We start from the raw sequence: 56,725 nt of genomic DNA, 5'->3' as shown, positions 1-56,725 counted from the left end.
ATGGCGTCACCGCACGTCGCGGGGGCCGCGGCCCTGTACGTGGCGGCCAACCCCGGCGCCACCCCGGCCGCCGTGCAGGCCGGTCTCATCGCCGCTTCCACCCCGGAGAAGGTCACTGACGGCGGTGCGGTCTCCGGGCTGCTCTACACCGGCACCGCGCCGCCCACGGCCACGATCAAGTCCCTCGGCCGCTACTGGAACGGCAAGGACCACGTCACCGCCACCACCGCCCAGGGCGCGGGCTACCGCTACGAAGGCCCCCTCGGCGGCGTCTACGTCGCCCCCCAGCCCGGCACGCACGCGCTGTACCGCTGCCAGGTCAACTGGAGCTACATCGACTACTTCACCTCCCTCGACCCCCTCTGCGAAGGTCGCGGCCGCCTCGGCGTCCTGGGCTACGTCCACTCGGTGCCCACCGGCACCTTCACCATCGGCCTCTACCGCTGCCTGGTCCGCGCCAACGGCGACCACATGGAGTCCAACCAGAGCAACTGCGAGGGCCAGACCTCGGAGGGCCTGCTCGGTTACACCAGTTCCTGACCTGTGACCCGTGCGCGCGCCCTCCACCAAGGGCGCGCGCACGGCCTCAGTGGACTCGTGCCGCGGAGTCGTGCGGTGTCGGTGGTGGTGGGTAGCGTTCGGGGCGTGGACGTTGAGGGACGCATTCGGGAGCTCGCCGACCAGGTCGTGGTGCTGCGGGACGCCTACTACCGGGGGTCGCCGCTGGTGGCCGACGCCGAGTACGACGGCATCGAGGACGAGCTGCGCGGGCTGATCGAGGCCAACCCAGAGCTGGCGCCGGACCCGAACCCGCTGGACCAGGTGGGCGCGCCCGCGGTGCTGCACGCGCCGGTACGGCACTCGCGGCCGATGCTGTCGCTGGAGAAGGCGACCAAGGCCGAGCAGGTCGCGGCGTTCTTCGCGCGGTTCCCCGGTCAGCCGGTGGTCGTGATGCCGAAGCTGGACGGGTTGTCGCTGGCGTTGGTCTACCGCGACGGCGGGCTGCTGCGGGCGGTCACCCGGGGTGACGGCACGACCGGCGACGACGTGACGCAGCTGGTCAGGGCGCTGGTCGGCGGGGTGCCGTCGCGGATCGACGCGCCCGGGGTGGTGGAGGTGCGCGGCGAGGCGGTGATGCTGCGATCGACGTTCACCGCCTACAACGCCGCGCACCCGGACAAGCCGCTGATCAACCCGCGCAACGCCGCCGCGGGCACCCTGCGGGCGAAGGACCCGGCCACGGTCGCCGGTCGGAACCTGACCTTCTTCGCGTTCGACCTGGACGCCTCCGCCGCCGAAGCGGACTTGGAGCTGGGCCTGACCACGCTCGGGTTCGCCGCGGCCGACATGCGGCACTGCCACGAGGCCGAGGCCGCGCAGGCGGTGATCACCGAGATCGAGCAGCACCGCAACGACCTGGACTACGACCTCGACGGTGCGGTCCTGCGGCTCGCCGACCGTGGGGCGTATGCCGCTGCCGGCACGCGGTCGAACTCGCCGCGAGGGGCTTTGGCCTTCAAGTTCGCCGCCGAGGAGAAGTCCACTGTGCTCTCCGACGTGCTGTGGGACGTGGGCAAGACGGGCAAGATCGCTCCGGTCGCCCAGCTGGAACCGGTGTTCGTGGGTGGCACGACGGTCACCCGCGCGACGCTGGCGAACCAGGAGGTGATCAAGGCGCGCGGCATCCGCATCGGCGACACGGTGCTGGTCCGCCGGGCCGGGGACGTGATCCCGTTCGTCGCCGGGGTGCTCGACGAGTCCAAGCGCACGGGCGCGGAGCGGGAGATCGTGCCGCCGTCGGAGTGTCCGTCGTGCGGGCAGGGGTTGATCGAGCAGGGCAACAGCCGGGAACTGTTCTGCACCAACGTCGCCTGCCCGGCCCAGACCGTCCGCAGGCTCGTGCACTGGGCGTCCCGGGCGGCGGCGGACATCGAGGCCGTCGGTCCGGTGTGGATCGAGCGACTCGCCGAGGCCGGGATCCTGGAACACCCGTCTGACTTCTACACCCTCACCAAGGACCAACTCCTGGAGTTCGACCGCGTCGGCGAGGTCTCCGCCACCCGCATGATCGACTCCATCGCCGCCAGCCGCCCGGTCGGCCTCCGCCGAGCCCTCATCGGCCTGGCCATCCCCATGGCATCCGAGGGCACCGCGACCCGCCTCTGCCGCGCAGGCTTCGGCTCCCTGGAAGAAGTCGCCGACGCCGATGTGGAGCGCCTGGTCTCCGTCGAGGACATCGGCCCACGCGTAGCCGCCTCCCTCACCGAGCACCTGCGACGACTCCGCCCCGAACTCGACCGCCTCCGCGCCCTGGGCGTATCCCTGGACGTCCGCGACGAGGATCTGCCCCCTGTCATCTCCTCGGATGCCCCGCTGGCGGGCAAGACGGTGGTCGTGACAGGCGCCATCAACGACCCCCGCACCGGCGAGAAAGTGCCCCGGCCGACATTCCAGCGCCTGTGCGAGAAGGCAGGCGCCACCACGGCGTCCTCTGTGTCCGCCAGCACCGACATGCTGATCACGGGCGCGGACGTGGGCGCGAGCAAGCTGACCAAGGCGGAGAAACACGAAGTGGCGGTAGTGGACCAGAGCGAGATCTGGCAACTACTCATCACCGCCGGGATCGTCTAGCCTGAAGCGTTGGTCCGTCCTATGGCTACCACAGTGAGTAAGCGATCCTGATCGCCTTGTTGTCCTCGGTGACCGCCGTCACTTGGAGGCGCGCTGTGGCTCCTTCTTTCGTGCTGACGCAGTACCAAGAACCTGGGGGCCCGACAGGAACCTTGGTGGTGGTGCCGGTTGCGGGCTTGATTGTCACGACGTCCAAGCACTGCTGGTAGGTAGGCTTGCCATTCCATGGCACGGCGTACGCTCGAACCTGGAAGTTCTGGTAATCCTTCTCCTGGTAGGGAAACTGGATATCCCAGCTGTACTCCAACGATCTGGATTCCAGCATTCCCGTCTCCGCCTCTTCGAGGTCGGCGATATGGTTCGAGTTCCCGCCAACGTTGATGATCGCGGGACGGCGCGGCGCCGGTTCGGGTTCCGGTAGAGGCGGCACGGATGTACCCGGTCCAGTGCTGGGAGGTTTTGTGGGCAGTGTCGCGGAAGGGGGAAGATCATCCGACGGCGGGGGAGGTTGCGGTGAGGCAGGAGGGGGAGGCAAGGACCCGGGCGGCACGACACTGGTGGTGATGATGTCAGGCGGAGTCGACGTCGGCGGCGCCACCGATGGTCCTTGCGTCGCAGCTTGCATGTTGGTAGCTGGCCAGATCTCATTCCTGTGGGTGTAGAGCACCCAGCCTGTGTCGCCAACCAGGATGGCCAATGAAACCAGAAGAACAACCAGGTTCTTGCGAACCCTTCTCGGGTTGGGTTTCACCAGCGCGACCAGTGCGCTAATGAAGCCGAACAAGCCAAAGAAGGCGATGGTCAACGGATCACGGGCGATCGCCGCTGCCACATACGCGAGGGTGTCGGCTCCTGCGCCGTACGACGAAGCGTAGTCCTGCTCCTGTTTGCGCGGGCGGCTCAATTCTTTTGACCCCTATCCCGTTGGCGGCGAACCAGTTGATAGCACGCAACCATGGCGCGATGGCCCCACAATGGCAAACACCACTCAGTTGGACCAGTGGAGACCCATTTGGCCGAGGATTGACCTGGGCGTGGTTGTCGACGGCGCAGCGGTGCCGTCCGAGACAGTCAGCGCATGAGTAGTTCCACGGATACCCAGGCAGGGGCGCCCATGCAAGGGTGACCGCGTGAACGGGACTGGGGAGTCTGCCAAGCGGTCGCTGGCGCAGGTCGGATTGGCGGGGCTGGCGGGTGCCTTCCTGGCGCCGCTGGCCGTCAGCTTCGGGGTTATCGCGATGTTCGGTGGCGGCTCCGCGGTGCTCGTCCTAGCCCCCGTGCTGTTCGTGGTGGTCCTGATGGCCGTGGCCCGGGTGGCGCCCGAGGCATCGTGGCTGCCAGCCAGCCGGGGTGGACGGTTTGTGTGGGCTGCGCTCGTCGGCGGTGTCGGGTTCGGGCTTTGGCTGCTCGCTTGGGATATCACCGACGAGGCGCGGTTGCGCGTCAGTCAGTCTCAGCCGTTGTGGTTGTTGCTTGGCGCGGTTCCGTTTGCGCTGGTGGCGGGGGTGCTGTTGCGGCGCTGGTACTTGTCGCTCGGGTCGTTGGTGGTGTTCGTGGCGGGCAGTCTGGTGTTGCTGCACGCGCTCGCCGGGGCCGTGCCCTCCGATGTGGACCAACGGCTCGCCGCGGCGCAACTGGACCGGGCGTCGCTCATGGTGACCACAGTCCCAGGCTACGAACCGATGCCCCAGCAGAGGACCTGGCACCTCTCGTCGAGGTCGGGCTCCAGCTACATCGCCGTCGGCCCGCCGCTGGGAACGACGCCGGGGCAGTGCACCTACGGGGCGCTGACCTGTGAGACCGAGTCACCCGCGCTCCGTTATGAGGTCTTCGACGACACCCAGCAGTACATCCGGGTCATCGGTGCCCAGGAGATCCGCATCAGCGCCTCCAGCACCGTGGACCGCGACACCCTCCGCACCGCCGCCCAGTCGACCCGTCCCGCCACCGACGACGAGATCCGACTCATGCTGCCACTCCCCCGCCCCACGCGGGACCGCTCGGTGATGGCCTCGGTGCGCGAGCTGGCGGTCGAGCTGTTCGGCCGCTAGACCAAGCCGCGGCGGTTGGCCTGGATGCCTGCTTGGAAGCGGGTGGCGGCGCCGAGTTCGTCGAGGAGTTCGGTCATCCGGCGGGTCATCGTGCGCTGGGTGATGTCGAGCGAGCGCATGATCGCGGCGTCCTTCATGCCGGAGGCGAGCAGGGCCAGCATCTCCTTGTCGCGGCGGGTGCCGCGCAGGGCGGTGCCGATGGGGGTGGCGCGGTCCCACAGCAGGTCGAAGCAGGCGACCAGCGCGGTCAGCAGCGGGGAGCGGTGCACGACGATGCGGGCGCCGGTGTCGGGTTCGTCGGAGCTCAGCGGCAGCAGGGCCACCCGGCGGTCGGCGATCATCATCTTCATCCGGACGTCGACCAGGGCGCGGGCCTGCTCGCCCGCCTCGGTGTAGGTGGCGACCTGGGCCAGCCGGGTCGGGTCGTCGAGCAGCGGCATGTGGTAGATCGAGCGGTAGGCGACGCCGCGCTGCAGCGCCTGGAGCTCGGTGACGTTGAACTCCGGGGTGCCGCCCAGGTACGGCGGGCAGTCGATGATCAGCACCTCCTCCTGCGCGGCGAGCTGCAGCTGCGCGATGTGGTGGCGCACGGCCGATCCGCCCTCGATCAGCTCGATCAGGTCGGCCGCGTGCCCCCGAGGCGCCTCTTCGTATGCGGCCGCCAGATCCCGGGCTGTCGCCCGCAGCCGGTCCAGTTCCTCAGCCCTGCGCAACGCCAACGCGTCGATAGCCACCTGCGGCGGCGCAGGCACGTACCGCACCGGCCGCACCGCCAGCTTCGCCACCAACCCGGCCGCGACCAGGTTCCCGATCGCCTTCCCCAACCGACTCCCGGACACGTCGAGGTCAGCGGCGAGCTCACTGGCATCAGCCCTCGGCGACCGGAGAAGCCGCAGGTAGACCGCCCCTTCGACCCGCCCGAGCCCAATCGGCTCCAAGAACCCGACGTCGAACGCATCCATCACGGCAGTGTAGGCGAATGGCCACCTCTGGCCCGTGGCCACCTGTCAGCCAAGCAGCCGCAGGAGGTCGTGGGCGGGGTCGAAGCGGACGAGCCCCATGGCGGCCAGGTCCAGCAGCCAGTCGCGCATGGGCCAGTAGCCGTGGCGGCGGTGGAAGGTGGTGGCGTTGCGCACGATCTCGGGGGCGCGGTCGGGGTCGAGCCGAGTCGGTGGGTGGTGTTGGTGGTATGCCTCTGCGCCGCCCACCCAGTGGAGGGTGGCGCCCGCGGCACGGCTGGTGAGGGCGAAGTCGGTGTCCTCGGCGCCGTAGCCGGAGTAGGCCTCGTGGAAGCCGCCGAGGTGGGCCCAGGTCTCGGCCGTGGTGGCGAACGAGAGCGACCAGAACAGCTCGAACCGGTCCTCGGCGACGACATCACCGGGGGCGGGTGCGGGGCGGGCCGGGTGTGGTGGTGCCAACGCGTCGAGGCCGTCGAGGGGATAGCCACCCTGGGGTGGGGGCGGTAAGTAGGCGACGGGACCGCAGAGCAACGCGGGCGCCGGAACACCAGCGGCGGTGTACCGCGACACCAACTGCGGGCCGGGGACGCAGTCGACGTCGAGGAAGATCAGCAGGTCCGCGCCCGCGTCGATGGCCGCGGCGGCGCCTGCGTTGCGGGCTCGGGCCAGGGGCAGGCCACCCTCTCCCCCGGAGACCGACACCGACCGCACCGGCACAGCGCCCGCCACGGCCCGGAGTTCCGGTGTGTCATCCATCCCGACGATCACGTGCAGCTCCGGTGGATCGGTGGCCAGGCCGAGGCGTTGCCGGTGCAGGTGGTCGTCACGTCGGTGGGTGATCGTCACCACCGCCGTCCGCAGGGCGTTCACGCGGCCAACGCGTCAAGCTCGGCAGCGGCCCGCACGGCGCCGTCACCCGCGGACCACCGCGCCCATCCCGCCCCTCCGCGATCGCGTGCGCGCTGCAACAGATCAGGCCACCGGTCGCCAGCGGGCCAGCAGGGCACCACCACCGCCACGTGGTCACGCAGCAAGGCGGCCCCCGTCGCCCGCTGCTCCCCGAATGGCCGCTCCTGCGGGATCACCACTGCCGCCCGTCGAGCCGCCGCGACCTCGGCGACGGCGTTCTGCCCGCCATGGGTGACCACCACCTCGGCGCCGCACAGCGCCTCCCACGGATCGTCGACCCACCCCGCCCACCGCAGGTTCGGCCGTTCGTCGACCGGCTGCGCACCCGCCACGGTCCACGCCCAGTCAGGCGTCGCCGCCGCGGCCGCGTCCAGACCCGCAGGCACGACATCAAGCCCGCCGGAACCCCACAACGCCAACACCCGGCCGGTGACTCCAGGGGAAGGCCGCCTGCCGTCGAACCGCGACAACCCGCCCAGGTGGATGGTCTTGGCCAACCACTCGGACGGCCAGTCCGGCTGCGGCCGCCGCGGCCAGGGGGCGAGCAGTCTGGTGGCCAGGTCGTAGGCGAGCCGGTGCGGCCGATCGGTGCGATCACCGGGCTGGGCCATGACCACCGTGGGAACACCGTGCAGCCTGGCGAGCAGCGCGATCTCCACGGAGACGTCGCTGACCAACACCCGCACATCCCCTGAGCCGAGCACCCCGCTCACAGCCGCCATGCGTTCCCGCAGTCCGCGATGGTGGCGGGGTACCCAGTGCAAGGTCCCGTGCGCGGTGACGTCATCGGCCACGCCATCCGCGTCGTCGGCGAGCTGGACCCACCGTCCCGGCCAGTCGACCGGGCGGGGTGCGCTGGACAGCCCGATCACCGGGTACCGCAGCGCGGCGGCGATGGCGCGAGCGCGGTGCAGGTGCCCCGAGCCGTGGTGGTGGACGTAGTAGGCGATCACGACGCCAGGTCCCAGTAAAGCCGTTCGTAGCCGTCGACCATCGCGGTCAGCGAGCACGTCCGCTCAGCGTGCGCCCGGACGCGGCGCCGGTCCAACCCGGACGCCGCGGTGATCGCGGCAGCGAGTCCGGCGACGTCCCCTGGCTCGGCGAGCACCCCGGTGTGCTCGTCGAGCAGTTCCGGCAGGGCGCCGCGTGCGTACCCGGCGACCGGCGTCCCACAGGCCAGGGCCTCGGCGACGACCAGCCCGAAGGGCTCGTCCCAGCACGGTGAGATGACCGCGACCGCCGCGGATCCGACGAGACGGGCCAGTTCGGCGTGGTCGAGGTGTCCCACGTACTCGACGCCGTCGCCGAGCAGGGGCTCCACCCGCTCCCGGAAGTAGCGCAGGTCGGGCAGCGGTCCCGCCAGCCGCAGGCCGCTACCCGACCGGCGAGCGGCGTGGATGGCATCCTCGGGGCCCTTCTCCGATACGACCCTGCCGGACCAGACCGGCACTCCCCCGCCGGGGCCGGGTGACCACATGTCCAGGTCGACGCCGTTGTGGATCACCGTGGCCGACGGGACGCTCGAGCGCCACCGGTCGGCGGTGTGCGCGCTCACGGCGGCGAAGTGCCCCGCGGTGCCCAGGGCGATGGCCGACTCGAGCCAGGGTGTCGGCGGGGTGTGCAGCGTGGTCAGCACCGGTGCGGGCAGGTTCGCGGCCATCGCGACGGGCAGGTAGTGCAGCGAGTTGTTGTGGACGACGTCGTAGCCGCGGTCCCTGGCCAGGTCGAGCATCAACCCCAGGTAGGCGTGGTGTTCGGCCATGAAGTGCCCCGGCGGCATGCTGCTGTCACCGCGTGCGTGCTCGGACAACGCGGGACGGGTGTCGAGCACCCGGACATCGAGCGCGGGATCGGAACCCGGCCCGCCGAAGACCTCCACAGCGTGGCCGCGGGCACGCAAGTGGTGGGCGAGTTGCCAGGTGTGCGCCTCGAGCCCACCCGGGAACGGCTGGCGGATCGGGTACCTGGCCGAGGCGATGAGGGCGATCCGCACGCGGGGTTCCCGCGTGGGCGGACGCAGCGGTCTGGCCATGGCATCTCCCGAGGACTGCGGCGGCAGGCGCCAGTAGGTGGGTCGGCACCGCCACGACGGGGCGGGGACTGGGGGCCGGATACCCGGTGCTCCCCGACCCAACCCACCGGCGGGGACCGGGAGATCCTTGTCCCGGCGGCGTTTACCGGCAGTGGCCCTCGGGCATCCACGGCCGTGCTCGCCGCGCGTCCACTGCGTATAGCCTCCGTGCCCAGCGGGCACGTCTACGTCCGGCACCTGTCGCCGCCGGAGGGAGACAGCCGTGTTGTGCGCCTCCCCGACGCGGTCGTGCCCGGCGCGCCCCCCGGGCAGTGGTGGCCCCCGCCGATGCTGGACCCCGAGTGGGTTGTCGAGCACGCCGCGGAGTTCGACGTGCTCCACGTCCACTTCGGATTCGACGACCGCACGCCGTCGCACCTGCGGGCGCTTGTCGACAGCCTGCGCGCCGCAGGGCGGCCGTTGGTGCTGACCGTCCACGACCTGCGCAACCCGCACCACCTCGATCCGGCCCAGCACGCCGCGGCACTGGACGTCCTGGTCCCGGCCGCGAGCAGGGTGATCACGTTGACCACCGGCGCCGCCGCCGAAATCGCCCGTCGCTGGGGCAGGACGGCCGCGGTCGTGCCGCACCCGAATGTGGTCGACCCGACCCGTGCGGCCCTACCGCGTCCCGGGCACGAGGGGTTCGTCGTCGGTGTGCACGTCAAGAGCAAGCGGGCCAACAGCGATCCCGAGGCGGTCGCCCGCGCGCTGGCAGAGGTAGTGGCCTCCCTGCCCGGCGTCCGGTTGCGGGTCGACGCGCACGACGACGACGGCGGGCGGGCCGTGGCCGCCCGGCTCGACGACCTCGATGTCCGGGTTCACCGGCCGTTCTCCGACGACGAGTTGTGGGACTACCTCTCCGGGCTGGACGTGTCGGTGCTGCCTTACCGGTTCGGAACGCACTCGGGCTGGCTGGAGGCCTGTAGCGACCTGGGCACGACCGTGGTGGCACCGGACTGCGGCTACTACGCCGAACAGTCACCCTGTCTGCTCTACCGCCACGATGAGTCCGAATTGGACACAGCTTCGCTGACGGCCGCGGTGCGCACGGCCTACGAGCAACGGCCGTTCTGGCAGGCTGATCCCTCGTACCGGGCCGTTCAACGCCGCGAGATCGCCGACGCGCACGCCCACATCTACGCCCTCGCCGTGGCATGAGAGTGAGCATCCACGCTCCTGGTCCCGAGGGCCACGGAGTCGTCCGGCACGCGGCCCTGGTCGCCGATCTCGTGCGGGGACGGGGAATTCGGACTGATGCGACCGATGTCGACCTCGCGCACGCCCAGTTCACCGACTCGCTCCACGGCGCCGGCATCGCCCAGGCCACCACGGTGTTCCTGGACTGGGCCACCACCGCGCCACGGCCCTTGGTCGTCACCCTCCACGACGTGCCCGGTGGCGATCCCGGCGACGAGCGGGATCGCGCGCGGACACACGGATACCGGCGGGTGGCGGCGGTGTGCGACGCGGTGGTGGTCTCCTCCCGACACGAGGCGGTGAAGGCACGCGGCTTCACCGACCGGCCGGTGCACGTGATCGACCTGCCGCTCACGCCGATGCCCGATCCCGGCCCCCGCCCGTGGTGGGCGGACCGGCCTGTGTTGGGCGTGCTGGGGTTCATCTACCCCGGCAAGGGGCACGCCGAGGCGGTTGCCGCGGCCGCGCGCAGTCCTCTCAAGCCACGCGTGGTGGCGGCGGGCGCGGTGAGCCCCGGGCACGCCGGACTCGTCCGGTCGTTGGGGGACCAGGCGCGTGCCCACGGCGTGGACCTGGTCATCACCGGCCCGCTGTCCGACGCGGCGATGGCGGCCGCCGCCATGGCCATCACCGTGCCCTTGGCGCTCAACCACCGGGTCAGCGCCAGCGGTACCCTGCTCACCTGGTGGCAGGCACGCCGCCGTCCCCTCGCCACGCCAGGCGAGTACGCCAGGGAACTGCACCAACGCCACCCGCACGGGCTCACGCTCTGCGCCGATGAGTCCGAACTGGACACCGCCGTCGCCGGGGCGTTGCGGCGCTCCGAGTCCACCTGGCTGGACCAGGTACCCGCCTGGCCCGACGCCGGAGCGGCGCACGCCCGGCTTTACCACTCGTTGTGCGCGGTCCCGGCATGCTGACCGACGCGTACGTCCCGCACAACCGCTGGGACCTGCTCGACCTGCGAACCCCGGCCGCGCCAACGGTCAGCGTGGTCGTCGCGCACTACGAACAGCACGACCAGCTGGCACGGGTCCTCGCCGCGCTGCGGAACCAGACCGCACCACCGCTGGAGGTGATCGTCGCCGACGACGGGTCCGCGGTCGTCCCGGTGTGCCCGGGCGCGTCGGTGCTGACCCAGCCGAACCGCGGTTTCCGGGCGGCGGCCGCGCGGAACAGGGGTGCGGCGGCGGCCCGCGGCGAGGTGCTGGTGTTCCTCGACGCCGACACGGTGCCCGGTCCCGGGTTCCTCGCCGCCATCACCCGGCGGGTCGCCCGGTGCCCTGACGTGCTGGCCGTGGGACGTCGCGAGCACGCCGACCTCAGCGCCCTTCGCCCCGGCGACGACCCGGCCACCGCCCCCGCCCTCACCGCGCCCACCTGGCTGGACGAGGGCTACCGCGCCACCGCCGACCTGCTGCACGCCGATGGCCGCAGCTTCCGGTACGTCATCAGCGCCGTCCTGGCCTATCGCGCGAGCCTGCACATCGACCTGGGCGGGTTCGACGAACGGTTCACCGACTACGGCGGCGAGGACTGGGACCTGGCTTACCGCGCCTGGAACAACGGGGCCGTGCTCGTGCACGAGGCCGACGCCGTCGCCTGGCACGACGGGCCGTCGTGGGAAGGACGCGGGACCGAGGGCGACCTCGACGCCCAGACCGCCCGCCTCGCCGCCCTCATCCCGGAACCCACCACACGGGGCGCTCCCCTGCCCGCCGCCCTCCCCGACGTCCTGGTCGACGTCGCACCGGGAGCCGACGTCATCCGCACGACCCACTCGGTGCTGCGCCAGGACTTCCGCGACCTGCGGGTCAGACTCCCCCACGCCCACCCGCTGTACGCGGGCACGGCCGACGACACCCCGTGGTCGTGGGACCAACGGCTCCGCGCCCGAGCCCACCTCACCGTTGACCACCCGCTTCCCCCGACCGCGCTCACGACCGCCATGAGCACGCTGATCACCAACGACCTGGCCGAGGTCGCCATCACCACCGGCGGCCGGTACGCGGGAGTGCTGCGCAGCACCCGCGCCCTCGGCCGGGCCCGCCGGTGGGTCGGCAGGCTCTCCGAGGACGAGGCGGCGTGCGGCTTCGGCGGCACCGGAGTCGAGGTCGGAGCGGGACCGGCGCCGCAGGACACGCTGGAGGGGTACTTCCAGCGACGGTGATCAGCGGGTGGTGACCGAAGGGAGGTGGGCGGTGTTCTCGACTTGGCGCACCGTCGACGAGGTGTACCGGTTCGCGTTCGACGGGCGGTTCCGGCTGCCGTTGGGGCTGGTCGGGGTGACGCCGTCGACCGCGTGGGTGCGGGTGGGGGCGGGCGGGTTCGAGGTGCGGTTCGGGCCGTGGGCAGTGCGCACACCGGTGGCGAACATCGTCGGCGCTGAGGTCACCGGGCCGTTCTCGGTGCTCCGGTCGATCGGTGCCAGGTTGTCGCTCGCGGACCGCGGGGTGACGCTGGGCACCAATCCCACCGCGGGGGTGTGCGTCCGGTTCCGGGACCCGGTGCCCGGGCTGGAACCCACCGGTGTGCTGCTGCACCCCGGGCTGACGGTGACCGTCGCCGCGCCGGAGGCACTGGTCGCGGAGCTGGACCGGTTGCGGTAGCGGGCGTCGTCCGTGTCAGACCGGTGTGGTCTCGGGAGTGCTGCCCGCGGTGGCCTTGCGGCGGCGAAGTCGGTCGAGGAGGCGCATGACGGGGGTGGCGGTGGTGCCGTGCAGGACGATCGAGGCGACCACGACCAAGCCGACCACGCGCCACAGCTGGGCCGGGTCGGCGAAGTCGCCGGTGCCGAGCGCGTAGGCGACGTAGAACAGCGAGCCGACGCCGCGCACGCCGAAGTACGAGATGGCCACGCGCTCCCGCGGGCCGGTCCTGCCCCGCGCCAGCCCGACCAGTCCGGCGGCCGGGCGCACGAGCAGCAGTACAGCGGCGGCGAACGCGACTTCCGACCAGCGCAGGCCCGCGAACAGCCCGGTCGCCGCGGCGCCCCCGAGCAGGAACACGACCAGGACGGTGAGCATCCGCTCGGCCTGCTCGACGTACTGGTGCAGCACGCGGTGGTAGCCGTGGGAGCGTTCGGCCGCGCGGATCGTGCAGGCGCAGACGAACACGGCCACGAAACCGTAGCCGCCCGAGAGTTCCGTGATGCCGTAGGTGAGGAAGGTCGCTGCCAGGGCCACGAAGCCCTCAGCGTGTTCGGCGAGGCGCAGCCGTGGTGAGCGCGAGGCGAAGAACAGCCTCCGCAGCACCCACCCGGTGGCCAGGCCCAGGAGGACCCCCGCGGCCAAGCGCCACAGGACGTCCACCGCGACCCAGTGGCCCAGCCAGGCCGAGGGCAGGACGCCGACAACGCTGATGGCGACGGCCGCGTGGGTGAACGGGAAGGCCAGGCCGTCGTTGAGCCCGGCCTCGGCGGTGAGGGCGAAGCGCACCTCGTCCTCGTCGTCCTCGTCGTTCTCGGCGGGTTCGCCTACCTGGACCTCCGTGGCCAGCACCGGGTCGGTCGGCGCGAGTACCGCCGCCACCAGCACGGACGCGGCCACGCCGAGACCGAGCACACCCCAGCCGAGCAGCCCCACGGCCAGCACCGACAACGGCATGCTGATTCCCAACAGCCGCCACACCGTCCCCCAGCGCCGCACACCGACCGGGCGGTTGAGGGCCAACCCGGCGCCCATCAGCGACGTCACGACGCACAACTCCGTCACGTGCCGCGCCACCGACCCGTGCGCGACCGGGTCCGGCGCGGGCAGGGAGCCGAAGATCCCGAACACGGCCGCGCCCGCCGCCAGGAACACCATCGGCATCGACACCGGGACCCGCGCCAACACGCGCGGCAGCACCGCGGCGACCAGCGTCGCGATACCCGCCACCGCGTAGACGATCGGACCTGCCTCGACCACCGCACCTCCCGTTCCGGGCACGTCTACCCGGGCAGGGGTGGCCCCAATCGGAGTACGGGAGTCGGTCGGGTCACGCCGGGTAGGCGGGCTTGTCCGGCCCCAGGGTGTGCACAACGGGTAACGACCCCAACAGCCCGGTGATCTCCAGCGTCCGCTGGACGGTGCTGCGCGCCGCGATGACGAACGTGATCCCCACCCCGTCCCGCTTGGCGTGGTCATACGCCTCGACCAGGGCCGTCATCCCCACCGACCCCAGGAACCGCACCCCCGTGAGGTCCACGACCAACCGCTCCGCCCGCGCCGCCGCGGTGGCCAGAGCGATGCGAAGATCAGGCGCCGTGGCCATGTCGACCTCACCGACGGCGCTCAGCACGACGTGGGTGCCTTGGTCCTCGATCCTGGCACTGAACAACTCCACAAGAACTCCCGATGGCTGGCCACACTGCGCAGGCTGTGTGCTCAACCCACCGGTCGGACAAAGAATACCCAACCCCTGGCAGCTCCCGGATACCGAGACACCCATCAACAGCGGATGCCTGGTTCTGCCCCAAGAGTCCGGGCGGAACCAGGCATCGGGTGTCGCTATCAGCAGGCGAGGGTGGGGGCGCCGTTGGTCGAGCCTGCCGAAGTCAGGGTGGCGAAGGGTGCTCCACGCAGGCCGAGGATGGCTTGGGCGGTGGCTCGGGTGACGGTGTTGGGGTTGATGCCGGTGGAGTCGTAGGCGATGGCGCCGCGGTCGGATACCGGGGCGGTGCAGTTCGCCTGGAGGGAGAGGACGTACTGGCGGGCCTTGAGGGCGGCGAGGGGGCGGCCGCCTGCGCGGAAGGCTTGGCCTGCGAGGCCGGTGGTGTTGGTGTTGGGGGTGCCGGAGCCGTCGCCGTAGGCGAGGCCGCCGTTGGCTTGCTGCTTGGACTTGAGCCAGGTCAGGCCCTGCTGAGCGGCGGTGGTGCGGCCGGTGGCGAGGAGGGCTTGGACGACGACGGCGGTGGCGTCGGTGTCGCTGGTGCAGGTGGGGGCGCCGAAGACGATGGGGAAGCCGCCGTCGGGGCACTGGGTGCCCGCGGTGAAGTTCACGGCGGAGACCGGGGCGCCCGCGGGGGTGCGGTCGAGGGCGATCACGGCGAGGGACTGGGTGAACGCGTTGCTGTAGTCGCCGTAGATGGACTGGTCGGAGAACCGGCCGGACGGGGTGAGCAGCGAGTTCAGGCGGGTGATCAGGTTGACCCCGCCGAAGCTGGTCGGGTTGCCGCCGCGGACCTGCACCGCCAGCGCGGTCTTCGCGGTGGCGCCCGCGTAGGCCTCGGTGCCGTCGCCGATGTAGCCCGACAGCACGGTCGGCTGCGCGAGCCAGGTCAGCGCCGCGGCACCGTAGTTGTCGGCGGTGCCTGACGAGGCGAACGCGAACACGGCGTCGATCGTCAGGCCCGCGTCGGGGTAGCTGGTGCCGCCGAAGTCGGTCTCCAGGTGGTCGCCGTTGACGAACTGGCGGGCGAGCCAGCCGGACGCGGCGTCGGCGCGGTTGTGGGTGGTGGTCGCCTGCGCGGTGGGCGCGGCGACCACCGCACCGGCGGCACAAGCGAGGGCGAGCACGGCGGAACGGAGTCTCATGTGGACCTTTCCGGGCAGCGCGGACCGGAACAGGCGCCACCGGCGCCAGTTCCCCGGACCGCGAACCACGACGGGTGAGGGAGTTCTGCGCTCGGGACGGGTAGTCGGACTCGCCACCTGCGCGGTGGCTCACCGTTGCGGGTCAGTGCCGGACTCTCACCGGACTTCCCCCGCCGCCGAGCGCTGTTCGGTTGTGCGGTCAGTCTCGCAGTCCCACCGCCACGGTCAATCGGCCATCCGGTGGCGTCGCTCACCCTCCGGCAGGAACGGCGTGCCGAAAGTCGGCGCCACACCGTAAGAAGCCTTGCGCGCGGCCCGCCGCAACGTCGCCAGGACCGCCGGGCCGACGACGAGGATCGCGATGGTGTTGGTGATCGCCCGCCCGGTGTCCCAGCCCGCGGTGGAGGTCAGGAGGGTGAACACCGCGAACCGGTGCAGGTTCTCCCACACGGGATCGCCTGGCACGTACGAGATGTGGCCGTCGTGGTAGGGCACCTCGGCGCCGGTGATGAACGGCCAGAACCACAGGTTCATCAGGAAGCCGAACACGTAGGCCACCACGATCCCGTACCCGACCAGCATCGCGATCTCGGCCTTGCCGGTGACCCTGCGCGGCAACAACCCCGCGCCCATCCCGATCCACGCCGAGCACAGCATCTGGAACGGCAACCACGGCCCCACCCCCGCGGTCAGCAACGCCGAGGCGAACAACGACGTACAACCCAGCACGAACCCGAACCCGGCGCCGAAAACGCGGCCGGAGAGCACGAGCATGAAGAACACCGTCTCGATGCCCGCCGTCCCCGCGCCGAGCGGGCGCAATGCCGCGTTGATCGCGGACAGCACACCCAGCATGGCCAGCGCCTTGGAGTCCATCCCGCCCTCGGACAGCTCCGCCAGCACGACCACGATCAGCACCGGCAGGATGCCGATGAAGATGTACGGCGCGTCCGGCCCGTGCTGCATGCTCTGCGGTTCGACCCGCACCAGCAGCGGCCACACGAACATCATCAACCCGGCGAGCGAGGCCAACCCCAGCACCAGCGCGGACCGCGGCCCGACCCGCACCGCCTGGTCGGAACGCCCCCACTGCCGGATCGCGCGCACGGCGGTCATCGGAGCACCCGCGGCAACGCGGCGGCGACCTCGGACACCGTCAACCAGCCGCCGCCGAGGATCTTCGCGACCTGGGTGGCGAAGGCGGGCGAGCCGGTGAGCACCTCGGCTGTCGGGCCATCGGACACGATCTCCCCTTCTGCCATCACGATCACGCGCTGAGCCACGGTGGCGACGAACTCGACGTCATGCGTGGCGATGGTGACGGCGCGACCCTCAGCGGCCAAAGAAGTGACGATCCGCGCGAGGGAGGCCTTCGCGGTGTAGTCCAGACCTCGCGTCGGTTCGTCCAGCAGCATGACCCGCGGCGCCGCCGACAGTTGCACCGCCAGCACCAAAGCCAACCGCTGGCCCTCGGACAGGTCACGGGGATGCCGATCAGCCGCGATCCCCGGAGCGAGCCGCGCCAGCAACGCCTCACAGGATCCCGGTTCAGCACCAGCCTCAAGATCGGCCGCCGCGCACTCGTCAGCGACGGTTTCCAGGTAGAGCAAGTCGCTCGCGGTCTGGGGTACCAGTCCGACCAGCTTGCGAGCCCGAGCGCTCGGCAACGCCTTCGGGTCCGCGCCGTCCACCTGGACCGTGCCGCCCTGCCTGGGACCAGACCCCTGCAACGCCCACAGCAGCGACGACTTCCCCGACCCGTTGCGGCCCATGATGGCCAGGATCTCCCGTGCGCGCAGATCGAGGTCGACGCCCCGCACGGCCACGGTCTGTCCATATCGGACCACAACGCCGGAGCTGCTCAGCAACGGCTCACCGACAACCGCACTGGTGTGATCAGGTTTCTCAGGCAGGCGCGACCGCAGCGGACCGGCCTGCTTGCGCGCGTCCCGCACGGTCATCGGCAGCGGATCCCAGCCCGCCAACCTCCCCAGTTCGACGATCGGCGGAGCGACCGGCGTCTCCCGCAGCACTTCAGCGGGCGTACCGTCCCGCACGCTCCCGTCACCGGGGACGTAGAGCATCCGGTCGGCGAACGGGATGACCCGCTCCATTCGGTGCTCGGCAAGCACGACCGTCGTACCGAGGTCGTGCACGAGCCGTGCGAGTGTCGCCAGCACGTCCTCCGCTGCTGTCGGGTCCAAGGCCGATGTCGGCTCGTCCAGCACGAGCACCCTGGGGTGCATGGTGAGCACCGAGCCGATCGCGACCCGCTGCTGCTGACCACCCGACAACGTCCGCAGCGCCCGCCTGCGAAGCTCGGCGATGCCAAGCAGGTCAAGGGTCTCCTCGACCCGCCGACGCATCACCGGCGGTGCGACCCCCAGCTGTTCCATGCCGTAGGCCAACTCCTCCTCGACCGTGTCGGTCACGAACCCGGCCAACGGGTCCTGGCCGACCATGCCGACGAGGTGCGCGAACTCGCGTGGCGGCCCCGACCGGGTCGACACCCCCGCCACCGACACCGACCCTTCGAGGTGGCCGCCGGTGAAGTGCGGGACGAGCCCGTTGATGGTCCCCAGCAGGGTCGACTTGCCCGCCCCGGTCTGCCCCGCCAGCAGGACGAGCTCGCTCTCGCCGATCGACAGGGTGATGTCGAACAGCACCGGCTCCGGTTGGCCGTGGTACCAGAACGAGACGCCGTCCAGGTCGATCACGCGGGAACCCTCTCCAGTTCGGGCTGCGGAAGCGGCGTCAGGAAAGCAGGCACCAACCCCAGCAAAACGCCGCCCAACGGCAACCAGGACAGCATCGGCCACGACAGCGTCACCAGCGACGGGTTCAAGTTGGTCGGGTCGACGCTCGACGTGGCGAACATGGCCACAGCGACCCCGATACCGCTGGCCGCGACGACGACCTCCGCGAGCTGCCACCGCTCCGGCCGGTACCGACTGCGCTTCACCCTCGCCCCCGCCGTCCGAAACCCGATCAGCGCGACGACAACCCCGCTGAACAACACCGGAGCGGCGAGGTAACGCGGCGTCGAACCGTCCAAAGTGGCATAGACACCGACGCACACCCCGATGAGCCCCACGATCATCAACGTCCCCGTGACCAGTCGAGTCCGCGCCGCCACCACCCCCGCCCGGCCGTACCCACGGGAGTCCATCGACGCGGCCAGCCGCAGCGACCGGTCCAAGGCATCGGCCAGCACCGGGATGACCACCGCCCGCAACGCGTGGAACCGCTTGCCGCCATGACCGCCGCGCAGCTTCCGCGCCTGCCGGACCCGCACCACGCTCTCGGCCAACTGCGGGAACACCGACATCGCCACGATCACCGCCGTGCCGACCTCGTACAGCGCCGACGGCATGGCCTTGAGCAGCCGCTTCGGGTTCGCCAGCGCGTTCGCCGCGCCTAGGCAGATCACCATGGTGGCCAGGCGGAGCCCGTCGTAGAGCCCCCCAAGCACCGATTCCGCCGAGACGTCACCGAGCAACCGGATCCCCGCCGCCCACGCGGGCAACGGGATCTCCGGCAGCCGCAGGATGATCGTCGACCCCTCGGCGCCACCGAAGATGATCCGGAACAGCACCCGGAAGGTCACGATCAACGCGCCCAGGTACAGGTACATCCGGAACGCCATGGCCCACGGCGCATCCGTTCGCCGCGCCACCACGACGTAGCACGCGACGGCCAGGATCGTCAGCAGCAGCCACGGGTTCGTGGTGCGGCTGGCCCCGACCGCCAGCCCGAGCGCCCACAGCCACCACGCACCGGGATGCAGGTCGCGGGGCAGGAAGTAGGTGGCACCAGCCACTAGCTCTCCCTGGCGCGTCGGTGCCGCCTGGCGGTGAACACCGTCGCGCCCGCGAGCAGCACCACGGCACCCGCTGCGACCCAGGGCGCGTAGTCGCTGGAACCGGACTGGTCCTTGATGAGCTGGTTGACGTCCGCCGCGCCCTCGCCGCCGGTGAAAGCGACGTTCTGCGCGGGATCCGGCTTGGCCGACGACGGTCGCGGCTTGGGCGGCGGCAACACCCGATCACTCGACACCGGTGCCTCAGTCGGAGCGGGAGCCTGTCCCGGAGTACCTGGGGCAGGCTTGGGAGTGGTCGTCGGGCTTTCCTCGCGGGGCCGCTCCCCCGCGGGCGGAGCCGGCTGCTGGCGCTCGTTCGGGTCGTTGGTGTTCGGCTTGGCTTCCTCGAGCGCGTTGCACAGCCGCCCCTCCGTACCAGGGCGAACAGGTGCGACGCGCGGGACAGGGTTGGTGTCGGCGGTCGCGTTGAGCGAGAACGACCAGCCCTCGAACCCGCCGGGGATGAACTGCCGGTTCTTCACGCCCCACTGGCTGTAGGTCCACGAGCAGTTGTTGCCCGCGTGCCAATAGGACCAATAGCCGCCCGCAGGTGGGGTGTCGAGGCACAGCTCGCGGTACTTCTCGCGACCGTTCACCGGTACGACCTCCACAGCGGACGGACGGTTCTCCACCCGGCAGATGAACGCCTCGCCCCACCGCTGCACCCCGGCGACCTGGAAACCCGCGCCCTTCAACGCATCCAGACCCGTACCCGCCGTCGCCCCGGGCAAGCAGCGGACGATGGTGGTGCCGCCGAGCTGCTGGAAGTCCACCACGACGGTGACGCCGGTGTCGCCGTGGCAGAAGCCCGGTGCGCCCTTGCTGTGGTCGATGGCGGACGCGGGCGTGGCGGTCGCCAGAACGGCGACCGCCACGGCCGAAAGTGCCTTCGCGAGCCTGCGGGTCATTGCACCGTCAGGGTCGCGGTGGAGTAGACCGACCCGCCGGTGCCGGTCGCCTGGACGGTGTAGACGTAGGTGCCCTTGGCGGTCGGCGTGATCGACTGGGTGCCGCCGGGGTTGGCGAGCGATCCGGTCCAGGTTCCGCCGCCGGAACCGGGCGAGGTGGAGAACGCGGTGACGCTCGTGGCGTTGGTGGAGGTCCAGGTCAGCGAGGTGCTCTGGCCGAGGTTGATCTTTCGGTCCAGGTCGTCGACGGACAGGCTCACCGTGGGGTTGCTCGCGCTGACCGCCGGGTTGGTCGGGGTCACGCCCGGCGCCGGGTTGGTGGTCGAGGTCTTGTTCAGCGAGAACGACCAACCCTCGAACCCGCCCGGGGTCACGTTGCGGTTGAGCGCGCCGTAGCTGCTGTAGGTCCAGGTGCTGCCCGCGCCGTTGGCGTGCCAGTAGCCCCAGTACGCCTCGGCGGGCGGGGTCATGGCGCAGGACTCCTTGTAGGTCGGGGCGGTGGCGCGCGGGATCGTCTCGGTCGACGACGGCCTACCCTCGATCCGGCACACGAAGCCCAGTCCCCATTGCAGGGTGCCCGCCACCGCGATTCCAGCGTCCTGCAACGCCTTGATGCCGGTGCGCTGGGTGCCGGGGCTCGCGTTGGGCGAGCAGCGGGTGATCGTCGGCGCCGCGGTGCCGCCGTTGCCGTCGAGCTCGTTGAAGTCGATGACGACCGTGACCCCGCTCAGCGCGTCGGCGCCGGTGCAGATCCCGGCGTACCCCTTGGTGGGGTCGATAGCCGAGGCCGAGGTCGGCGTGAGGACGGCGACGCCGATCGCCGCCACCACGACGGCCAGGGTGGGGAGTCTTCTCATGGGGAAACCGCCTTGCGGGTCGTGTTCCGACGGGTGATCTGGCGAGAGCCGACGATGGCGGCGACGAGCAGCAGGGCACCGATCCCGATCACCCACGCCGCGGTCGCGTTCGCCGCGCCTGCCGCCCGCGAGAGTTCCGCGGTGTCCCGTTTGACCGGTGCGACCGCGGGCAGGCGCAGCACGGGGGCGATCGGCGCGTTGTCGACGCTGACCCACGACGTCCCGGCGACGCCCTGGGCGACCGCGATGCTGGTGACCAGCTCGCTCTCGCCGTCGAGCTGCTTGGGCATGCCGCCGTCGGGGTGCAGGAGGCCGCCGAGGGTGGCGGCCGTCGACTTGACGTCCAGGCCCGTCGCGTGCCGTCCACTCGCGACGATCGCGCTCAGCACGGTGTCCGTGCCCGCGTTGCCGTCCAGGACGACGCCCTCCGGGGTGATCTTGGCGTTGAGGGCGCCGGCTGCGGCGACGAGCCCGTCGAGGCGCTTGGTCGTCCAGCCGGTGGGGATGGCAGGCATCTTCGCGGCGGCACTGCTCGACGACGGCTCGCTCGTTGTCGGCTCAATGCTGGTGGTCGACTCTGTGCTTTCCGTTGCCGCCTTGGGCAGACCGGCGTTGAGGGCGACAACGGCCTTCGCGGTCGCGGCGAGGTCACCGGATCCGCAGCCCTGGATGCTCAGATCGACCGGGAACGTGCCGTCCCGGCACTGGCGGCCGAGCAGCGCCCCGAGCGCGGCGGTGCCGTCGTTGTCGGCGATGGCGGCCAGGGTGACCCACACGTGCCGTTCGGTCGACTGCGAGGTGTCGGCTTGCTCACCGGTGTCCACATAGGTGCCGTCCGGTTCACGCAAGCCGTTGAGGCTGATCGCCAGGTCGCTGACGGTCTTGTCGATGTCGGCAGGTGCTCCGCCGTCTGCCTTCAAGAAGCGGCCGAGCAGCTGGAGCTTCGCCAACGGTTCGGCGTAGGCGGCGTCCGCCTTCTCGTAGGGCGCCCCATGTGCGTACGCCCTGACCGAATCCGCGTTCAGCAGGAACAGCGTCGCCTGCTGGACCACGTCATCCTGTCCGCCCAGTGCACGCAACCCGAACACGAGGTCTGCCGTGGCGTCATAGTCCACAAAGGACTTACCGTCCTGGCTGACCTCGATGTGGTCGCCGTCGACGAGCCTGCCCGCCAGGAACGCCGCGAGCTTGTCCGCAGGTGTGCTGACCGGGGTTCCCGCAGGCGGCGGGATCACCGGGATGACATCGGTCACCGGTGCGGCACCGGGCGGTGGGGCTTGGGCGCCCGCGCGTGGGCTGACCGGGCGCGGGGTCTTGGTCCGAGGGGGCCGCGTGACGGTCTCCGTCCTCGTCTCAGCCGCCACGGTGGTGGGTGTCGTCTGCTCGGTGGTGGACACGCCGGTCGTGGTCGTCGGAGCAGGCGTGGTGGTCGGCGCTGGCGTCGTCGTGGTGGGCGTGGGTTCCTCGCCCCCGTCGGGGATCTTGCCCTTGGTGAGGTCGTAGAAGCCGACCTGGGAGAGCCCTAGAGACGCCTGCGCGCTGGCCCGGATCCAGGTGGGTAAGTCGCCGCCGATCCCGTTGCGCCGTGCGCTGTCGTACCCCTCGGGCGTGTAGGCGATGCCACCGAGTTCGCCTCCGATGGGCGTGTCCTTGTCGGCGGCCGTGACCTGCGCGGACTTCAGGAACCGCACGCCCCGTGCGACCTCGGCGTCCGCCCCGCCCGCGTCGGCGAGGGCTTGGGCGATGAGCCCGGTGCTGTTGGAGTTCGGCGTCTCGGTGCCGACCCCGCCACCCCAGCCGCCGCTGCTCGCCTGGTTCCGCTTGAGCCAGGCGACGGTGCGGGCGATGGGTTGGTCGAGGTCGGGAGCGCCCGCGTGCCGGGCAGCGAGCAGGGCGGACAGCGCGAGGCCGGTGGTGTCACCGTCCGGTGAGGACTGGTCGAACGGCTTGCCCTCGTCGCAGGTCGAGAACTTGTAGCCGTTGGGCAGCACGTCCTCGTCCTCCGCCGGGGTCTGCGTCGTCGGGATCACGCCGAAGAAGATGCGGAAGTAGCCGTCGGAGCACTGCTGCGTGAGCAGTCGGTCGATGGCGAGCTGGTTGTTCTCCCCCACGCCCGCCAACCCGATGACCCCGAGGGACTGGCCGAACATGTTGGCCTCGTTGCTGACCATCTCGGACCACTCGGGGTTCTTGGAGTAGTCGCTGATCCGGCCCTTGTGCGGCCCGGAGAGCGCGATCGACGCCTTCGTCTCGGCCACCAGGTCGTAGCCGCCGAAGTCGCGCGGGTTGCGCCCGGAAACCTCGGCGGCGACCAGGGTCTTGGCTGTCTGTCCACCCCGGATGATCGCGTCGTAGCCCATGTCGGGCAGCAGACCGTCCCAGGTGAAGTAGTCGTTGGCGAACTTCTGGTCGTCGAGGTAGGTGACGATCGGCTCGACGAGGTCACCGTTGCCCGAGGCGTACCCGGCCAGCAGGATGTCGATCATCAGGCCGTGGTCGGGGAGGCTGCCGCCGAGCGGGTTCTCGATCGTGCCGTCCGCGGCGAGTTGCCGGGCCAGCCAGTGGGAGTTGGACTTCGCGGCGGTCCGGTCGGCATCGGCCGCGGCGACGGTGGCCACACCGGCGGTGACCAGCGCGGCGACAGCCACGACGGCGGCAACTCGACGGAGGCCCTTGCTCAACGCCCCGGTCATCCATCCTCCTTGACGAGCACGGAGGGAAACCGACGCGACAGCGCCCGATGTCACCTCTGCTCTCGCGACAGCGGTTCGACTGCTGGTTGCCCGCGCGGTGGTCCGACTCGCCACTGGTGTGGCCCACGGTTGCGCGACAGTGCCGGATTCCGACCGGCTTCCCCGTCACGGGCAACGACTATTCGGTTGTGACAGCCCGAATGGATCCGGGCGCGGGCAGCGTAACACCCGGATCACGCGGCTCCACACCACCAAATGGTCTCCGCACCGGTGTGACGTGCGCACAACCGTTGGCACGGCTGCGAAAGTTCTTCGGCAATCCGGGCCCGTCGGAGCGGGGCCGCGTGCACCCCGCCCCGACGAGGCGTCAGACCTGTCCGCGCACGCGAATAGCGGCCGAGACGAGATTGCGCAACGCGGGCTCGACCTCCGCGTAGCCGCGGGTCTTGAGCCCGCAGTCCGGGTTGGCCCACAACCTGGTGACCGGCACCGCCTTCGTGGCCTCGGTCAGCAGACCGGCGACCTCGTCGGTACCGGGCACCCGCGGTGAGTGGATGTCGTACACGCCCGGTCCGACCCCGCGCGCGTAGCCGATGGCGGCGAGGTCGGCGAGGATCTCCATCCGGGACCGGGCGGCCTCGATGGTGGTGACGTCCGCGTCGAGGCCGTCGATGGCGTGGATCACGTCGCCGAACTCCGAGTAGCACAGGTGCGTGTGCACCTGGGTCCACGGCGCCGCGCCGCCGGTGGCGAGCCGGAACGCGCCGACCGCCCAGTCCAGGTACGCCTTGCGGTCGCGCTCGCGCAGCGGCAGCGTCTCGCGCAGCGCGGGCTCGTCGACCTGGATGATCCCGATGCCCGCGGCCTCCAGGTCGGCTACCTCGTCGCGCAGCGCGAGCGCGACCTGGTCGGCGGTGTCGGCCAGCGGCTGGTCGGTGCGCACGAAGGACCAGGCGAGGATGGTCACCGGGCCGGTGAGCATGCCCTTGACCGGCTTCGGGGTCAGCGACTGCGCGTGCTCGGCCCAGCGGACGGTCATCGGCGCGGGGCGCGAGAGGTCGCTGTGCAGGATCGGCGGCCGGACGCAGCGGGAGCCGTAGGACTGCACCCAGCCCAGCTCGGTGTGGGCGAACCCGTCGAGCCGCTCGGCGAAGTACTGCACCATGTCGTTGCGCTCGGGTTCGCCGTGCACGAGCACGTCGAGGCCGATCTCCTCCTGCAACCGGATGACCCGCTCGACCTCCTCGCGCATCCGCTGCTCGTAGCCCGCCTCGTCGATCGCGCCGGTGCGCAGGTCGGCCCGCGCCTGCCGCACCGCGCCGGTCTGGGGGAACGACCCGATGGTCGTGGTGGCCAGGGCGGGCAGGCGCAGCCGGGACTCCTGGGCGTCGGCCCGGTCGGGGTAGGGCACGCGGGTCCGGTGCTCCGGGGTGACCTCGGCCAGCCGCGCCCGGACGGCCTCGTCGCGCGGCGCCGTGCCCGCGGCGGTGCCGCTGAGCAGGTCGGCGGACTCCCCGCCGAGCAGGACGCGGCCGAGTCGGACCACCTCGTCGACCTTCTGCTTGGCGAACGCCAGCCGCGAGCGGACCTCGGGCGCCAGGTCGGTCTCGACGTCGAGGTCGAGCGGGACGTGCAGCAGCGAGCACGAGGTGGACACGGCCAGCGCGGCACCGGTGTCGGTGATCCGGGCACCCAGCTCGGCGGCGCGGTGCAGGTCGGTCCGCCACACGTTGCGGCCCTCGACCAGACCGGCGACGACGATCTTGTCGCGCAGCAGGGCGACCCGCTCGATCGCCTCAGGGGCGGCCACCAGGTCCAGCGAGACGGCCTCGACCGAGCTCTCGGCCAGCACGGGCAGTGCCTCGCCCCAGTCGCCGAAGTAGCCCGCGACCAGGATGTTCGGCCGGTCGGACAGGTTCGCCAGCCGGTAGTAGGCGTCCTGCAGGGCCGCCAGCTCGTCGGGGGTGCGGTCGGCGACGAACGCGGGCTCGTCGAGCTGCACCCACTCCACACCGGCGGCGCGCAGCGTCTCCAGCAGCTCGGCGTACTGCTCGACCAGCCCGTCGAGCAGGCTCAGCGGCGCGAAACCCGCCGGCGCGTCGGCGGACGGCTTGGCGAGCAGCAGGAAGGTCACCGGGCCCACCAGCACCGGCCGGGTCTTGATGCCCAGCGACGCCGCCTCGCGGTACTCGGCCACCGGCTTGTCCCCGGTCAGCGCGAACCGGGTCTCGGGGCCGACCTCGGGCACCAGGTAGTGGTAGTTCGTGTCGAACCACTTCGTCATCTCCAGCGGCGTCACCTCGTCGGTGCCGCGCGCCATCGCGAAGTAGGTGTCCAGCGCGTTCAGGCCCAGGTCACGGTGCCGCGCGGGGATCACGTCGAACAGGACGGCGATGTCGAGGACCTGGTCGTAGTAGGAGAACGTGTTGCTCGGCACGCTGTCGAGCCCCGACAACTCCCGCCACGCCTGCGCGCGGAGCCCGGCGGCCACGTCGTACAGACCCGCCTCGTCCAGGCGGCCGGACCAGTACCGCTCCACCGCCCGCTTGAGTTCACGCCTGCCACCGATGCGCGGGTACCCCAGCACGGTCGACCCGATGGGAACGTTCACAGCTCTCTCCTCGTGAGCTCGGCGAACAGCCCAGGGCACGGGAGGACCACCATCGATCACCGCGGCGGCGGCCCACCCGAGAGGCCCCAGACCAACGCGCGCCACTGCGACGCGCGCACCGAGGGCAGGTCTTCGGACTCGTGGGCACCACTCTCACGCCTACTGGCCGTCGCTTCCCAGGCTCGCGCCCAGTGCTCATCTGACGGCGGTCGTTCCCACTCACCGCTGCGGGGCAGTCCCGGATTCCCACCGGGTTCCCTGTTGCCTCGCCGAACGCGCTCCCGCGCACCCGGCGAACCATCGGCACCCCCGACCCTAGCCGACCACTCACCCCACCCGCACCGCCCGAACGCGCCATCCCACGCCCGGACGTGCCGCTGCCCCGGGGGTTTCGGCCCCGGGGCAGCGATGGTGTGCGGGTCAGCGCCTGCGCAGCCTCCGCGCGGCCTGACGGGCCCGATCGCGGTTGCGCGGGTCCCTGGCGAGATCGCGCGCCTTGGTCGTCAACTGCTGACCACGCGGGCTGCGCAGGAACGACTTGATGCGGTTCAACAGGCCTGCCATCGGCATCTCCCTCGGTTCTTCTCCCTACCGGACGTACCCGGCCAACCCGGCGGTCAACCACCGGCCGCGCAGGCATCCCGACCGCAAGCCGCCGAGGTTCGTCACAGCAAGCGGCTCGTGGAAGCGTAGGGTCTGTTGTGCCGAGAGCAACTCGTGCGACCGCGGTCAAGCGGGCGCCGTCCTCGGCGTTCTCACCACCGGTCGCGAGTCGACCGGCTCATCCGCGCTCGTGACCTCGACGTCCTGTACGTGACCGGGCTCGGTCTGGTGGCCAACGCATACCCGGAGGGCACCTACAGCGAGGTGTACCCCGACATCGGCATCGCGGTGGGCCGGGGTGGCACGGAGGTCGCCCAGCAGGCCGCCGACATGGTCCTCGCCGACGATGACTTCGCCTCGATCGCCGCGACGCTGGCGGGCGCGGTGCTGCTGATCCTCCCGGTGCAGATGCTGTGGATCAACATGACCACCGCGATCGCCACCGCCTGCTGGGCAGTGGTCGAGCTCGACAAGTGGCTCAGCCGCGCCCGCGCCGCCAGATCATCCACAAAGGACATCCAGTCCGGCGCTCGCCCGGCTTCCCCGCACCGCGAGCCGCACCGGACGAACCCGTGACCACCGCACGACCCCGGTCCGACGCCGCCGAGTGGTCCCGGTCCACCGGGACCTTCGGCTGTCGTGCCCGCGGGCGGGCGAGAGGAGTCTGAGACCATGCAGGACACACCGGATCGCGCGCAACACCTGGTCGAACGACCCGCGGCGGTGCGGGTCATCGGCGTGCTCGACCCGCCGTCTCGCGGCCTGTGGCTGGTGAAGTGGCTCCTGCTGCTGCCGCACCTGATCGTCCTCGCCCTGCTGTGGGTGGGATTCGCCGTCCTCACCGTCTACGCGTTCTTCGCGATTGTGGTCACCGGCCGGTATCCGCGCGGGGTCTTCGACTTCACCGCAGGCGTGCTGCGCTGGAGCTGGCGGGTCCACTACTACGGCTACGGCGCGCTGGGCACCGACCGGTACCCGCCGTTCACCCTCGCCGACGTGCCGGACTACCCGGCCCGACTGGAGATCGACTACCCGCCCAGGCTCTCGCGCGGGCTGGTGCTGGTGAAGTGGTGGCTGCTGGCGCTCCCGCACTACCTGGTGGTCGGCCTGCTCGTCGGCGGGGGCACCTGGGGCGCGCTCGGCGACGACGACGGCGGGTTCGGCTGGGCCGAGGGTGGACTGGTCGGCGTGCTCGTGCTGGTCGCCGGGGTGGTCCTGCTGTTCACCGGCTCCTACCCGAGATCGCTGCACGGCCTGGTCGTGGGCCTGGACCGGTGGGTGCTGCGCGTCGTGGCCTACGCGACCCTGATGACCGACGAGTACCCGCCGTTCCGCCTCGACACCGGCGCGACCGAGCCGGGCACCGACCAGGCCGCCGCGACCCAGGACGCCGCGGTGCCACTCACGCGGGCACCGCACCGGTGGACCGCGGGCCGGATCGTCGCGGTCATCGCCGGGGCGGTCCTGGTGCTCACCTCGATGGGCCTGCTCACCGGCGGCGCGGGCGCGCTCTGGGCCGATCGCACCCAACGTGACGCCGACGGTTTCCTCACCTCGCCGACCGCGACCGTCGACGGCGCGGGCCACGCGCTCACCTCGAGCACCATCTCGCTGTCCGACGACGTCGACTGGGTCGGCGTGGCCGACGCCGTGGGCAAGACCCGGATCACGGCGAGCGGTGGGCAAGCGGTCTTCCTCGGCGTCGGCCCGACCGCTGACGTCGAGCGCTACCTGTCCGGCGTCGCCCACACCAGGGTGACCTCGTTCGGCTCCGGGTCCGCCGCCACCGCGGAGATCCCCGGTGGCGAGCCTGCCACCGGACCCGGCGCCGAGGCGTTCTGGATCGCCGCCACCGAGGGCCCTGGTGCCCAGCGGCTCACCTGGACGCCCGAGGCGGGCCAGTGGACGGTCGTCGTGATGAACGCCGACGCCTCCGCCGGGGTGGCTGTGCAGGCGACAGCGTCCGCGACCCTGCCCGCGTTGCCGTGGCTCTCCCTCGGCCTGCTGGTGGCCGGGGTCGTGGTGCTGACGGGCGGGACCACGATGACCGTCCTCGCGGTCCGCCGGGCGAAGCCGCCTACCACCACCGCCCCCACTCCCCCGGTCACCGTCGGCTGACCCCGCGCGGGGCATCCGATTCCCGGGGTGCCCCGCCACCGGAGGGCGAATGGTTCTCATGAGACAGACAAGCACCGGAGCAGAGATGGCACTGGCAGTGCACGACGCGATTCAGACAGCCGGACACGCTCCCCCCGCCTTGCGGGGCGGACGTGCTCCGTACGTGCTGTCGGGCGTCCTGGCTCTCGCCGCGACGGCCGCAGCGGGGCTTAGCGTCTCGTACCCGGACGTGCTGGGCGGTAACCCCGCCGGGAACGGGAACCTGCATGGCACCGCGCTGGCAGTGCTGTCCTTCGGCCTGCCTGCCCTGATCGCCGCGATGTCGCTCACGGCCAAGGGGTCGACCCGGGCGTTCGTGGTCTGGCTTGGCACTCTCGGGTACCTGCTGTACCAGGCGGTGCTGCTCTGCTTCGCGACCCCGCTCAACAACTTGTTCCTGGTGTACCTGCTCTTCCTCGGGCTGTCCCTGTGGAGCATCGCAACCCTGCTGCGGGCAACAGACCTGCGCGCTTTCGCCACTCGCGTGGCACCGACCCTGCCGATCAGGTGGGTGGCCGGGTTCACGCTGGGGCTCGTTGCCGTCAACTCCGCCGCCTGGCTCGGCCGGATCGTGCCCGCCGTCCTCGGCCCCACCCCGCGGTCCCTGCTCGACGGCACGGACCTGCTGACCAACCCGGTCTACGTCCAGGACCTGGCGGTCTGGCTGCCGCTCGCCGCGACCGCCGCCGTCGTCGCGCTGCGCCGCGGGCCGTGGGGCACGCTGGTCACCGGGTCGATGCTGGCGATGTACGTGCTGGAATGCCTCAGCATCGCCGTCGACCAGTGGTTCGGCGCGCACGCCGACCCCACGTCACCCATCGCGTCGGCGGCGATGACACCGGTGTTCGCCGTCGCCGCGGCGCTGATCGCGGTTCCGCTCGCCCTGTACCTGCGGCACGTGGACCGTCGCCCGACGGCAGTTCCGAACGGGGCGCTCCGGAGGCGGGATCGCGACCTGCGACGGGCGGCGGTGGCCAAGGTGCGTGCTGAAGCACGCCGGTTCACCGCGCGCCGCGGCCCTTGATCCCGCCGGGGCGATCCGCGGGCTCACCGCCCCTGTTCAAGCCTGGCGCAGGTCGCTTCCAGGACGCCGAGGGCGGCGGAGAGCGCCGGGCGGCGGCCGGTGGGGGTGCGCCAGACGCCGTAGATGCGGCGCAGGGGTGGGGCTTTGACGGTGAGGGCGCGGACCGTGGGGGGCAGGGTGCCGCGGCCCATCCGCGGTACCAGGGCCAGGCCGAGACCGGCGCCCACCATCTCGATCTGGCTGGCGTACTCGCTGACGATGTGGGTGAACCGGTCCGGGTGGGGCGAGCGGCGGTAGGTGTTGAGCAGGAAGTCGTGCGCGACCGAGCCGGGTTCGTAGAGCCAGGACTCGTCGGCCAGCTCGTCGAGTTCGACCGAGGCGCGGTCGGCCAGCGGGTGGGTGTGGTGGGCGAGCACGTCGGAGAAGTCGTTGCCCAGGTGCCTGGCCTGCAGGCCGTCGGGCAGCGCGAGCGGGATCGCCAGCCAGTCGTGCGCGACGCCGAGGTCGACGGTGCCCCTGGCGACGAGTTCGACCGCGCGGTGCGAGTCGGCCTCGATCAGCCGGGGTTCCAGCTCGGGCCAGGCCAGGCACAGCTCGCGCATCGCCGCCGGGATCACGCCGCGGGCCGCGGTGGGGAACGCGGCGATGCGCAGCGTGCCGGTGACCGTCTCGGTCTGCGCCTGCAACTCGGCGCTCATGCTCTCCAGCTCGATCACGATCCGGCTGGCCGACTCGGCCAGGATGCGCCCGGCCACGGTCAGCGTCGTGCGCCCGCCCTGCTGCTCGACCAGGGGCTGGTGCACGTCGCGGCCGAGCCGGGCGATCTGCTGGGAGATGGCCGACGGGGTGTAGCCGAGCGCGCTGGCGGCCGCCGTCATCGACCCGTGGGTGGCCAGGGCCTCGATCGCGCGCAACCCCGCCAGGCTCACCGTCAGCACGCCCGCATCACCCCGTCTCGCCCCGGCCGGTCCAGCCATGGTGGCACACCCGGCACGGGACACAGTGGACCGACGATCACCCCGGCAGGTACAGCACCGCGTCCACCTCGACCCGCACCGACCGCAACCCCGCGACCACGGTGGTGCGCGCGGGCCTGGTCGAGCCGAAGTGCCTGGCGTACTCGGCGTCGAACTCGGCGAAGTCCTCAACCCTGGTCAGGTACGCGGTCACCTTGACCACGTCGGCGAGGCCACCGCCCGCGGCCCCGGCGACCGCGGCCAGGTTGCGCAGCACCAGATCGGTCTCGGTGGTGATGTCGCCCGGGATGTACGAGCCGTCCGGTGCGCGCGGGACCTGACCCGCGACGTAGACGAACCCGCCCGCCCGGACGGCTTGCGCGTAGTGGCCCGCGGGCGCGGGTGCGCGGTCGGTGGAGATCATCCCCTGGCCGCCCGGATGGCCTCGGAGACCTGGTAGGCGTTGAACCGCTGCCCGGTCGCGAAGTCCGCGTCGATGCCTGCCAGGAAGGCGAAGGCGGGGGCGAGCCGGTCGGGCGGCACGATGCCGATCCGCATCTCGTCGGTGTAGTGCGAGTCCGACATGGGCGTGTCGATGGGGCGCCCGGTCGACATCGTGTTGACCGCGATGCCGTGCTCCTTGCCCTCGATCGCGAGCACCTTCATCAGGCCTTCCTGAGCGTGCTTGCCCGGGGTGTACGCGGTCTCCTTGACGAACCCGAACAGCGCCGAGCCGGAGGACAGGAACACGACGCTGCCGCTCCTGGCCTCGACCATGCCCGACCACACGGTCTTGGTGAGCACGAACGCGGCTTGCAGGATGATGTCGACCTCGCGCCGCCAGTCGTCGAAGGTGACGTCCAGCATGGACACCTCGCGCAGCACGGCGGCGTTGTGGATCAGCACGCGCGGGGTGCCGTAGTGCGCCAGCGCCTGCTCGGTGGCCACCCGGGTGGCCTCGGCGTCGGCGAGGTCCACCACGACCGGGAACACGTCGGCACCGCCGCCGCGCAGCCCGTCGGCCAGCCTGTGGAGCTTGTCGGCCTGCACGTCGAGCAGCGCGACCCGCATGCCGCCCGCGACGAGCTCGCGGGCGATCTCCCGGCCCAGCCCCTCGGCGGCGCCGGTCAGGAAGGCCACCTGCCCATTGATGTCGATCATGCGGGGACACCTTCCCTGGCGACTCGGATGGCCTCGGAGACCTGGTAGGCGTTGAACCGCTGGCCGGTGGCGAAGTCGGCGTCGATCCGGGCCAGGAACGCGAACGCCGGGGCGAGCGCGGACGGCGGGACCATGGCCGCGCGCAGGGCGTCGGAGTAGGTGTAGGCGAGCGGGCCGTCGATCGGCGCGCCGGTGCCGATCGAGTTGACCGCGATGCCGAACTCCTTGCCCTCCAGGGCGAGCACCTTCATCAGGCCCTCCTGCCCGTGCTTGCCCGCCACGTAGGCGGCCTCGTCGGCGAAGCCCAGCGTGGCCGAGCCGGAGGAGACGTAGACGATGCTGCCGTCGCGGGCCTCGACCATCGCGGGCCACACCGCCTTCGAGAGCACGAACGCGCTCTGCAGGATGCTGTCGCACTCGGCGCGGAAGTCGGCGAAGTCCAGGTCGAGCACGGACACCATGCGGAAGACGGCGGAGTTGTGCACGAGCAGCCGCGGCGCGCCGAAGCGGGCCAGCACCTGCTCGGCGGTGGCCGACAGCGCGGTCGCCGAGGTGAAGTCGGTGACGAAGGCGTGCACCTGGGCACCCTGCTCGCGCAGCTGCTCGGCCAGCGCGGTCACCGCGTCGGCCTTGTCGTCGAGCACGGCGACGACCATGCCCGCGGCGGCGAGTTCGCGGGTGACCGCGTAGCCGATGTCCTCGGCGTCGCCCGCGACGATCGCGAGCCTGCCGGTGGGGTCGATCATGTGGTGGTGCTCCTGTTCGGACTCGGGGGTGGCTCAGGCGATCTCGGTGACCAGGGCGACGACCTGCCCGGGTGCCTCGATCCTGGCCAGGGTGGGCCGCAGCAGCGCGAGGGCCGTGCGCGGGAAGGGGGCGCGGAAGGTCTCGACGACCTCGCTGGTGACCGGGTGCAGCAGGTGGCCGATGACGGTGCCCTCGGCGACGACGTCACCGAGCGCGGCCTCGCGCAGGACCGGCTGGTAGATGCCCGGCGCGGAGGTGGCGAGGGGGCGCTTCTCGCCGCCGACGAGACCGGGCTCGTCCGGCAGGCCCGCGTCGGTGAGCACGCCAGCCTTGCCCAGCGCGCGGCGCAGCCCCCTGGTGACGGTGGCCGCGCGGTCCTCCTCGTGCTCGCCGCGACCGCCCATCTCGATCCAGACCGCCACCGCCCCCTGCGACCGGGCATGGCCGGTGAGGCTGGTGGCGCGGTCCGGGCCGTCCATGATCAGCGGGGTGCCCATCCACTCGGCGACCTGCTCGCTGCCGGGGAACCGGTAGGTGAAGCAGTTGATGTTCCAGCTGCCGCCGCCGTGCACGTCGAGGACGATGTCGGTGCCGTCGACGGCGTGCTCGGCGAGCACCGCGGCCAGCCGCTGGGTGTGCGAGCCGTTCGGGTCGCCGGGGAAGACGCCGTTGAGGTCGAGCAGGTCGAGGTGGGTCTGCCTGGCGTCGGCCTCGGTGGCCAGCGGGTGCGCCACGGGGACCACCCGCAGCGTGCCGACGAGGTCGTCCAGCGGCGTCTCGGCGAGCAGGCGGTTGACCGCGAGCGTGCCCCACGGCCCCTCGTCGCCGTGCACGCTCGCCACCACCAGGCCGACCGGGCCGCCCGTGCCCACGGTGCCGACGCGGACGTCCACGGTGCCGTAGGCGAGCGACGAGGTGACCGGGTGGTCGGTCCACGAGATCGCCCCGGCCAGGGTCGGTTGGTTGGGCTGCATATCTGCTCCTTGCCTGCCGAGAAATGTCGGCGAATCGGTGCCTGGGGATTCTGCGCGGGTACCTTCGCCGAACACAAGACAGAAGTCGCAAACGCGCGCTGTTAGGTATGCTAAACCTCATCAACGCTGGTCAGACCTCGGTTAGCAGGTCTTAAGGCGGCCGTGTAGCAACTCTCGCTTGTCTGCCCGCCATTCCTGCCTGTTCACTCTGTGGACCGCGGCAAGGGAACCGGACGAGAGATGTGGGAACACAGCATGGGCTATCGAAAACATTCCCGGACCCTGGTCGGTGTGCTGGCCGCCGTCCTGGTCGTCCCCGCCTGCGGCGGTGGCGCGGCGGACGGCGGCGGGAACACCACGAACCAGGTCAAGGCCGAGGCGAACTCCGCCAACTCCGGCACCGCCAAGCAGGGCGGCACCATCACCTACGTCCTCGAGCGCAACATCCTCGACTGGAACCCGCTCGGCGCCGACATCGGCGTGGCGACCCAGCTGGTGGCCGACGCCTACGACCCGGCGCCGTTCGTCACCCTGCCCGACCTCAAGACCATCGAGCTCAACTCCGACCTGCTGGTCAGCGCCGAGCAGACCAGCACCTCGCCGCAGACCCTGGTCTACAAGATCAACCCCAAGGCCGTCTGGAACGACGGCACGCCGATCACCTCGGCCGACTTCGACTACGTCTGGCGCGCCTCGGACCCGCGGGTCTGCCCGAAGTGCGAGGCCGCGTCGACCATGGGCTACGACGCCATCACCTCGCTGGTCGGCACCGACGACGGCAAGACCGTCACGGTCACGCTGAGCAAGCCGTTCGGCGACTGGAAGGCGCTGTTCGGCCCGATCCTGCCCGCGCACGTGGCCAAGAAGCTGGGTGACGACGGCACCCCCGAGGGCCTGGCGAAGTCGTTCAACGACGGCTTCCGCTACAAGGATTCCTTCCCGGACTGGTCCGGCGGCCCGTTCATGTTCAAGTCCTGGGTCACCAACCAGGCGGCGACGCTGGTGCCGAACCCCAGGTGGTACGGCAAGCCGACTACTTTGGACAGCCTGGTGTTCCGGGTCATCACCGACACCACGCAGGAGGTGCCCGCCCTGCAGAACAACGAGGTCCAGATCATCAACCCGGACCCGCAGGTCGACCTGCTGCGCAACGTCCAGGCCCTCAGCGGGGTCAAATACCAGCTGGTCGAGGGCCTGCGCAAGCAGATGATCCTGCCCAACATGAACAACCCCGCGATGCAGGACGTGGCGCTGCGCAAGGCGCTGTTCACCGCGGCCGACGTGCAGCAGACGATCGCCAAGACCGTCGGGCAGTTCTCCGAGGGCGCCAAGCCGCTGCGCAACCGCATCTACGTGCCACAGCAGCCCGGCTACAAGGACAACCTGGGCACCTTGGGCACCGGTGACATCGCCAAGGCCAAGTCGATCCTGAGCGACGCGGGCTACAAGGTCGACGGCGACAAGCTCGTCGACCCCAAGGGCGCCCCGGTGCCGACGCTGACCATGCGCTACATCCAGAACAACCAGATCCTCAAGACCGTCTGCGAGCTGTTCGCCGCCAACGCCAAGCAGCTCGGCGTCACGGTGGACGTGCAGACGACCGACTCGATCGGCGCGACGGTCACCCACCAGCCCGGCAAGGACTTCGACCTGTTCGCGATGGGCTGGATCGGGCAGACCTTCGTCTCGACGCAGTACTCGCAGGCGTTCATGACCAAGGGCGGGCTCAACTTCGGCGGCTACAGCAGCGCCAAGGTCGACGAGCTGCTCACCAAGGCGCTCGGCGCGACCGAGGAGTCCGATGTGGCCGGCTACCTCAACGGGGTGGACGCGCAGATGACCGAGGACGCCTACATCCTGCCGCTCTACCAGGTCCCCGACCTGCTCGCCTACAAGGCCGACCTGGTCAACGTGCGGGCGAACGGGACCTACTTCGGCCCGCCGTACAACGCGGGCCAGTGGGGCATCGGCGGATAACACCCGACCGCGCGGCGGTGGTGCCCCCTCGCAGGGGGTGGGGTACCACCGCCGCGCCCGACCTGCGGCTGGAGGAGTCCGGATGCTGGCCTACGTACTGCGGCGCCTGCTGCACACCATCCCGATCATCCTGGTCGGGTCGTTCATCACCTTCGTGATGGTGAGCGCCTCCGGTGACCCGCTCGGCGACCTGCTGGCCAAGCAGCCGCCGGTCTCGCCCGCGATCCTGGCGGCGGAGCGGCACCGGCTGCGGCTGGACCTGCCGCTGCTGGAGCAGTACTGGCGGTGGCTGACCGGGATCTTCCGCGGCGACTGGGGTCCCTCGGTCACCCGCGTCGACATCGGGCACGAGATCTGGCCCCGGCTGCTGGTGTCGGTGCGGCTGGTGGTCCTCGCGGTCCTGCTGGCCCTGCTGCTGGCGCTGGTGGTCGGCGTGATCAGCGCGGTGCGGCAGTACTCGTGGGTGGACTACCTGTTCACCTCCGCCGGGTTCCTGCTGCTGTCGATGCCCGCGTTCTGGCTGGCGATCCTGCTCAAGCAGCAGGCGATCGACGTCAACGAGGCGACCGGGAGCACGCTGTTCTACACCGTCGGCGACGCCTCGATCCCGCCGCCGACCGGGTTCTGGCCGACCGTGTCCGACATCGCCGGGCACATCGTGCTGCCGACGATCGTGCTGGCGCTGACCACCTTCGCGCCGTGGAGCCGGTTCGTGCGCTCGTCGATGGTCGAGGTCCAGCAGAGCGACTACGTGCGGCTGGCCAGGGCCAAGGGGCTGCCCCGGCGCACGGTCCTCGTCCGGCACGCGCTGCGGACCGCGCTGATCCCGCTGACCACGGTGGTCGCCATGGACCTGGCCGTGCTGTTCTCCGGCGCGGTGATCACCGAGACGGTGTTCCAGTGGCGCGGGATGGGCTCGTTCCTGCTCTCGGCGGTGCGGGACAAGGACATCTACGCGGTGATGGCGTGGCTGCTGCTGGTGTCGGTGATCGTCGTGCTGTTCAACCTGGTCGCGGACCTGCTGTACGCGGTGCTGGATCGGAGGATCCGCCTTGGCTGAGACAACCCACCCGGTACCCGGCGGCCCCGGTGCGCAGGACAGCGGGGATCCGGTCCCGGTGAGCCGCGCGCGGCTCGTGGTGCGCCGGTTCCTGCGCCACCGGCTCGCCACCGTGAGCCTGGTCCTGTTCGTGCTGCTGGTGCTGCTGGCCTTCGTCGGTGGCGCCCTGTGGCACTACGGGTACGACACGTTCACCCCGGACAACTCGCAGCCGCCCTCGGCCGCGCACCCGTTCGGCACCGACGCCACCGGCTACGACCTGTTCGCCCAGGTGCTGCGCGGGACCCAGCGCTCGATCGAGATCGCGCTGTTCGTGGCCGCGGCGTCCGGGATCTTCGGCAGCGTCTGGGGCGCGGCGGCGGGCCTCTACGGCGGCCGGGTCGACACGCTGATGATGCGGGTCGCCGACCTGGTGCTGATCTTCCCGGCCATCGCGGTCGCCGCGGTGCTGGCCAACAACGTCGCGACCGGCGGCCAGGGCTGGCTGCTCATCGGCGTCGTCCTCGCGGCGCTGACCTGGCCCTACGTCGCCCGGCTGGTGCGCGGGCTGGTGCTGTCGCTGCGCGAGCGCGAGTTCATCGCCGCCGCCCGCACCTTCGGCGCCGGGTCGTGGCGGATCATCTTCCGGCACATCCTGCCCAACGCCATGGGCACCATCGTGGTGGCGGTGACGATCATCGTCGCGGTGGCCATCCTGGCCGAGACGGCGCTGTCGTTCATCGGCTTCGGGGTGCGCGCCCCGGACACCTCGCTGGGGCTGCTGGTCAGCCAGAACCAGTCCGCGGTGTCCACCAGGCCCTGGCTGTTCTACTTCCCCGGGCTCTTCATCGTGGTGATCGCGCTGTGCGTCAACTTCATCGGCGACGGCCTGCGCGACGCCTTCGACAACACTCGGTCCCGGAGCCGCACATGAGCCCGACGACGCACCAGACGACGACCGCGGAGGTCCTCTCCGTCCGCGACCTCACCGTCGAGTTCCCCGACGAGCGCGGCCGGGTCCAGGCGGTGCGCGGCGTGTCCTGGTCGCTGCGCGAGGGCGAGGTCCTCGGCGTGGTCGGCGAGTCCGGCTGCGGCAAGTCGGCGACCGCCCTCGCGGTGATGGGCCTGCTGCCGCCCGGTGCCCGGATGGGCGGGTCGGTGCGCTTCCGCGACCGGGAGCTGGCCGGGCTGGGCGACAGGGGCATGTCCTCGGTGCGCGGCCGGTCGGTCGCGATGGTCTTCCAGGACCCGCTGTCCTCGCTCAACCCGGTGTACTCGGTCGGCTTCCAGGTGGCCGAGGCGGTCCGCGCGCACCACCCGGGGACCAGCAGGGACGACGCGGTCGAGCGGGCCGTGCACCTGCTGGAGCTGGTGGGCATCCCGAACGCCCGCGACCGGGTCGGCGACTACCCGCACGAGTTCTCCGGCGGCATGCGCCAGCGGGTGGTGATCGCGATCGCGATGGCCAACGACCCGGACGTGATCATCGCCGACGAGCCGACCACCGCGCTCGACGTCACCATCCAGGCCCAGGTGCTCGACGCGCTGCGGACCGCGCGCGCGGAGACCGGGGCGGCGGCGGTGCTGATCACCCACGACCTTGGCGTCGTCGCCGGGCAGGCCGACCGGGTGGTGGTCATGTACGCGGGCAAGGTCGTCGAGTCCGGCACCGCGGACGAGGTCTTCTACCGGCCCCGGATGCCGTACACGCTCGGTCTGCTCGGCAGCCTGCCGCGGCTCGACGGGCGGTTCGGCGCACGGCTGACGCCCATCGCGGGCACTCCCCCGGCGCTCGACCGCCCGATCCCCGGGTGCGCGTTCGCCCCCCGGTGCCCGCTGGCCCGCGAGCGGTGCCTGACCGAGGAACCGGAGCTGCGCGAGGTCGACGGGCACCTCACCGCGTGCCACTTCGCCGAGGAACTGGTCGACAAGCGCCCCGAGGACGTCTTCGTCCCGGTTGTCGCGCCCGTGGCGCTGACCGCGGAGCGTCCTGTTCGGACCGAGGGACCGCTGCTGCGGGCCACCGGGCTGGTGAAGCACTACCCGGTGCGCGGCGGCGGGTTCTTCCGGCGGCAGGTCGCGGAGCTGCACGCGGTGTGCGACGTGTCGTTCTCGCTGTCCGCCGGTGAGACGCTGGGGCTGGTCGGTGAGTCCGGCTCGGGCAAGTCCACGATCGCGAAGCTGCTGATGTCGCTGGAGGAGCCGACCGCGGGGCGCGTGGAGCTGGACGGGGCCGCTGTGCGCGGCCGCAAGCACGCGCGGGACCTGCAGATCGTGTTCCAGGACCCGATGGGCTCGCTGGACCCGAGGATGACCGCCGCCGACCTGGTCGCCGAGCCTCTGCGGATCAACGGCCTGGCCAAGCAGGACGCCCGGACCCGGGCGCTGGAGCTACTGGCCTCGGTCGGGCTCGGCCGCGGCCGCTCCGAGCGGTACCCGCACGAGTTCTCCGGCGGGCAGCGGCAGCGGATCGGGATCGCCAGGGCGCTGGCGCTGCGGCCCAGGGTGCTGATCCTCGACGAGCCGGTGTCGGCGCTGGACGTCTCGGTGCAGGCCGACGTGATCAACCTGCTGGAGGACCTGCAGGACGCGCTCGGGCTGTCGTACCTGTTCATCGCGCACGACCTGTCGGTGGTGCGCCACATCGCCGACCGGGTCGCGGTGCTCTACCTGGGCCGGGTGGTGGAGGTGGGCGAGCGGGACGCGGTGTTCGACCACCCGTCGCACCCCTACACCCAGGCGCTGATCTCCGCGGTGCCGCTGCCGGACCCGCGCAAGGAACGGGTGCGGGAGCGGATCCTGCTCAGCGGCGACGTGCCCAGCCCGGTGGACCCGCCGTCGGGGTGCCGGTTCCGGACGCGCTGCCCGAGGTTCCTCGGCGCGCTGACCGACGCCGAGCGCTCGTTGTGCGTCGAGGAGGTGCCCGGCCTGGTCGAGCGCGGCCAGGGGCACCCGGTGGCCTGCCACTTCGGCGGTCCGCGATGAGCGGGCGCGGCGGCCGGGTGGCCGGGAAGGTCGCGCTGGTCACCGGCGCGGCGCGCGGGGTGGGGCGGGCCTGCGCGCTGCGGCTGGCCGAGGAGGGCGCCGACCTGGTGCTGCTCGACATCGGCGTGGTCAGCCGGGTGGAGACCGTGCCGGAGTCGCTGGCCACGGCGGGCGAGCTGGAGCGGACGGCCACCGAGGCGCGCGCGCTGGGCCGGACCGTGGTGTCCCGGCTGGTCGACGTGCGCGACGGTGACGCCATCGGCGCCGCCGTGCGGGCCGGGGTCGCGGCACTGGGGTCGCTCGACATCGCGGTGCCCGCCGCCGGGGTGCGCTCGCGCGGCACGGCGTGGGAGATGCCGGAGGCGCAGTGGCGCACGATGATCGACATCAACCTGACCGGGGTGTGGCAGACCGCGAAGGCGGTCGCGCCGGTGATGGTGGCGCAGGGGGCGGGGTCGATCGTGTTCATCGGCTCCGCGCTGGCCCACCGCGCGGTGGCCGGGTACGCGCACATGGCGGCCGCCAAGCACGGCGTCGCCGGGCTGGTCAGCGCGTTCGCCCTGGAGCTGCTGGACTTCGGCGTCCGCGTCAACAGCGTGGACCCCGGCGCGCTCGGCCCACCGGGACCGTCGGCCGCGGACGTCGCGGACGCGGTGCTGTTCCTGGCCTCGGAGGAGTCCCGGTACATCACCGGGACCTCGACGGTGGTCGACCGGGGGTCGAGATGGGCGTGACAGAGACGGCGCGAGGACCTCGCGCCGCGACACGAGGGAGCGAATCACATGGCGGCCACCCGCTATTCCGTCGAGGCACGGCGACTGCTGCGCACCCACCTGCCGGAGCGCTCGGACGCGCTCGGCATGTCGGTGCGCGAGGCGGACCTCGGCCTGCGGCTCGACGGGGCCGGGCACGGGTTGCTGGACACCACGCACTTCGACACCGTGCGGTTCCCGCCACCGGAGTGGGCAGCCGGGGTCTTCGCCGCGGCGGCCGAGGACGGCGACAACGCCTACACCGCCTACCGCGGCGGCGCCGAGGTGCTGCGGGCCTGCGCGCGGTCGGTGTCCACCCTGCTCGGGGTCGACGTGCACCCGGAGCACGACATCGCGGTGACCACCGGTACCCAGGGCGGGCTGTTCGCCACGCTGAGCGCGCTGGTCGACTTCGGTGACGTGGTGGCGCTGGCCGACCCGGAGTACCTGTTCGTGGAGCGGATGCTGCGCTTCCTCGGCGCCGAGGTCGTGCGGGTCCCGATGGTCGACGACCCGGCCGGACCGCAGCTCGACCTGGCGGCCCTGGAAGCGGTGGCCCGCGGCGGGATCCGGCTGCTGCTGACCTCGAACCCGAACAACCCGACCGGCACCGTCTACACCGAGCAGACGATCGCGGGCGTGGGCAGGCTGGCCGTCGAGCACGACTTCCTGGTCGTCGTCGACGAGCTGTACTGCAGGCTCGTCTACGACGAGACCCCGTACTTCCACCTGGCCGCGCGGCCGGGACTGCGCGACCGCACTATCACCCTGCTGGGCGGCTCGAAGACCGAGTCGCTGAGCGGGTACCGGGTCGGCGTCGTGGTCGGCCCGCCCGAGGTGATCGACGCGGTCGAGCAGGTCATGGCGATCTCCTGCCTGCGCGCGCCCGCCTACGCCCAGCACGTGCTCACCCGGTGGCTCACCGACGACGTCGAGTTCGTCCGCGACCGCGTGCTCGAACTCCGCGCCCTGCGCGAGATGACCGCCGAGCGGCTGCGCCAGGTGGACGGCCTGGTCGTCCAGCCGGGCAACGGGACCGCCTACCTGTGGCCGGACGTCTCGGCGCTGGGGCTGAGCGACGTGCAGGTGGCCAAGGCGCTGCAGGCCGACGCGGGGGTGGTGGTCAGCCCCGGCTACCAGTTCGGCCCGTCGGGCACCGGCCGGTTCCGGGTGTGCTTCGCCCGCGACGAGGCGGTGTGGAGCGCCGCCCTCGACCGGATGGTCCTCGCCCTGAACGGAGCCGCGTCGTGACCGTGCGCGTCCTCATCTGCTCGCCGCTCGAACGCGAACACGTCGACCGGATCGCCGCGGTCGACCCCTCGGTGGAGGTGTTGTACGAACCCGAACTGCTGCCGGTCCCCCGCTACGACGGCGACCACGGCGGCGTCCTGCCCGAGCTGAGCGCCGGGCAACAGGCTCGGTGGCGGGAACTGGCCGCCTCGGCGGACATCGCCTTCGACTTCGACCGGCGGGACCCGGCGGCGATGCCGGGCAACTTCCCCCGCCTGCGCTGGATCCAGGGCACCAGCGCCGGGCTGGGCCGGTTCACCGACCGGTTCCCGTTCGACCTGGACCGGGTGGTCGTCACCACGGCGGCGGGCGTGCACGCGCGGCCGCTGACCGAGTTCACGCTGATGGGGCTGCTGTACTTCGTCAAGGACGTGCCCGGGTTGCGCCGGTGGCAGGCGGCCCACGAGTGGACCCGGTACACGACCTCGACGCTGCACGGGAAGCGCGCGCTGGTCGTGGGGCTGGGATCGGTGGGCAAGCAGGTGGCGGTCACCCTGTCGGCGCTGGGGATGGACGTGGTCGGCGCCGTGCGCCCCGGCGGGACCTCGACGGCCCCGGGGGTGTCGTCGGTGGTCGAGTTCGGTGCCATCGGGGCGGTCCTGCCCTCGGTCGACGCCGTGGTGCTCGCCTGCCCGCTCACCGAGCAGACCCGCGGACTGCTCGGTGCGGCCGAGTTCGCCGCGCTGCGGCCGGAGGCGGTGCTGGTGAACGTGGCCAGGGGCGAGGTGGTCGACGAGGACGCGCTGGTGGCGGCGCTGCGGGCCGGGCAGGTGCGGGGGGCCGCGCTGGACGTGACGGCGGTCGAGCCGCTGCCGGTGGACTCCCCGCTGTGGGACCTGCCGAACGTGTTGATCTCCCCGCACTCGGCCTCGACGGTGGCGGGCGAGAACGGGCTGATCACCGACATCTTCTGCGACAACCTGCGGCGATGGCTGGCCGGGACACCGCTGCGCAACGTCTACCGGGCGGAGCTGGGGTACTGAGCCGCGGGCGGGCTCACAGCTCGTAGTCCGGCCTGAGGTAGTGGCGGTAGAGCGCGTCGGCGACCGACCCGGGGTCGCCGGAGCCCAGGGTGTCGAGCAGGTCCTGGTGCAGCTTCGGCATCTCGGCCAGGTCCAGCTGCTGCTCCTCCAGCGAGGACCTGATCACCGCGCCCATCTGGCCGTCCAGAGTGGACCAGAGGGAGGCCAGCCGGGCCTTGCCCGCCGCGCGCACGATGGTGCCGTGGAACTCGGTATCCAGGTCCACCACCGCGGCCATGTCGTGCGCGGTGGCGGCGCGGGTCATCCGGTCGATGATCTCGGTCAGCGGGCCCACCAGCCCCTCGGCGCCGCGCGCGAGCACCGCCCGGACGGCGCCCTCCTCCAGCACGTACCTGGCGTAGCAGGCGTCCTGGATCTCGTCGTGCGAGAGCCGGGTGACCACGCTGTGGCGGCGGGGGCTGATCTCGACCAGGCCCTCGGTCTGCAAGCGGGTCAGCGCCAGCCGGACCGTCGACCGGCTGACGTTCAGCTCGGCGGCGATGGTCGCCTCGACGACCCGGCTGCCCGCGCGGAGCTCGTTGTTGAGGATCCGGGTGCGCAGCAGTCGGTGCACGGTGTCGGGCAGGGACGGGTGCTCCAGCGGCTCAGGCATCGGCCAACCCCAGCAGCGCCGCGGTGACCCCGACGTGGTCCTCCGGCTCGACCACGACGTCGAACCGGTCGGCCGGGGCGCACAGGACCGGCATCACACCGGGTCCGTGCCCGGGGAGCGGACTCGCCCCGTGAACCACCACCGCCACGGTCACCCACCCCTCCCTGCGGCCGACGTTGTGCCGGACGTCCACGTCCTCGACGCATACTAGATCGCCCAACCGCAGGCCCGGGGCGGTGCCGGGGTCGAGCTGGAGGTCGATGTCCCACTGGTGGGCGGGCCTGCCGACACCGTTGCCGATCAAGTGGGACGGGACGCGGGCGCGCACCGACAGCGGGGCGGTCAGCGCGGGCAGCAGCACGGGGTCGATGTTGAGGGTGGTGACCCCGTCCGCGGCGGGCGCGCCTTGGCCGACAGCGCGGACGGCGATCTGGTCGTCGGGCAGCAACCGAGCCAGCGCATCCTGGTCGAACACCGTGATGACCCGCCCTTCCCCGCCGCGTTTGCCCAGGACACGACCCACCGCACCCGCGGCGGCACCGGTGCGGACGACCGCCTCGTTGCCCAGGCACGCGAACGCGACCAGGGCATGCCGGGCCGCCGGATCCGGATGGCCGAGCGTGGCGCCGGGAGCGGGGTGATCGGCATCGAACCCGAACACGCTGTCCCCAAGCCTCAGCCCCAACACCACCCCCGCGTCAGCCACCGGCAGGAACGAACCCCCATCACGATCAACCCGATACGGGTAAGCCGCCATCCGCGGCGTCTCCACCACCCCGAGCAGCGTCGTGGCGACCAGCCCGCCACCCACCGGCGTTCGACCACCGTTCACAGTCGCTGTCCCTCCGAGTCGTCGAGCAGGATCTGTCCGGGCGGTCATAGGTGGGCGCCGTTCGGGTCGTCGAGTAGGTCGAAGGCGTGGGTGGGGCCGGTGAGCAGGGTGCTCGGGCCGGGGCCGTGGCCGAACATGCGGCAGGCGCCGGTGGTGAGGGGGCCGATGGCGAGCCAGTCGGGGCGGTGGGCGCGGCCGAAGCGGTGGTCTTGGTCGAGTAGGGCTACCAGGTCGCCGATGCGCAGGGAGGTCGTAGTGGGGAGCATCAGGTCGGTGTTGGCGTACTCGGACGCCATGCCGGTGCCCGCGCCGACCGCGGTGGCCGGGATCCGGGCCGCCACCGGGACGCGCAGTCTCCCGTCGCTGCCCGTGGTGATCCGCAGCCGGTCGAGCAGCGTCGGGTCGAGGTTCTTGACCGTGACCTCCGGGTGGTCCAGCAGCCGGAGGCCCTGCCCCCGCGCGCGGATCGCCACCCGGTCGCCGGGGGCCATCTCCGCCAGGGCGTCCTGCGGCAGGTCGACCAGCACGTAGGCGTGGTGGCCGATGACCCGGCCGGTCGCGCCGGTCGCGGGTCCGCTGAGGACCGTCACGGGGTTGCCGACGCAGGTGAGGAACTGCAGGGCGTTGTCGGCTTCGTGGTCGCGGTGGCGGACCGAGAGCCCCGGCTCGAGGTGGTCGGCGTGATGACCGGTGACCGGGGTGCCGATCCCGGCGCCGAGCGTGACCCCGCCCATGCCCGGCAGCAGGAACGCGGCACCGTCACCGTCGACCCGGTAGGCGAAGCGGTCCGACAGCGGTGGCCAGACCTCGCCGACGAGCACCTGGGTGAGCAGCCGGTCGGCGTTGGTCCTCACGCGACCCCGAAGCGGAAGCCGTGCCCCCGCACCGCGGGAGCGCTGACCGCGCCGTTCCACACGTTCATGATCGGCTGTGCCTGGAGCACGTCGCCGACGCCGTCCACCGTGGCCAGGAAGTCGAAGATCGACTGGGTGAACCTGGCACCGGCGAGCGGTTCGGCGATGGCGCCGTCGGTGATCCGGAAGCAGGCGTCCCTGCTGACGCCGGTGATCGTGCTCGCCTGGCGGTCGACCAGCCTGGTGTACCAGAACCGCTCGACGTACACGCCGCGCTCCACCCCCGAGATCAGCTCGGCCTCGGTCGCCTGCCCGGGGTCCATCACCACGTTCGCGGGCACCGGCGCCGGGGCCGCCTCCCTCGCGGTGTGCGCGTGGCCGGTCGGGTGGGTCGCGGTGGCCAGGTCGGTGACGGGATCCCCGACCACTCCCCCGGTCAGCAGCGGCACGCGGGTCTTCGGGGTTCCCTCGACGTCGAACGGGATCGGCAGGCCGTACGGGTGGTGCGCGTCGTCGGCGACGGTGACCAGCGGGGACGCGACGGCCTGGCCCGCCCGGGTGGCGCACACCCCGACCCCGGCCGCCGCGAGGTCACCGGAGAAGCCCAGCACACCGAGGAAGCCCAGCAGTTCGGCGGTGGCCTGCGGGCCGAGCACCACGGTGTAGGTACCCGGCGCCGGCTCGACCCGGCCACGACTCGCCAACGCCCTGGCGATCGCGGTGTCGATCGCCGCACCGGTGCGCAGGGCCCCGCTGGAGCGGTGCAGGTCCGTCCACTGCGAACTCCCGGTGCCGGTCGCGACGGTGAGGCTGCCCGTCGCCTCGGTCGCGACCGCGTGCCTGCTGATCCCGGTGCTGGTGGCCACCGCGATCCGGGTGGCGGCCCGGCCGATCATGCCTGCCGCCGACCCGCCCGCGGCCCCGGCCGCGCGCATGGCCCGCCCGGCGAGGCCGACCCGGGCAGCGGCGTCGAACGCGGCGGTGTCCTCGTGCCAGAGGTCCGGGTCGGTGGCGGGCGCGGGGTCGCCGACCCGGGCGGTCCCCGGCCGCCCGGCGACGCGGGCCAGGTCACGGGCCAGGGCGGCGGCTGAGCGCACGGCGTCCGGCACGCGGTCGAGTCGACTGGTGGACACCGTGCCCGCGTGGCCGTCCACCACGGCCCGCACGCGCACCAGCACCTCGGTGATGTCCTGCGGCTGGTGCACCCGGTCGCCCGCGAACCGGGTGTACTCCCCCGCGCGGGCCAGCAGCGTGGCCTCGACCTGGTCGGCGCCGCCAGCGCGGGCGGCGGACTCGACGGTCGCGATGGCGCGCTCGGCGCTCAGCGGTGCGGAGAACCCGGTCATCACGCCACCCCGATCCGCAGGCCGCGCACGAGCGCGGGCGCCGCGCCGTGGCTCAGGAAGCTCCACTGCTTGGGTTCGCCCTTGCCGCACGGGTACCCGAAGGTCCTGGCCTCGTCCGGTCCGGCGACCGCCTCGACGGAGTTCCAGAACCGCGGCGTGATCCCGCCGTAGGAGAAGTTCTTCAGCAGCCTGCCGCGCTTGCCATCACGCACCTCGTAGGCCACCTCGGTGCCGAACTGGAAGTTCAGCCGCCGCTCGTCGATCGACCAGGAGCGGTTGTCCTCGATGTAGTAGCCGTCGCCGAGGCGGTCGCAGAGCTCGTCGAGGGAACCGGAACCGGGTTCGAGGTGGACGTGGGTGGCGAAGCAGACCGGCGGGTAGGCCCAGCCATCGGCGCGCGCGGCACCGGTGAGCGCGACCCCGGTGCGGGCGACGGAGTCCAAGTTGGACAGTGCGTTGCGGATGACGCCGCCCTCGACGAGCGCGCGGCGGCGCGCCGGAGTGCCCTCGTCGTCGAAGGCGAAGCTGCCCCGGGTGCCCGGGACCGTCGGGTCACTGGTGATGGTCACCGCGGGCGAGCCGTAGCGCAGCCTGCCGATGTCCTCGACGCCGATGAACGAGGTGCCCGCGAAGTTGGCCTCGTCGCCGATCATCCGGTCCAGCTCCAGCGCGTGCCCGGCCGACTCGTGGATCTGCAGCGACAGCTGCTGCGCGCCGATCACCACGTCCGCGGTGCCCGAGGGCGCGACCGGCGCGGTCAGCAGCGCGACGGCCTCCTCGCCCACCCTGGCCGCGTTGGTGACCAGGTCGCGACCGAGGACGAACTCCCAGCCCGCCGCGCCGGTGTCACCGTGGAAGGAGTTCGGGTAGCTGCGCCGCTGCACGTCGCCGTGGCCTGCCGCGATCACCAGCACCAGCACCCCGGTCTCCACGAAGTGCTGGTGCTGGCGGGACCCGACCGAGCTGCCGAAGTGCCGGTGCTGGCGCTTGGCGTTCACCCCGGCCTGCGCCGAGACGACCTCCCGCGGCGCGCTCGCCGCCGCCAGCGCGGCCGAGAGCAGGCCGTGGCGCTCGTCCTCCGACACCGCGAACGGGTCCTGCTCGACCACGGTCTCGTACCGCCCGCTGCGCGCCTCGACCGCGGGCAGGCGGATCGGCGCGGACGTCCCGGCCGAGGCGACCGCGAGGGCGTGCGCCCGGCGGGCCGCGGTGGCCGCGTCGACGGAGTCGGCGAGCGGCAGGGCGGCGAAGCCCCACACCCCGTCGACCAGCACCCGCACCCCGATGCCGACGTTGTGCTCGACCCGGGCGTCGGTGGCCGCGCCGAGCTGCCGGTACACCCGCGTCTCCTCGGCCTCGACCAGCCGCACGTCGGCGTACTCGGCGCGGCCGTCCACCGCGTCCAGCGCGACCTCGACGATCTCGCGGGCCGCGGTGTCATCGGCCAGGGCACCCCAGCGGTGCGCGCTCACGCGGCACCGCCGAGCGGAAAGTCGACCCAGGCGCGGGTGCGGTGCGCGGCCTCGAAGGCGTTGATCGTCTCCTGCACGAGCGCGCCCTGGCCGAAGTCGCCCTGGTTGGCGGGGGTGCCGTCGAGCAGTTCGCTGACGAAGTCGGCGCACAGGTTGGCGTAGAACAGCGAGTCCCAGTCCTCCCGCGAGGTGCCGCCCTCGGGGAAGAACTCGCGGGGGATCTCCCGCTCGACGAACTCGACCGCGTCCTTTGTCGCGGTGCGGATGGTCTGGCAGCTGCCGTGCTCGGCCACCAACCGGACGATCACCGCGCCCTCCGAGCCGTAGACCCTGGCCTCGATGCCGGGCAGGTTGCCCACCGCGACGTAAGAGGACTGGATGGAGGCGAGCAGGCCGGGGCCGAACTCGCAGATCCACATGTCGCCGTCGTCGATGTTGAGCCGCTGCGACCGGCCGGTGCTCGCGACCACCCGCTCCGGCACGAAGTTGCGCATCGTGCCCACCACCGAGGTCAGCTCGCCACCGGCCCACCAGTGCATGATGTCGATGATCGGCGCGCCGTAGCCCTCGATCGAGGACACCGCCAGCACCCCGGGGTCGGCGTCCGGGTCGACCTGGCGCATCGGCGTGCGCGGGTCGATCCACTGGCTGTTCTGCTCGAAGCCGTTGAACAGGTAGGGCTCGCCGACGAAGCCCTCGTCGATCAGCCGCTTCGCGTACTGGACGGCCGGGGCGTAGCGGAAGGTGAAGCCCAGCTTGGTCTTGAGGCCGTTGGCCTTGGCGAGCGCGGACAGGCGCCGGGTCTCGCGGTAGTCGCGGTGCACCGGCTTCTCGCACAGCACGTGCTTGCCCGCGACCAGCGCGGCCTCGGAGATCTCGAAGTGCGCGGTGTTGGCGGTGGCCACGTCCACGACGTCGATGGTCGGGTCGTCGAGCAGGTCGCGGTAGTCGGTGGTCAGCCGATCGACCCCGAAGTCGCGCCCCGCCCCGGCGAGCGCGTCCCGGTCGGTGTCGACCAGGGCCACCACCTCGGCCCGCGGATCCCGTTGCCAACCGGGGATGTGCGCCCGCCTGGCCCACCGCCCCGCACCCACGACCGCGACCCGCACCCTGTCCCGCGCCATCCCGGCTCCTCTCACCGACCCCGAGGGGGCTGACGCTAGGCCGATTGTCGATTGCCGACAATCGCCAGTGACGCGGGTCACTTCAGAGGGCCCGGGTGGCCGGGCCCACTGAAGTGGTCGGGTCAGGAGCGGCCGAGTGCCGCCACGACGTCGGCGGCGCGGACCGGGAGGGAGAACATCGGGTAGTCGTAGGTGATGGCGTTCTCGTGCTCGGCGGCGGAGGTGGCAGCGACGCAGTCGGTGAGGGTGATCACCCGGTAGCCGTTCTCGTAGCCGGTGCGCATGGTGGACTCGACGCAGCAGTTGGTGAGGAAGCCGCCGAGGACGATCGTGGTGATCCCCTTGCTGCGCAGGATGAAGTCGAGGTTGGTGCTGGCGAAGGTGTCCAACCCGCGCTTGCCCTCGACCACGATGTCCCCCTCGGCCGGGGCGAGGTCGTCGACGATCGCCGCGCCCCATTCGCCCTTGACTAACGCGTTGCCGTCCACCACGCCCTTGAGGATGCCGTACGGGTGCGCGGAGATCTCGTTGTAGCCCGCGGTGAAGGTGATCGGGGCGTGCATCACCGTCACCCCGGCGGCCCGCGCGGCGTCGACGACCGCCCGGGTGTACACGAGCCTTCCGCGGCAGGCACGTCCTCTTAGGACAGTCGGGTGGGTCGACAGCGGTGGCGGGAGTGCGGTTGGCTGCAGCCATGACCGAGGTGCTGAGGGTGGGTGCGGTGCAGTTCGAGCACCGCGACGGCGACAAGGCGTACAACCTGGCGCGGGTGACGCGGTTCGCCGTCGCGGCGGCTGAGGCGGGGGCTCGGCTGGTGGTGTGTCCGGAGATGTGCCTGGTGGGCTACTGGCACCTGCGCCGCCGCACGGTCGGGGAACTGCGGGACCTGGCCGAACCCGCGGACGGACCGCTGGTGGGCGCGCTGCGGGAGCTCGCCGCCGAGTTGGGGATCGGCGTCGGCGCGGGCTTGCTGGAGAGCGCGGGCGAGCAGCTGTTCAACTCCTACGCCGTGTGCCTGCCGGATGGCGCGGTCCACGTGCACCGCAAACTCCACGCGTTCGAACACGAGGCCATCTCCAGCGGGGCGGGCTACACGGTGTTCGACACGCCGTGGTCCGTGCGGATGGCGATCCTGATCTGCTACGACAACAACCTGGTCGAGAACGTGCGGGCCTGCGCGTTGGCGGGTGCGACCGTGCTGCTGGCGCCGCACCAGACCGGGGGCACGCACTCGCGCAGCCCGCACGGCATGAAGCCCATCCCGCTGTCGGTGTGGGAGAACCGCGACAGCGACCCCCGTGCCGTCGAGGACGCCTTCCGCGGCGCCAACGGGCGGGAGTGGTTGATGCGGTGGCTGCCGTCGCGTGCGCACGACAACGGCCTGTTCGTGGTCTTCGCCAACGGTGTCGGCCGCGATGATGACGAGGTCCGCACCGGCAACAGCATGGTCATCGACCCCTACGGCCGCGTCGTGGCGGAGACCTGGGCCGCGGGCGACGAGCTGGTGCTGGCCGACGCCGAGCTGGGCCTGGTTCCGCTGTCCACCGGGCGCCGGTGGCTGGCGGCGCGTCGGCCTGAGCTGTACGGACCGCTGGTGCGGCGGCTGGGTACCGAGCGTGATCCGAGGACGGCTCGGTTCAGTCCGGATCCGGTCGTGTAGCGCGGGCCGGTGTTGGGGTGCGGTCGAGGCGGAGGAGGTCGGGACGGGAGTAGTGGCCGGAGACGTCCAGGTCGAGGTAGGCGCCGTCGAGTTGGCCGCGGTCGATGTCGGTGATGAGCAGGTCGGCCCGGCCGAACACCGGGCCTGCCAGCAGCTCGCCGAACGGGTCGACGACGCAGCTGCCGCCGTTGATCATCGGCTGCTCCGGCCCGGCGAGGGGGTAGTCGGCGGGGGTGGCGTACTGGTTGGCCGACAGCACAAAACACCGCCCCTCGACGGCGATGTGCCGCATGGTCGCCGTCCAGACCTCGCGGGCATCGACGGTCGGCGCGCAGTAGAACTCGACCCCCTGCTCGTAGAGCGCGGCGCGGTAGAGCGGCATGTAGCTCTCCCAGCAGATGGCCATGCCGATACGACCGAGGTCGGTGGGGACGACCGCGATGTCGGAGCCGTCGCCTTGGCCCCAGATCACGCGCTCGACGCCGGTGGGCATCAGCTTGCGGTGGTGGCCGAGCAGAGCGCCCGTGTGGTCGAACAGCAGCGACGAGCAGTAGAGGCTGTGCCCCGAGCGCTCGACCACGCCAACCACGACCAGGCACCCCGCCGCCGCCACGGCCGCGCGCACCCGGTCGAACGGCTCGCCGGGTACCTCGATGGCCGACCTGCGGTAGCGCGCGAACAGCGAACGCCCCTCCAGCGTGCGATCACCAACCGTCGCACCGAACGTCGCGCCCTTGGGGTAGCCGCCGAGGAACGCCTCCGGGAACACCACGAGCTCCGCCCCGCCATCCCGCGCCCGGCGCAACAAGACCTCGAACAGGTCGAGCCCGCTAGCCAACTCGCACAACGGCGCCGCCGCCTGGACCACCGCCACCCGCACGACCCGCTCCTCTCGCACGACCTCCGCCATCCTGCCAGGATCGGCAACACTCGCCCGGCCGATCGCCCCAACTCGTGGTCCACCCGGGCGCGTCCTCGCCCTGCTCGATCCACCGGACGTCGCGGGACTGGGCGAACATCACCACCGCACCCGGGGGGCGGTCATGAACCGGCGTCGTGGCGGGCGCGGTCGAGTTGGTCGGTGACGGCGGTGATGCGGTCGGCGAGGTCGGGGTGGGCGTCGCGCAGGTGTGGGCCCGCGTTGGTGAGGGGGGTGAGCAGGTCGGCGGTGTCGGAGGCGCCGAGGGCGGTGGTGACGTGGTCGACGGTGCGTTGGCCGGTGTGGTCGAGGTCGTCGATGAGGCTGACCGCGGCGGCGAGTCTGCGGAGCAGGACGGCGTTGTCGCGGGCCCAGCGCAGTACCGCCTTGTCGCCCGCGCGGCGGTCGCGTTCGGCGCGGACCCGCTCCTCACCGGTGCTCGTCGTCGTGCCGTCCGGCCGGATCCGCAGGTAGCGGCGTTCGGCGGCCTGCCTGCTGGCGACACCGAGCGCGGGCGCGATGCGCGCCCAGCTGACCCCGGCCTCCCGCGCGGCCTCGATGAGCCGGGGTTCCCACCCGGCGAGCTCGTCGCGCAGGTGGCGCAGCAGCGTGAGCGCGGCCAGCAGGTCCTCGCTGCCCGCCGTCTCGTGCTCGGCGACCGCGTGCACCAGCGCCAGATCGCCGAGCGCGTCGTCGCGGCCACTCGGCCCCTCGCGCAGGTGCGACCGCGCGTCGTCCCGGTCGACGTCCATCAAGACCTCATTCGTCGTCGTCAGGACGACACCATACCGCGAACCGACGACACACGGATTGTCATCGTCAAAGCGACGCAACACTTGTCATCCATCAGACGACGTGTTAGAACTGTGGTGCGCGTTGACGACAGACGGACAACCAGGAGGTGGAACGATGTTGATGCGCACCGACCCGTTCCGGGAGTTCGACCGCATCGCCCAGCAGGTGCTCGCGGGCGCCCAGGGGACGTGGTCCCGACCGGCCTCGATGCCGGTGGACGCCTACCGCGCGGGCGACGAGTTCGTGGTGACCTTCGACCTGCCCGGCGTGGACCCGGACGCGATCGACCTCGACATCGAGCGCAACGTGCTCACCGTCCGGGCCGAACGCAGGCCACACGAGACCGCCGAGGGCGTCGAGTACCAGATCTCCGAACGCCCCACCGGCGTGTTCAGCAGGCAACTGTTCCTCGGCGACGCACTCGACACCGACCGCGTCAGCGCCGCCTACGAGCACGGCGTGCTGACCCTGCGCATCCCCGTCGCCGAGCGGGCCAAGCCGCGCAAGATCGCCATCACCGCACCGGCCGACGACCAGAAGGTCATCAACGCCTGACGCGAGCGGGAGGGGCCGAAGCCCAGTTCCCCGGCCCCTCCCCCGGCCAGCCGCCCCACGTCCCGCGGACCGGAGGGAGCCGACATGTCCACCCCGTTCGCCGTGTCGGCCGAACAGACATCCGAACGCACCGTCCTGCACGCGCGCGGCGAGATCGACACGAGCACCGCTGCGATCCTGACCGACGCCCTTGCCCGGGACTCAGGCGCCCCGGTCGTGGTCATCGACCTCACCGAGGTGACGTTCCTCGCCTCCGCGGGCCTCGCCGTGCTGGTCGCGGCGAACCAGCGGACCCGGACGACCGGGCAGAGGTTGATCACGGTCAGCCCGCCGGGCAGTGCTGTCCGCCGAGCCATCGCCGCGGCCAGCCTGGACCACGTGCTCGCCCTGGCCGAAGACCGGACCACGGCAGTGTGAGGGGTCAGTCGGTCAGGCGGTGGTTGCCGAGTTGTATGGTCATGCCGGGGTCGCGGTGGTCGAAGAACTGCGAGGCGCCGGTGTCCAGGGTGGCGATGCGGGCCATCTGGTCGTCGGTGAGCGCGAAGTCGAAGACGTCGAGGTTCTCGGCCATCCGCTCGGCGCGGACGGACTTGGGGATGACCACCACGTCGCGCTGGATCAGCCAGCGCAACACGACCTGCGCCACGGACTTGCCGTGCGCCTCGCCGATCCCGCTGAGCACCGGGTGGGTGAACAGGCCGTTCTTGCCCTCGGCGAACGGGCCCCAGGACTCGATCTGGACACCGCGGTCGCGCATGAGGCCCTGGTCGGCGGTGCGCTGGTGGAACGGGTGGGTCTCGATCTGGTTCACCGCGGGCGTGATCTCGTTGTGCTCGGTGAGGTCGACGAGCCGGTCGGGGTGGAAGTTGGACACGCCGATCGCCTTGGCGAGGCCTTCGCGGTGCAGGTCCTGCATGGCGCGCCACTGGCCGTGGACGTCGCGGTAGGGCTGGTGCATCAGGTACAGGTCGACGTGGTCGAGACCCAGCTTGCGCAGCGAGGTGTCGAAGGCGCGCCGGGTGTTGTCCTCGGCCGGGTTGTCCTGGACCCACAGCTTGGTGGTGACGAACAGCTCCTCGCGCGGAATGCCGCTGTTCCTGATCGCGCGCCCCACCGCTTCCTCGTTGCCGTAGGCGGCGGCCGTGTCGATCGACCGGTAGCCCGCGGCGAGGGCGTCGGTGACGACCTTCTCGGTCTGCTCCGGCGGGACCTGGTAGACGCCGAAGCCGAGGACCGGCATCTCGACGCCATTGTTCAGGGTGACGTTGTGCACGGCGGTGCCCTTTCGAGCTGGTGGTTGCTGTGTCATCGGTCGAGCATCCGCATCTGCTGCTCGTTGTGGTGCTCGCCGGACGGCGGGGCCAGGCCTTCCAGCGTGGCGACCTGCTCGGCGGTGAGGTCGACGCCGTCCGCCGCGACGTTCTCCTCGACGCGGGCCACGCGCTTGGTGCCGGGGATGGGGACTATGGTGTCGCCCTTGGTCAGCAGCCAGGCGAGGGCGACCTGGGCAGGCGTCGCGCCGATGTCGGCCGCGATGCCGGTGACCTGGTCGGCGAGTGCCACGTTGCGGTGGAAGTTCTCGCCGGTGAAGCGGGGGTTGGTGGTGCGGAAGTCGTCGGCGTCGAGCTGTTCGGGTGAGCGGATCGTGCCGGTGAGGAAGCCGCGGCCCAGGGGCGAGTAGGGGACGAACCCGATGCCCAGCTCGCGCAGCAGCGCCAGCACCCCCTCCTCCGGGTCGCGGGTCCACAGCGAGTACTCCGACTGCACCGCGGTGATCGGGTGCACGGCGTGCGCCCGCCGGATCGTGTTCACGCCCGCTTCGGACAAGCCGATGTGGCGGACCTTGCCCTCGGCCACCAGCTCGGCGACCGTGCCGACGGTGTCCTCGATCGGGGTGTTCGGGTCGACCCGGTGCTGGTAGTACAGGTCGATGTGGTCCGTGCCCAGGCGCTTGAGCGAGCCCTCGACGGCGGTGCGGATGGTGGCCGGGCTGCTGTCCGGGGCGCCGCGGCCGGTGTGGGAGATCAGGCCGAACTTGGTGGCCAGCACGACCTGGTCACGGCGACCCCGCAGCGCCCGGCCGACGAGCTCCTCGTTGGTGTAGGGCCCGTAGACCTCGGCGGTGTCGATGAGCGTGACGCCCAACTCCAGCGCCCGGTGCAGGGTGCGGATGGACTCGGCGTCGTCGCTGCCCGCACCGGTGTAGCCGTGGGACATGCCCATCGCGCCCAGACCGATGCGGCCGACCACCAGGTCACCCAGCTTGGCGTGCTTCACGTTCGCTCCGTTCGCAAAAGGATCCGCCCTCGATGATGCACCCTCCCCGTCAGGGGTGGACGTCGAGCGCGGCGAACCGGGTGGCGAGGTCGTCGACCCACTCGGCCGGGGTGCGGTGGTCGGGCAGCGGGACTCCGGCCTCGGTGCGCCACAGGGCGTCGTCCAGGGTGGCGCGCAGGTGCCAGGCCATGATCCGGTCGATCGACAGCGCCCGACCGGACAGGCGCTCGTAGTGCCTCACGGTGGCCGTGAGCAACTCCACGTCGGGGAAGGCGCGCAGGTCGTACTCCGGTTCCGCCGCGCTGACGGTCTCGAAGTCGACGACCAGGCGCAGTCGGCCGTCGCGCCACACCTGGTTGTCGCCGTGCAGGTCGGCGTGCACCAACGCGGCCTCGAGGCGGGTGGCCAGCACGGCGTCGGCCCAGTCGCACCAGGTCGCGATGGTGGCGCGTTGGTCGGGTCGCAGCCATCGGCCTAGCCCGGCGCGGACCTGCTCGGTCGAGGCTTCGACTCGGGGTGGGGGCAGGGCGCCTGTCGCCTGCTCGACCCGTTCCCGCGTGGCCGGGTCGTGCAGTGCGCGGAGGAACCTCGCCAGGTCACTGCCCGCGTGATCACGGTCGACCGAGTCGACGACGGCGAACAGCGACTCCCCCGGCACGCGCCTGGTGACGAGCAACACCGGCTCGGTGCTGCCTGCGACGACCTCGGGGAGGAACGGGACGCCGGACAGGGCTGTCAGCACCCCGATCTCGTGCGCCAGTCGCCGCGCGGCCGGAGCCGACCACGCCAGCTTCGCCACGAACCCCTCCCCCACGGCGGCACTCGACGACCGCCACAGCGGGTCGTCCCGCCCCACCAGGTCGGGCAAGGTGATCGGCAACCCGACCAACTCGGGCGCGACGACCCGCAGGGCCTCCGTCAGCGCCTCGACCGAGCACTCGGCAATCCACTCCACCTGCCCGATGGTCCTCCACCACGGGCGGTCGCACTAGCGGGCGCGATCCACAGTGGATGCTCCTGTTAGGGCAGTGGGGTGTGCGCTGGGTCGACGGGTTCGCGGGGTGGGCCGGGCGGGGTGCCGTTGCCGAAGGGGGTGCCGCCCAGGGACTCGCGGCCGTGTGGGGTCAGCCAGGTCGCCAGGTCCGGGCCCTTGGGGACGATGCCGGTGGGGTTGATGTCGCGGTGGACCGCGTAGTAGTGCTCCTTGATCTGGGCGAAGTCGACGGTGTCGCCGAAGCCGGGGGTCTGGAACAGGTCCCTGGCGTAGGCCCAGAGCGCGGGGAGCTCGGTCAGGCGGGAGCGGTTGCACTTGAAGTGGCCGTGGTA

Annotated in this window: 53 protein-coding genes, 1 pseudogene and 2 riboswitches (1 of these 56 cut by a window edge); of the genes and pseudogenes, 20 read left to right on the top strand and 34 right to left on the bottom strand. The window is 71.7% G+C overall.

Annotation, left to right across the window (positions count from 1 at the left end; all coding sequences use genetic code 11):
• Positions 1-540, top strand: partial view of a S8 family peptidase gene (locus BMY07_RS29050; protein WP_245782725.1) — the end only. It extends 990 nt beyond the left edge of the window; 540 of the gene's 1,530 nt are visible here — the last part of the coding sequence; its start codon lies beyond the left edge, outside the window; its stop codon occupies positions 538-540.
• A gap of 105 nt (positions 541-645) precedes the next feature.
• On the top strand, positions 646-2,631 hold the full coding sequence (gene ligA / locus BMY07_RS29045; RefSeq protein ID WP_092785917.1) for an NAD-dependent DNA ligase LigA: 1,986 nt from the start codon (positions 646-648) through the stop codon (positions 2,629-2,631).
• 25 nt (positions 2,632-2,656) lie between these two features.
• On the opposite strand, the gene BMY07_RS33925 is transcribed toward ligA, so the two are convergent.
• Positions 2,657-3,463: a hypothetical protein gene (locus BMY07_RS33925; RefSeq protein WP_143073693.1), complete on the bottom strand. Its 807-nt coding sequence runs from the start codon at positions 3,461-3,463 to the stop codon at positions 2,657-2,659.
• A 298-nt stretch (positions 3,464-3,761) separates the two neighbouring features.
• Between BMY07_RS33925 and BMY07_RS29035 the strand changes: the two genes are divergently transcribed.
• Positions 3,762-4,682, top strand: a complete 921-nt coding sequence (locus BMY07_RS29035; protein ID WP_092785696.1) for a hypothetical protein — start codon at positions 3,762-3,764, stop codon at positions 4,680-4,682.
• Here BMY07_RS29035 and BMY07_RS29030 read toward each other — a convergent pair.
• From BMY07_RS29030 to BMY07_RS29015, 4 genes are read right to left on the bottom strand one after another with little or no spacing between them, the layout of a single operon-like run.
• Entirely contained in the window at positions 4,679-5,644 is a 966-nt protein-coding gene (locus BMY07_RS29030) for a helix-turn-helix domain-containing protein (RefSeq protein WP_092785694.1), read from the bottom strand. The two genes, BMY07_RS29035 and BMY07_RS29030, sit on opposite strands and share 4 nt — an antisense overlap.
• Before the next feature lie 45 nt (positions 5,645-5,689).
• Positions 5,690-6,511: a glycosyltransferase family 2 protein gene (locus tag BMY07_RS29025; protein ID WP_218150820.1), complete on the bottom strand. Its 822-nt coding sequence runs from the start codon at positions 6,509-6,511 to the stop codon at positions 5,690-5,692.
• On the bottom strand, positions 6,508-7,503 hold the full coding sequence (locus BMY07_RS29020; RefSeq protein ID WP_143073692.1) for a glycosyltransferase: 996 nt from the start codon (positions 7,501-7,503) through the stop codon (positions 6,508-6,510). The genes BMY07_RS29025 and BMY07_RS29020 overlap by 4 nt, the downstream gene beginning before the upstream one ends.
• On the bottom strand, positions 7,500-8,582 hold the full coding sequence (locus BMY07_RS29015; protein ID WP_092785691.1) for a glycosyltransferase: 1,083 nt from the start codon (positions 8,580-8,582) through the stop codon (positions 7,500-7,502). The genes BMY07_RS29020 and BMY07_RS29015 overlap by 4 nt, the downstream gene beginning before the upstream one ends.
• Before the next feature lie 267 nt (positions 8,583-8,849).
• Between BMY07_RS29015 and BMY07_RS29010 the strand changes: the two genes are divergently transcribed.
• The 4 genes from BMY07_RS29010 to BMY07_RS28995 are packed head-to-tail and all read left to right on the top strand — an operon-like array spanning position 8,850 to position 12,430.
• The gene (locus BMY07_RS29010; RefSeq protein ID WP_245782724.1) at positions 8,850-9,782 is read left to right on the top strand and encodes a glycosyltransferase family protein; all 933 of its coding nucleotides are present in this window, start codon (positions 8,850-8,852) and stop codon (positions 9,780-9,782) included.
• Positions 9,779-10,741: a glycosyltransferase family protein gene (locus tag BMY07_RS29005; protein ID WP_143073691.1), complete on the top strand. Its 963-nt coding sequence runs from the start codon at positions 9,779-9,781 to the stop codon at positions 10,739-10,741. The genes BMY07_RS29010 and BMY07_RS29005 overlap by 4 nt, the downstream gene beginning before the upstream one ends.
• Complete coding sequence (locus BMY07_RS29000; protein WP_143073690.1) at positions 10,735-11,991, top strand: glycosyltransferase family 2 protein; 1,257 nt, start codon at positions 10,735-10,737, stop codon at positions 11,989-11,991. Before BMY07_RS29005 ends, BMY07_RS29000 begins: the two co-directional genes overlap by 7 nt.
• Before the next feature lie 31 nt (positions 11,992-12,022).
• Positions 12,023-12,430, top strand: a complete 408-nt coding sequence (locus BMY07_RS28995) for a hypothetical protein (RefSeq protein WP_218150818.1) — start codon at positions 12,023-12,025, stop codon at positions 12,428-12,430.
• Positions 12,431-12,445: 15 nt separating this feature from the next.
• Here BMY07_RS28995 and BMY07_RS28990 read toward each other — a convergent pair whose 3' ends face one another.
• From BMY07_RS28990 to BMY07_RS34630, 11 genes are all read right to left on the bottom strand, one after another.
• Entirely contained in the window at positions 12,446-13,729 is a 1,284-nt protein-coding gene (locus tag BMY07_RS28990) for a cation:proton antiporter (RefSeq protein ID WP_092785681.1), read from the bottom strand.
• Positions 13,730-13,799: 70 nt separating this feature from the next.
• Complete coding sequence (locus tag BMY07_RS35670) at positions 13,800-14,147, bottom strand: STAS domain-containing protein (protein ID WP_177215864.1); 348 nt, start codon at positions 14,145-14,147, stop codon at positions 13,800-13,802.
• A 167-nt stretch (positions 14,148-14,314) separates the two neighbouring features.
• Complete coding sequence (locus tag BMY07_RS28980) at positions 14,315-15,337, bottom strand: prenyltransferase/squalene oxidase repeat-containing protein (protein WP_092785678.1); 1,023 nt, start codon at positions 15,335-15,337, stop codon at positions 14,315-14,317.
• Between the two features lie 78 nt (positions 15,338-15,415).
• A riboswitch (cobalamin riboswitch) is annotated at positions 15,416-15,531 on the bottom strand.
• Between the two features lie 31 nt (positions 15,532-15,562).
• A complete protein-coding gene (locus BMY07_RS28975; RefSeq protein WP_092785676.1) occupies positions 15,563-16,453 on the bottom strand; it encodes an ECF transporter S component family protein in 891 nt (296 codons plus the stop codon).
• Positions 16,450-18,054 carry an ABC transporter ATP-binding protein gene (locus BMY07_RS28970; protein WP_092785674.1) on the bottom strand — a complete coding sequence of 535 codons (1,605 nt, stop codon included), beginning with the start codon at positions 18,052-18,054 and terminating at the stop codon, positions 16,450-16,452. Before BMY07_RS28970 ends, BMY07_RS28975 begins: the two co-directional genes overlap by 4 nt.
• On the bottom strand, positions 18,051-19,157 hold the full coding sequence (locus BMY07_RS28965) for an energy-coupling factor transporter transmembrane component T (protein ID WP_092785672.1): 1,107 nt from the start codon (positions 19,155-19,157) through the stop codon (positions 18,051-18,053). Before BMY07_RS28965 ends, BMY07_RS28970 begins: the two co-directional genes overlap by 4 nt.
• Positions 19,157-20,104 (bottom strand): ABC transporter substrate-binding protein, encoded by a 948-nt coding sequence (locus BMY07_RS28960; protein ID WP_092785670.1) that lies wholly within the window; start codon positions 20,102-20,104, stop codon positions 19,157-19,159. Before BMY07_RS28960 ends, BMY07_RS28965 begins: the two co-directional genes overlap by 1 nt.
• The gene (locus BMY07_RS28955) at positions 20,101-20,961 is read right to left on the bottom strand and encodes a hypothetical protein (RefSeq protein ID WP_245782723.1); all 861 of its coding nucleotides are present in this window, start codon (positions 20,959-20,961) and stop codon (positions 20,101-20,103) included. The genes BMY07_RS28960 and BMY07_RS28955 overlap by 4 nt, the downstream gene beginning before the upstream one ends.
• Positions 20,958-23,654, bottom strand: a complete 2,697-nt coding sequence (locus BMY07_RS34635) for a hypothetical protein (protein WP_177215863.1) — start codon at positions 23,652-23,654, stop codon at positions 20,958-20,960. The genes BMY07_RS28955 and BMY07_RS34635 overlap by 4 nt, the downstream gene beginning before the upstream one ends.
• Before the next feature lie 367 nt (positions 23,655-24,021).
• Positions 24,022-26,265, bottom strand: a complete 2,244-nt coding sequence (gene metE / locus BMY07_RS28945; protein WP_092785668.1) for a 5-methyltetrahydropteroyltriglutamate--homocysteine S-methyltransferase — start codon at positions 26,263-26,265, stop codon at positions 24,022-24,024.
• A 106-nt stretch (positions 26,266-26,371) separates the two neighbouring features.
• A riboswitch (cobalamin riboswitch) is annotated at positions 26,372-26,582 on the bottom strand.
• Positions 26,583-26,685: 103 nt separating this feature from the next.
• Positions 26,686-26,829 (bottom strand): hypothetical protein, encoded by a 144-nt coding sequence (locus BMY07_RS34630; RefSeq protein WP_177215862.1) that lies wholly within the window; start codon positions 26,827-26,829, stop codon positions 26,686-26,688.
• Between the two features lie 249 nt (positions 26,830-27,078).
• On the opposite strand from BMY07_RS34630, the gene BMY07_RS28940 reads away from it, so the two are divergent.
• From BMY07_RS28940 to BMY07_RS28930, 3 genes are all read left to right on the top strand, one after another.
• Positions 27,079-27,444, top strand: a complete 366-nt coding sequence (locus BMY07_RS28940) for a hypothetical protein (RefSeq protein ID WP_092785666.1) — start codon at positions 27,079-27,081, stop codon at positions 27,442-27,444.
• A gap of 96 nt (positions 27,445-27,540) precedes the next feature.
• Positions 27,541-28,986, top strand: a complete 1,446-nt coding sequence (locus tag BMY07_RS28935) for a DUF4389 domain-containing protein (protein WP_092785664.1) — start codon at positions 27,541-27,543, stop codon at positions 28,984-28,986.
• A 139-nt stretch (positions 28,987-29,125) separates the two neighbouring features.
• Positions 29,126-30,049, top strand: a complete 924-nt coding sequence (locus BMY07_RS28930; RefSeq protein WP_143073688.1) for a hypothetical protein — start codon at positions 29,126-29,128, stop codon at positions 30,047-30,049.
• A gap of 23 nt (positions 30,050-30,072) precedes the next feature.
• Here BMY07_RS28930 and BMY07_RS28925 read toward each other — a convergent pair whose 3' ends face one another.
• The 5 genes from BMY07_RS28925 to BMY07_RS28905 form a co-directional block, all read right to left on the bottom strand.
• Positions 30,073-30,987, bottom strand: a complete 915-nt coding sequence (locus BMY07_RS28925; RefSeq protein ID WP_092785660.1) for a LysR family transcriptional regulator — start codon at positions 30,985-30,987, stop codon at positions 30,073-30,075.
• 76 nt (positions 30,988-31,063) lie between these two features.
• On the bottom strand, positions 31,064-31,429 hold the full coding sequence (locus BMY07_RS28920) for a Rid family hydrolase (protein ID WP_092785658.1): 366 nt from the start codon (positions 31,427-31,429) through the stop codon (positions 31,064-31,066).
• Positions 31,426-32,166: an SDR family NAD(P)-dependent oxidoreductase gene (locus tag BMY07_RS28915; protein ID WP_092785656.1), complete on the bottom strand. Its 741-nt coding sequence runs from the start codon at positions 32,164-32,166 to the stop codon at positions 31,426-31,428. The genes BMY07_RS28920 and BMY07_RS28915 overlap by 4 nt, the downstream gene beginning before the upstream one ends.
• Positions 32,163-32,912 carry an SDR family NAD(P)-dependent oxidoreductase gene (locus BMY07_RS28910; protein WP_092785654.1) on the bottom strand — a complete coding sequence of 250 codons (750 nt, stop codon included), beginning with the start codon at positions 32,910-32,912 and terminating at the stop codon, positions 32,163-32,165. Before BMY07_RS28910 ends, BMY07_RS28915 begins: the two co-directional genes overlap by 4 nt.
• 33 nt (positions 32,913-32,945) lie before the next feature.
• Positions 32,946-33,887 (bottom strand): succinylglutamate desuccinylase/aspartoacylase family protein, encoded by a 942-nt coding sequence (locus tag BMY07_RS28905; protein WP_092785652.1) that lies wholly within the window; start codon positions 33,885-33,887, stop codon positions 32,946-32,948.
• A 255-nt stretch (positions 33,888-34,142) separates the two neighbouring features.
• On the opposite strand from BMY07_RS28905, the gene BMY07_RS28900 reads away from it, so the two are divergent.
• The 7 genes from BMY07_RS28900 (at position 34,143) to BMY07_RS28870 (ending at position 42,913) form a co-directional block, all read left to right on the top strand.
• Complete coding sequence (locus BMY07_RS28900) at positions 34,143-35,864, top strand: ABC transporter family substrate-binding protein (RefSeq protein ID WP_092785911.1); 1,722 nt, start codon at positions 34,143-34,145, stop codon at positions 35,862-35,864.
• A gap of 82 nt (positions 35,865-35,946) precedes the next feature.
• The gene (locus BMY07_RS28895; RefSeq protein WP_092785650.1) at positions 35,947-36,924 is read left to right on the top strand and encodes an ABC transporter permease; all 978 of its coding nucleotides are present in this window, start codon (positions 35,947-35,949) and stop codon (positions 36,922-36,924) included.
• Positions 36,917-37,837, top strand: coding sequence for an ABC transporter permease (locus BMY07_RS28890; RefSeq protein ID WP_425426366.1), 921 nt, complete (start codon positions 36,917-36,919; stop codon positions 37,835-37,837). The genes BMY07_RS28895 and BMY07_RS28890 overlap by 8 nt, the downstream gene beginning before the upstream one ends.
• Positions 37,834-39,888 carry a dipeptide ABC transporter ATP-binding protein gene (locus tag BMY07_RS28885; RefSeq protein ID WP_092785646.1) on the top strand — a complete coding sequence of 685 codons (2,055 nt, stop codon included), beginning with the start codon at positions 37,834-37,836 and terminating at the stop codon, positions 39,886-39,888. The genes BMY07_RS28890 and BMY07_RS28885 overlap by 4 nt, the downstream gene beginning before the upstream one ends.
• Positions 39,885-40,622 carry an SDR family oxidoreductase gene (locus BMY07_RS28880; RefSeq protein ID WP_092785644.1) on the top strand — a complete coding sequence of 246 codons (738 nt, stop codon included), beginning with the start codon at positions 39,885-39,887 and terminating at the stop codon, positions 40,620-40,622. Before BMY07_RS28885 ends, BMY07_RS28880 begins: the two co-directional genes overlap by 4 nt.
• Before the next feature lie 48 nt (positions 40,623-40,670).
• Positions 40,671-41,891, top strand: coding sequence for a pyridoxal phosphate-dependent aminotransferase (locus tag BMY07_RS28875; protein WP_092785642.1), 1,221 nt, complete (start codon positions 40,671-40,673; stop codon positions 41,889-41,891).
• Positions 41,888-42,913 carry a D-2-hydroxyacid dehydrogenase gene (locus tag BMY07_RS28870; protein ID WP_245782722.1) on the top strand — a complete coding sequence of 342 codons (1,026 nt, stop codon included), beginning with the start codon at positions 41,888-41,890 and terminating at the stop codon, positions 42,911-42,913. The genes BMY07_RS28875 and BMY07_RS28870 overlap by 4 nt, the downstream gene beginning before the upstream one ends.
• A 13-nt stretch (positions 42,914-42,926) precedes the next feature.
• On the opposite strand, the gene BMY07_RS28865 is transcribed toward BMY07_RS28870, so the two are convergent.
• The 7 genes from BMY07_RS28865 to BMY07_RS28835 form a co-directional block, all read right to left on the bottom strand.
• The gene (locus tag BMY07_RS28865) at positions 42,927-43,565 is read right to left on the bottom strand and encodes a GntR family transcriptional regulator (RefSeq protein ID WP_092785640.1); all 639 of its coding nucleotides are present in this window, start codon (positions 43,563-43,565) and stop codon (positions 42,927-42,929) included.
• Positions 43,558-44,397 (bottom strand): DUF4438 family protein, encoded by an 840-nt coding sequence (locus BMY07_RS28860; protein ID WP_245782721.1) that lies wholly within the window; start codon positions 44,395-44,397, stop codon positions 43,558-43,560. Before BMY07_RS28860 ends, BMY07_RS28865 begins: the two co-directional genes overlap by 8 nt.
• Positions 44,398-44,441: 44 nt before the next feature.
• The gene (locus tag BMY07_RS28855) at positions 44,442-45,251 is read right to left on the bottom strand and encodes a DUF4438 family protein (protein WP_245782720.1); all 810 of its coding nucleotides are present in this window, start codon (positions 45,249-45,251) and stop codon (positions 44,442-44,444) included.
• The gene (locus BMY07_RS28850) at positions 45,248-46,597 is read right to left on the bottom strand and encodes a TldD/PmbA family protein (protein WP_092785634.1); all 1,350 of its coding nucleotides are present in this window, start codon (positions 46,595-46,597) and stop codon (positions 45,248-45,250) included. Before BMY07_RS28850 ends, BMY07_RS28855 begins: the two co-directional genes overlap by 4 nt.
• On the bottom strand, positions 46,597-48,069 hold the full coding sequence (locus BMY07_RS28845; protein ID WP_092785632.1) for a TldD/PmbA family protein: 1,473 nt from the start codon (positions 48,067-48,069) through the stop codon (positions 46,597-46,599). The genes BMY07_RS28850 and BMY07_RS28845 overlap by 1 nt, the downstream gene beginning before the upstream one ends.
• A complete protein-coding gene (locus tag BMY07_RS28840) occupies positions 48,066-49,193 on the bottom strand; it encodes a Gfo/Idh/MocA family protein (protein ID WP_092785630.1) in 1,128 nt (375 codons plus the stop codon). The genes BMY07_RS28845 and BMY07_RS28840 overlap by 4 nt, the downstream gene beginning before the upstream one ends.
• A 122-nt stretch (positions 49,194-49,315) precedes the next feature.
• Positions 49,316-49,807, bottom strand: a complete 492-nt coding sequence (locus BMY07_RS28835; RefSeq protein ID WP_245782719.1) for a cysteine hydrolase family protein — start codon at positions 49,805-49,807, stop codon at positions 49,316-49,318.
• Positions 49,808-49,887: 80 nt separating this feature from the next.
• Here BMY07_RS28835 and BMY07_RS28830 point away from each other — a divergent pair, with 80 nt between their 5' ends.
• Positions 49,888-50,853, top strand: coding sequence for a nitrilase family protein (locus BMY07_RS28830; RefSeq protein WP_092785626.1), 966 nt, complete (start codon positions 49,888-49,890; stop codon positions 50,851-50,853).
• Here BMY07_RS28830 and BMY07_RS28825 read toward each other — a convergent pair.
• Both BMY07_RS28825 and BMY07_RS28820 read right to left on the bottom strand, forming a co-directional pair.
• Entirely contained in the window at positions 50,831-51,763 is a 933-nt protein-coding gene (locus BMY07_RS28825; RefSeq protein ID WP_092785624.1) for a carbon-nitrogen hydrolase family protein, read from the bottom strand. The genes BMY07_RS28830 and BMY07_RS28825 overlap by 23 nt on opposite strands.
• Before the next feature lie 131 nt (positions 51,764-51,894).
• On the bottom strand, positions 51,895-52,524 hold the full coding sequence (locus tag BMY07_RS28820; RefSeq protein ID WP_218150816.1) for an HSP18 transcriptional regulator: 630 nt from the start codon (positions 52,522-52,524) through the stop codon (positions 51,895-51,897).
• A gap of 157 nt (positions 52,525-52,681) precedes the next feature.
• Between BMY07_RS28820 and BMY07_RS28815 the strand changes: the two genes are divergently transcribed.
• The gene (locus BMY07_RS28815) at positions 52,682-53,122 is read left to right on the top strand and encodes an Hsp20/alpha crystallin family protein (protein WP_092785622.1); all 441 of its coding nucleotides are present in this window, start codon (positions 52,682-52,684) and stop codon (positions 53,120-53,122) included.
• An 84-nt stretch (positions 53,123-53,206) separates the two neighbouring features.
• Complete coding sequence (locus BMY07_RS28810) at positions 53,207-53,539, top strand: STAS domain-containing protein (RefSeq protein ID WP_092785620.1); 333 nt, start codon at positions 53,207-53,209, stop codon at positions 53,537-53,539.
• Positions 53,540-53,543: 4 nt separating this feature from the next.
• On the opposite strand, the gene BMY07_RS28805 is transcribed toward BMY07_RS28810, so the two are convergent.
• From BMY07_RS28805 to BMY07_RS28790, 4 genes and pseudogenes are all read right to left on the bottom strand, one after another.
• Positions 53,544-54,431 carry an aldo/keto reductase gene (locus tag BMY07_RS28805; protein WP_218150815.1) on the bottom strand — a complete coding sequence of 296 codons (888 nt, stop codon included), beginning with the start codon at positions 54,429-54,431 and terminating at the stop codon, positions 53,544-53,546.
• Entirely contained in the window at positions 54,428-55,399 is a 972-nt protein-coding gene (locus BMY07_RS28800; RefSeq protein WP_092785616.1) for an aldo/keto reductase, read from the bottom strand. Before BMY07_RS28800 ends, BMY07_RS28805 begins: the two co-directional genes overlap by 4 nt.
• 49 nt (positions 55,400-55,448) lie before the next feature.
• A complete protein-coding gene (locus BMY07_RS28795) occupies positions 55,449-56,354 on the bottom strand; it encodes an aminoglycoside phosphotransferase family protein (RefSeq protein ID WP_092785614.1) in 906 nt (301 codons plus the stop codon).
• Positions 56,355-56,419: 65 nt separating this feature from the next.
• A pseudogene (locus BMY07_RS28790) lies at positions 56,420-56,725 on the bottom strand (glutathione S-transferase family protein); the annotation flags it as partial.

It is taken from the genome of Actinokineospora terrae (assembly GCF_900111175.1).
GTDB classification, from domain to species: Bacteria; Actinomycetota; Actinomycetes; order Mycobacteriales; family Pseudonocardiaceae; genus Actinokineospora; species Actinokineospora terrae.
Note: the sequence above shows the minus strand (reverse complement) of the source record. Positions and strands in the feature narration are given on the sequence as shown.

Coding starts and splice junctions, on each gene's coding strand:
- BMY07_RS29000 (WP_143073690.1), top strand. CDS start 10,735: ATGCTGACCGACGCGTACGTCCCGCACAACCGCTGGGACCTGCTCGAC.
- BMY07_RS28805 (WP_218150815.1), bottom strand. CDS start 54,431: ATGACACAGCAACCACCAGCTCGAAAGGGCACCGCCGTGCACAACGTC.
- BMY07_RS28905 (WP_092785652.1), bottom strand. CDS start 33,887: ATGCAGCCCAACCAACCGACCCTGGCCGGGGCGATCTCGTGGACCGAC.
- BMY07_RS28935 (WP_092785664.1), top strand. CDS start 27,541: ATGCAGGACACACCGGATCGCGCGCAACACCTGGTCGAACGACCCGCG.
- BMY07_RS28915 (WP_092785656.1), bottom strand. CDS start 32,166: ATGATCGACATCAATGGGCAGGTGGCCTTCCTGACCGGCGCCGCCGAG.
- BMY07_RS28830 (WP_092785626.1), top strand. CDS start 49,888: ATGACCGAGGTGCTGAGGGTGGGTGCGGTGCAGTTCGAGCACCGCGAC.
- BMY07_RS28825 (WP_092785624.1), bottom strand. CDS start 51,763: ATGGCGGAGGTCGTGCGAGAGGAGCGGGTCGTGCGGGTGGCGGTGGTC.
- BMY07_RS28975 (WP_092785676.1), bottom strand. CDS start 16,453: ATGACCGCCGTGCGCGCGATCCGGCAGTGGGGGCGTTCCGACCAGGCG.
- BMY07_RS29030 (WP_092785694.1), bottom strand. CDS start 5,644: ATGGATGCGTTCGACGTCGGGTTCTTGGAGCCGATTGGGCTCGGGCGG.
- BMY07_RS28955 (WP_245782723.1), bottom strand. CDS start 20,961: ATGAGAAGACTCCCCACCCTGGCCGTCGTGGTGGCGGCGATCGGCGTC.
- BMY07_RS29005 (WP_143073691.1), top strand. CDS start 9,779: ATGAGAGTGAGCATCCACGCTCCTGGTCCCGAGGGCCACGGAGTCGTC.
- BMY07_RS28920 (WP_092785658.1), bottom strand. CDS start 31,429: ATGATCTCCACCGACCGCGCACCCGCGCCCGCGGGCCACTACGCGCAA.
- BMY07_RS34630 (WP_177215862.1), bottom strand. CDS start 26,829: ATGGCAGGCCTGTTGAACCGCATCAAGTCGTTCCTGCGCAGCCCGCGT.
- BMY07_RS28810 (WP_092785620.1), top strand. CDS start 53,207: ATGTCCACCCCGTTCGCCGTGTCGGCCGAACAGACATCCGAACGCACC.
- BMY07_RS34635 (WP_177215863.1), bottom strand. CDS start 23,654: ATGACCGGGGCGTTGAGCAAGGGCCTCCGTCGAGTTGCCGCCGTCGTG.
- BMY07_RS28850 (WP_092785634.1), bottom strand. CDS start 46,597: ATGACCGGGTTCTCCGCACCGCTGAGCGCCGAGCGCGCCATCGCGACC.
- BMY07_RS28840 (WP_092785630.1), bottom strand. CDS start 49,193: ATGGCGCGGGACAGGGTGCGGGTCGCGGTCGTGGGTGCGGGGCGGTGG.
- BMY07_RS28895 (WP_092785650.1), top strand. CDS start 35,947: ATGCTGGCCTACGTACTGCGGCGCCTGCTGCACACCATCCCGATCATC.
- BMY07_RS28980 (WP_092785678.1), bottom strand. CDS start 15,337: ATGAGACTCCGTTCCGCCGTGCTCGCCCTCGCTTGTGCCGCCGGTGCG.
- BMY07_RS28815 (WP_092785622.1), top strand. CDS start 52,682: ATGTTGATGCGCACCGACCCGTTCCGGGAGTTCGACCGCATCGCCCAG.
- BMY07_RS29015 (WP_092785691.1), bottom strand. CDS start 8,582: ATGGCCAGACCGCTGCGTCCGCCCACGCGGGAACCCCGCGTGCGGATC.
- BMY07_RS28865 (WP_092785640.1), bottom strand. CDS start 43,565: ATGCCTGAGCCGCTGGAGCACCCGTCCCTGCCCGACACCGTGCACCGA.
- BMY07_RS28910 (WP_092785654.1), bottom strand. CDS start 32,912: ATGATCGACCCCACCGGCAGGCTCGCGATCGTCGCGGGCGACGCCGAG.
- BMY07_RS28880 (WP_092785644.1), top strand. CDS start 39,885: ATGAGCGGGCGCGGCGGCCGGGTGGCCGGGAAGGTCGCGCTGGTCACC.
- BMY07_RS28820 (WP_218150816.1), bottom strand. CDS start 52,524: ATGGACGTCGACCGGGACGACGCGCGGTCGCACCTGCGCGAGGGGCCG.
- BMY07_RS28875 (WP_092785642.1), top strand. CDS start 40,671: ATGGCGGCCACCCGCTATTCCGTCGAGGCACGGCGACTGCTGCGCACC.
- BMY07_RS28900 (WP_092785911.1), top strand. CDS start 34,143: ATGGGCTATCGAAAACATTCCCGGACCCTGGTCGGTGTGCTGGCCGCC.
- BMY07_RS28960 (WP_092785670.1), bottom strand. CDS start 20,104: ATGACCCGCAGGCTCGCGAAGGCACTTTCGGCCGTGGCGGTCGCCGTT.
- BMY07_RS28885 (WP_092785646.1), top strand. CDS start 37,834: ATGAGCCCGACGACGCACCAGACGACGACCGCGGAGGTCCTCTCCGTC.